Here is a 57,671-nt window from a genome sequence, read left to right as displayed (position 1 = left end):
TGGCGATCGGCGGATGTTCCAGGTTCGCCGAAAGACGATCCAGCTCGGCGTTGACATCATCGATCTCGGAAGCAAAAGCCTCGGTCGCCTGGGCGGTTTCAAGATCGTCTGATAGCGACAGATCGAAGTCATCAGGCAGTTGCAGATCGTGAATTTCCGGCTCTTCGGCGTCGACGATGCCCAGGTCCAGCGCGTCGTCATCCAGCACGAAATCATCTTCGGCTTTCAGCTCAGGCGCGTCTTCGCCAAGATCCAGATCGAAATCGGACAGATCATCCATGGCGTCCGCTTCAGCCTTGGCTTCGGTCTGTTGTTGCAACAGCGATTCGAAGCTTGGCTCGGCAGCAGCAGGCGCCGACGGTTCGTCCGCCAGCAGATCATCAAGGCTGAGATCGACCGGTGTCTGGGTTGGCTCGTCATCGAGTCCGTCCAGGCTCAGGTCAAATTCATTGTCATCCAGGGCGTCAAAAGCGTCGTCTGCCACCGGCTCGGGTTCCGGCTCAGGCGCAGCAACCACAGGAGCGGCGACCACCGGCGGCTCGGGCTCGGGATCGTCCTGCAACAGTTCTTCGACGTACTTGGCATCCAGTTCTGCGGCAATGGCCGCAGCAGTCACGCTGGCAGCCGCTACGGCGGCTGTTGCTGCAACTGTGTTCATGGTCGGGTAACGACTCTTTAGCTGCTCGACCTCAGCGTGATTCTTTCCCGCGGCCACCATTTTCCGTTCGTGGGCCGCAAACGCCTTGGTGTTGCCTTGCTCGGCGTAGATTTCCATCAGTTTCATACGGACGTCGGTGCGATCTGGATCCTCCTTGATCGCTTCCTCAAGCAGCTCGACTGCCTGGTTCATGCGGCCGTAGGCGATATGAATCTCGGCCTGAACCAGTGCATCAGCCGGAACTTCACGGGCTGGCGCAGCGGCGGCGGATGGTGCCATTTTGACGCTTGGCGGCGGCACATCGAGGCCGTCAAAGCTGGCCTGAGGCAGCTCCATGTCCATATCGGAAACGAAATCCGACTCCTCAGCCAAGGCACGGGCCATGCGTTTGTGTTTGTCCGCTTCTTCCCTGGCCTTGCGGCGACGGATCAGGAACAACGCCAGCAGCAGCAACAACAGAACCGCGCCGCCACCGATCAGACCCATCATCACCGGATTGGCCAGCAGCTTGTTCAGCGAGCTTTCCATGGTTTCCGGTGGCGGCGCGACCGGCTCTACCAGCAGCGACTTGTCGGGTTCCGGTGCGCTGACCTGGGCAGCATCACCAGCCGCAGCCGCTGGCTGCGCCGGGGTTTCAGCAGGCTTGGCGGCGTTGGCCGGAACGATAGTGGCTGGAACCGCAGGTGTTGCTGCCGGAGTCGCCGGGGCGGCTTCCGGAGCCTGCATCTTGGCCAGTTGATCGTTTTTCAGCTGAATCAGGCGTTGCAGCTTGTCGACCTGGCTTTGCAGGTCGGTCATGCGGCTTTTCAATTCGGCGTTGTCGCGACGGGCGGTATCCAGACTTTCCTGGGCCACTGCCAGTTTGTTGCCAATGTCCTTGTCGCCGACAACGCCTTTACCGCCCTTGGCAGGCTTGGCGTTGGCCGATACCAAGCTCAGGTTGTCCTTGGGCTCGACCTTGGATGGCGCGGCACCGGCCTTCTCGCGACGGGTCGCATCGACCTGACGGGCACCGGCAGCCGGCGCACGACGGCCTTCACGCCAGGCGCGATTCTGTTGCGCAACTTCGGTAACCGCCTTGGGCTGCGGCATGGCTGCAGCCTGTTCCGGCGTCGGCAGACGCAACACCTGCCCTTTCTTCAGGCGGTTGATGTTGCCCGCAATGAAGGCATCCGGGTTCAGCGCCTGGATGGCCAGCATGGTCTGTTGGACCGAACCGCCGTTACGCACTTTCTCGGCAATCTGCCAGAGGGTGTCGTTATTGCCGGTGGTGTATTGAGTGGTGCCCTTGGCATCAGCCGCAGGTTTTGCAGCCGGTGCAGGCGGATTAGTGCCGGCGGCTGGCGCTACAGGTTCGGCAGGCGGCAGTGCAACCGGGGCCGGAGCAGGCGCCGGAGTCGGCGCGGTCGCAGGCAATTGTGCCGTGGCTGCAGCAGCGGCGGCAGCCTCAGGCGAGAATTTTGGTGGATCGAGCAGCAGGCTGTATTCGCGCAGCAAGCGGCCGTTGGGCCACAGCACCTGCACGAGGAATTTCACATAGGGCTCACGCACCGCGCGGGAAGAGGTAATGCGCAGCACACTCTTGCCATTGGCGTTGATCACCGGAGTGAACGTCAGGTCATTGAGAAATGCCTGCCGGGCAATGCCCGCCTGAGCGAAATCGGCCGTGGTCGCCAGACTCGGCACCACCTGTCCGGCACTGAGGCCACCGGCGTCTTTAAGCTCAATTTCAGCCACCAGCGGCTGATTCAGGGTCGACTTGACCGACAATTCCCCGAGCCCCAGCGCGTGCGCCATACCTGATGACAGCGCTGAAGCCGCGGCGATTGCTAATACCAGTTTACGAACCTGAACCATAGCCCATCCCTTGTTCAAAAATTCCCCGGCAGCCGAGGAGGTAAATCCTGCTAGTGGGTGTCAAGCTAGAATGATTCTACAAATTGTTGCCAAGTATCTTTTACACATAGCCTTTTATCAACAATTCGGCGAGCTGCACAGCGTTTAGAGCGGCACCTTTGCGAACATTATCAGACGCAAGCCACAAATTAAGTTGCGCAGCGTCATCAATACCCGCCCGAACGCGCCCCACATAGACCACGTCCTGACCCACTGCATCACCCACTGCCGTCGGATAATCCCCCGCATCCACCAGCTCGATTCCCGGTGCGGCCTCAAGCGCGGCGTTCACTGCAGGCAGGTCAACGGCGACCGCCGACTGAACCGCGACAGTAAAGCTGTCGCCAAAAAATACCGGGGCCTGAATGCAGGACACAGAAACCTTCAGTAAAGGCAGTGCGAGCAACTCGCGCAACTCCGCAACCAGACGTTTTTCCAGCGGCACATGACCCTGCTCGTCCGGCGTGCCCACTTGAGCCAGCAGGTTAAAGGCCATTTGCCGATCAAAGAAACGCGGTTCAAGGGGACGGACATTCAACAATTCGGTAGTTTGCCGGGCCAGTTCCGACACCCCTTCGCGCCCCTGGCTCGATACTGCCAGGCACGCCGTGACGCTGATGTGCTGGATATCCAACAGGCCACGCAGCGGAGCCAACGCCATGGCCACCGCAATCGCCGACGCGCTGGGGCTGGCAACCTGCGCGGGTTTGCTCATGGTCGACAGGCGTTCGGCGTTCACTTCCGGCACCAGATTCGGCGCCTGAGCCACCGGCAAAGCGCCCGACAAATCGATGACTGCACACCCCGCCGCCATCGCACGTTCAACGTAGCTGAGGCTGATCGCCGGGCCTGCTGCGAAGAACGCCAGGGCGACCTTACTGAAATCGAACTCGTTGACCTCACGCACCCGCACATTCTTGCCGCGATACGGCACGGATTGTCCGGCGGACTCGATACTGGCCAGTAAATGCAACTGGCCAACCGGGAAGTCACGCTCTTCAAGAATCTGGACGATGTTTTCGCCGACAGTACCGGTGGCGCCGATCACGGCGATATCAAAGGACTGACTCATGCAAAAACCTCAGGAAAAACAGGGAGCGGCACTTTACTCGCCACATCACAGGCAGGCAATCGAGGCTTGGCTTTGCTGGCCTGCCGCGGACTCATCAGGGTTCAAGCCCGATGGGGAAAAAATCGCCATGACTCCAGACACCCAGCCAGCGCTGCCCGTCGATTTCCCGGGAGACCGCCAGCTCGACCAACTGATAGAACACGTTGCGATGAATAAGCGCCTCAAGATTGGCGCGCACATGAATATAGGGTGCCGGTTCCTGGGTCTGGAGGTCAGTGACGACGCGCAGGCGGTGCTCAGGGCCCGCTTCGGTCAGGTCCTCGACATTGGTGGTAAAGCGCAATATTTGCTGCTCACCCTGCCCTTCCACCTCGAGGCTGACGGCCACGAAAGGCGCGTCGTCGACCCGAATACGGACTTTTTCTACGGGAGTAATGAGGAAATAGTCATCGTCATCGCGACGCATGATGGTGGAGAACAGCCGCACCATGGGTTTGCGGCCGATCGGCGTGCCCAGGTAGTACCAGGTGCCGTCGCGGGCGATACGCATATCGATATCGCCGCAGAATTCCGGGTTCCACAAATGCACGGGCGGCAGCCCTTTGGACTTGGGAATTTGTGCGAACAGATCGTTGGCCTTGCCCGGACCAGTCATGCCTGACTCCTATCAGATTGAATAGCACAACGCCTTTCTGTGGGACCGGCTTTAGCCGGGAAGACGTATTCCCGGCTAAAGCCGGTCCCACATTTTATGAGATCCTTCTGGGATTATTTACTCATACCCAGCAACATTCGAGCGTAATCCTCCAATGGCGGAATAAGCAAATCCTCGGGCGCAGTGTTGTGCAACGTCAGCAATCCGCCACGGGCATGGATGCGGGCGCTGTCGATCAGATAGCGGGTGCCGGTCTCGATCACCATCAACTGGATCACGCCACTGTCGATACCCAGGCGATCCAGGGCTTCCTGGTCGGACCATTCGTCAAAATTGCCGATGCGGTCATCGGATTTGGCGAAGCGGGTGTACAACAGATAATGTGCACCGGCCGCCCGCGCCTGGGTCATCGCTTCTTCCAGGCCCATGGGTCCAGGAGCGCGGCGAACCATCGGGAAATACTCGACAAAGCCGTCGAAGGCCTCTTCGGCAATCACGTTGGGGCGTGGATAGTTGACGCCTTTGGGCACGAAATTGCCCTGGGCGATATAAATAAAGGAGTCCGGCTGCAGGCGCAGGTTATTGATGCGATGGGTATCGCTGTGATCGAGCAACCCTGCATCACTGAACTGATCGCGGGTGCCTTCGGCCATGTCGCTGACACTCATGCAACCACTCAACGCCAAAAGCGCCAGCACTAAAACCAGGCTACGCATTATCCCCTCCAAGTACCGGTGACGGAAAACCGGCGAATAGCCTGCTAATGCAGCTTCCGCGCCATCTCTGCGCAGAATGCTGTATCACGCTTGTAACAGCAGATGATCAGCCGCCGATGATCTTCATTACCGTCGCCCCGCCGGAGAACGCCACGTCCTGCTTGTCCCCCAGGGCCTTGACCAATAGCCGCTGCAAGGCAGGCAAGGCCTGATGCCGCGGCTTGTCGAGCAAATCGCCGACGTAGTGTCGATTGCTGGAGGACAGGCAACCGTGCAGCCAGCCCGTGGAAGACAGGCGCAGGCGTGAGCAGGTCCGGCAAAACGGCACGCTTTCGTTGGCGATCACGCCGAAAAAGCCCTGGCCCGGAATCTGGTAACGCACCGCAGTTGCATCAATGGGCGCCTGGGCCTGCAGGTATTCATAGCGCTCGCCGATCAGCGCCAGCAGTTGTTGCAGGCTGACGAACTGTTGCAGGAAGGCATTGGAATCGCTGGCCAGATGGCCCATGCGCATCAGCTCGATAAAACGCAGCTCGTAGCCGCGCTCCAGGCAGTAATCGAGCAACGGCATGACCTGATCCAGGTTCTGCCCGCGCAGCGGCACCATATTGACCTTGATCTTCAGGCCTGCGGCCCGCGCCTGCTCCATGCCGTCAAGGACAGTGGCCAGGTCGCCGCCCCGGGCGATACGGCGGAAAGCATCGGGATCAAGAGTATCGAGGGAAACATTCAACCGGCGGATACCGGCAGCCAGCAGGATTGGCAGCTTACGCGCCAGTAACTGACCATTGGTGGTCAAGCTGATATCCGCCAGTCCGAGACCGCCGACCTGAGTCATGAAGGACTCCAGGCGTGGGCTGACCAAGGGCTCGCCGCCGGTAATGCGCAAGCGCTCTATGCCGGCCGCTTCGATCAGGTACGCCACACCACGCGCCAACGCATCTGCCGAGAGTTCATCCTGGGCAGCAACCAGCCGCTTGCCGTCGGGCACGCAGTAGGTACAGGCGTAGTTACAGGCTGACGTCAGGCTGACTCGCAGATTGCGAAAGCGTCGGCCCTGGCGATCGACGATCATGGTCGACTCCGAAGCGAGGAAAGCCCGAGTATATTCCTCGCAGATGGCGCCCCGCATCGTTTTGCGAGCGCCATCACGTCGGCGAATGCGTCAACTGTCGCTGGCAGTTGGGCCCGCGTCGGTAATCGCCTCAGGGTCACGCTTGCGCTTGTTGCCCATGCGCACGCCGATATCCATGAGGAACTGGAAGAAACCCTCCTGATCTTCCAGCACGTTACTCCAGAACGGCGAGTGATACAGCGCCACTGCACCATGGACCAGGGCCCAGGCTGCGCAGTAGTGGAAATAGGGCGGGACGTCTTCGAGCTTGCCTTCGGTGATGCGGCCCTTGATCAGCAGGGTCAGATGTTCGAAGTTCGAGGCGCGGATCTTGTGCAGTTCGCCGACCATCTCCGGCACCTGATTGCCCTTGACCACCTTTTCTTCCAGCCGGTCGAACAGGCGATAACGCTGCGGATCGCGCATGCGGAACTCGAAGTAGGCGCGGGACAGCGATTCGCGGTCCTTGTCGACATCGGCAGACAGCAGCAACTCATTCAAATCACGCTCGTAGTCGAGCATCAGGCGCAGATAGATCTCCGCCTTGGACTTGAAGTGCTTGTAGATGGTGCCTTTGCCGATACCCACGGCATCCGCAATCATCTCGACGGTGACACTGTCTTCACCCTGGTCGAGAAACAGCTTGAGTGCGGTGTCGAGAATTTCCTGCTCGCGGCGACGAAACTCACGGACCTTGCGAGGTTCTTTCTGCATAAGGAGGTCTGTCGGGGTCAAAATCGAAGCCGGGTATTATGCCTAACTTGCGGCAAATTGCACGGATCATCCGACCATATCCCGTCATTCTGCGGATTTGTGCGAGGTGTTGGCAGGAATCGCGGCAGCCTTCCTGTAATGGTGTTTAACGTTGGGTATGTGTGATCTGTGGGACCGGCTTTAGCCGGGAAGGCGGTTTCCCGGCGAAAGCCGGTCCCACAACAGAATCTCATTTCAATTCAGGCAGGTGCATCGGGTTTGCGATGTGCCGAGTCAACTCAACCACAGCAACCGGCACACAATTGCCGTCCGGCTATTCCAAATCTGTTTAAAAAACGTACAACCCGGCACTGGACGCCCGCCAATACTGACCAATACTTACAGCGTTGGCGCGGCATATCCCCCAAATGACGTGCCAGTAAAGGTGCCAATGGATAGCGTACCTTTGTTTTACTCCTAATGGTCTTAACCCGGATTCACCCCCCAGAACCCGGGTTTTTTTTGCCTGCGATTTAGCGAGAGGCGCTGACCCTGGCCAGGGGGAACAGACGACGGAAGTTTTCCGTGGTCTGCTCGGCAAAGGCCTCGTAACTTTCGCCGCGCAACATCGCCAGGAACTCGGCGACTTCGCGCACGTACTGCGGCAGATTCGGCTTGCCGCGATAGGGAATCGGCGCCAGATAAGGGGAATCGGTTTCCACCAGCAGGCGATCGGCAGGCACCTGGCGGGCGACATCGCGCAGCGCATCAGCATTGCGGAAGGTGACGATACCCGACAGGGAAATATAAAAGCCCAGGTCCAGGGCCGCCCGGGCCATGTCCCAGTCTTCGGTGAAACAGTGCAGCACGCCACCCTGAGGCAAGGCCGCTTCACGCAACAGCTCCAGCGTGTCGGCACGGGCGCCACGGGTATGCACGATGACCGGTTTGCCGGTGATATTCGCCGCTTGCAGATGCAGACGGAAGGATTGCTGCTGGACTTCGGCCGCTTCCGGCTCGTAGTGATAATCCAGACCGGTCTCACCGATGGCCACTACTCGCGGGTGATCCAGCTCACGCAACAGCCAGTCCAGGGCCGGAGCGCCCTGGGGCTGCACGTCCAGCGGATGAATCCCTACCGAACAGTCCACATCGTCATAGCGATCGGCCAATGCGCGAACCGCAGCGGCATTATCGGCACTGACACCTATGCACAGGAAATGTCCGACACCCCTGGCCCGGGCGGCCTCCAGGGCAGTGTCGAGAGAACCTGCGTGCTGGGCGAGGTCAAGGCGGTCGAGGTGACAATGGGAATCTACAAGCATGGGAGCAATGGCAACTACATCGTATGGGTGGGACGGTCGGACTTGAGGGCGCCGGCCAGGTAGGTTTCGATCATGGTCCGGGCGGTATTGTCGCCGTCGTTGAACTGCACGCCGACACCGGCGGCGCGGTTACCCTGGGCACCGCGCGGAGTAATCCAGGTGACCTTGCCGGCTACCGGAATCTTTTCCGGCTCGTCCATCAGGTTGAGCAGCATGAAGACTTCGTCGCCGAGCTTGTAGCTTTTGCTGGTGGGGATAAACAGCCCGCCGTTCTTGATAAAGGGCATATACGCCGCGTAGAGCACGGATTTGTCCTTGATGGTCAGGGACAAAATACCGTTACGTGGACCGGAATTCAGCGGCAGGCTCATTACATCTCCTTTAGGTGTTCCGAATGACGGTGAGTCTACCCTTGTCCGGGCAGCCCTGCCCACTGCACCAGCAATGCCTCGAGCAACAGGACGCGATTAAGGTTGGCCTTGGACATGACTTTCTGGCGCTGAGCCAGCACCCAATCCTGCATTGCCAGCACCTTGTCCTGCGACGATTTCTGCGCCAGGTATTGCACCACCTTGCGCATGTCCGACAAACCAAGCCCCTCTTCATCCTGAGTCAATTGGTAGCGCAGGATCAGGTGCGACCAGTCGCAGAACCAGTCGAACAGCAGCAACAGTGGAATATCCTTCCAGGCACTTTCGGCGAGCTGTGTGGGCGATTGCTGCTGCTTGATCAGTTTCTTCACCCCCTCTACCACCAAAGCACGCTGTTCACGAACACCTTGGGCATGCAGGCTGACCGCCATTAATGGCGAACCGGCAGCCAGCGCCAGCAGTTCGAGACGCTCCTCCAGCGCACACTCCGGCAGCGCCTGCTCCAACCAACGCAGGCTCATCTCTTCGCTGGGCAGCGGGCAGGCCTGCTGCACGCAACGGCTCTTCACCGTCGGCAACAAACGGCTGGGCTGATGGCTGACCAATAGCAGAACAGTATTACCGGATGGCTCTTCCAGGCTTTTCAGCAAGGCGTTGGCGGCGTTGATATTCATCGCCTCCACCGGCTCGACCAGTACCACCTTGCGCCCGCCCAACTGCGCGGTCTGCACGATGAAGCTGACCAGATCACGGACCTGATCGACCTTGATGCCCTTGTCCGCTTCTTCCGGCTCCAGCACATAGTTGTCCGGGTGGCTGCCCGCTGCCAACAACATGCATGATTTGCACTGGCCACAGGCATCCAGGCCGACCGGCCTCTGGCACAGCAGCCGGGCCATCAGGCGCTCGGCCAGTGCCCGCTTGCCGATCCCGGCAGGCCCGTGCAGCAGGTAGGCGTGGGCATGCTGGGCACGACCGGCCATCTGCTGCCACAGCGAATCCTGCCAGGGGTAGGCTTCAGCCACGGTAAAGCTCCAGCAGGTCGGGCAGCAGGCTGTCGAGAGATTGCTGTACTTCAGGCAACGACAATGCCGCGTCTACCAGGCGGTAGCGCCCAGGCTCGGCGGCGGCGCGCTGCAGATAAGTGCTGCGCACGGCATCGAAGAACGCCCGGCCTTCCTGCTCGAAACGGTCCAGGCGACCACGGGCACTGGCCCGGGCCAGGCCCACTTCCACCGGCAGATCGAAAACCAGCGTCAGGTGCGGACGCAGATCGCCCTGTACGAAGTTCTCCAACGCAGCAATGCGCTCGAAAGACAAACCGCGACCGCCGCCCTGATAGGCGTAGGTAGCGTCGGTAAAACGATCACACAGCACCACGGCGCCACGGGCCAGGGCCGGCTTGATCACTTCGGCCAGATGCTGGGCACGGGCGGCGAACACCAGCAGCAGCTCGGTATCAGCGCTCATGGCTTCGTCGCTGGGCGCCAGGAGCAGTTCGCGAATGCGCTCGGCCAGGGGCGTGCCGCCGGGCTCGCGGGTCAAGACCACGTCGATGCCCTGGGTACGCAGTTGCGCCGCCAGGTACTCACGATTGGTGCTTTTACCGGCCCCTTCCGGGCCTTCGAGGGTGATGAACAGGCCGGTCACAGGCAATCCTTGGTCAAATTCATTGCGGGCTGGCCTCGCTCGGTTGTACCGGCATGACAGGATCAACAGGCGGCACAGGCGCGCTGGCGGGTGCAGGGTCGGCGACCGGTGCAGGCGCATCGGTGGCCGGCGCGGAAATCGGTGCCGGGCTGGAACGATAATCGGCGCGGCGCTTAAGCTGGAACTCGCGAACCGCCGCGTTGTGGGCATCCAGATCAGCGGAGAACACATGGCTGCCATCGCCACGGGCGACAAAATACAGGCTATTGCCCGGCGCCGGGTTCAGCGCAGCATGAATCGCCTCGCGCCCGACCATGGCAATCGGCGTCGGCGGCAGGCCGGCATTCATATAGGTGTTGTAGGGCGTGGCTTCCTTGAGCAAGGCTTTGGTCAGCTTACCGTTATAGCGCTCGCCCAGACCGTAGATCACCGTCGGGTCGGTCTGCAGCAGCATGTTCAGTTGCAGACGACGCACGAAGACCCCGGCAATCTTGCCGCGCTCCTGGGGCACGCCGGTTTCCTTCTCGATCAACGAGGCCATGGTCAGGGCCTGATACGGATCAACATAAGGCACATCGGCGGCGCGCTTGTTCCATTCCTCGTCCAACACATCGTCGAGGCGAGTGAAGGCGCGCTTGAGCAACTCGGCATCGCTGACGCCACGCACGTAACGGTAGGTATCGGGGAAGAACCGCCCTTCAGGGAACACGCCCGGATGACCGAGTCTGGTCATCAGCTCGCGGTCACTCAAACCGACCAGGGTCTGCCCGAGCTTGGGCTGTTTGGCCAACGCCGCACGCACCTGGCGGAAATTCCAGCCTTCAACCAGAGTCAGGCTGTACTGCACCACTTCGCCGCGCTTCCACAAGCCAAGCAAGGCATCGATATCCATGCCCGGCGTCATGCGGTATTCACCGGTATGGAACGACTGCCCGGCCAGGTTGAAGCGCCAGTACAGGCGCAGCCAGAAGGCATCCTTGATGACGCCATCGGCTTCCATGCGATTGAGCACGCCGCTCGGGGTCGAACCGGCGGGCACGTCGAGCAATTGTTCTTCAGTCACTTTCAAGGGTTGATGCAGTGCCTGATTGACCTGCCACACAGACAGGCCCACGCCCAGGCCGACGACGACCAGGGCAATTTCCAGCAACACCAAAAATTTTCGGATCACAAATCAGATATCCAGAAGTGCACGAGCAATGCCCTGTAGTTTACGAGTGAGCGGACCGACCGGCCAGCTCAGCCGCTCATGACCAATCACCGGCCAGATGCCATAGACGCTGTTGCACACAAACACTTCGTCGGCCGATGCCAGCTCAGACAACGCCAGGTCGCGGATGTCCGTAACGACCCCGAGTTTGTCGGCCTGATCAAGCAGTTCGGCGCGCATCACCCCTGCCACGCCGCAGCGGCTCAGATCAGCGGTGAGCAGGCGACCTTCACGCACCAGGAACAGGTTGCTGTAGACCGCTTCGATCACCCGGTCGTCGGTGTCGCACATCAGGCCTTCGGCATGCTCGCCGTCCTGCCATTCGCCACGGGCCAGCACCTGTTCCAGGCGATTCAGGTGCTTGAGCCCGGCCAGCAGCGGCTGCTGGGCCAGACGGGTGCGACAGGCAAACAGGCGGACGCCATCTTCAGCGTGAGCAGGCGGGTAGGTTGGCGTCGGGCTGCCCTGCAGGATTCGGCACGGCTGTGCGTCGGCTGGTGGCGCATAACCGCGCTGGCCATCGCCACGGGTGAGGATCAGCTTCATCACGCCTTCGCCCAATTGCCCGGCAAAGCGCGAAGACTCGTCAACGACCTGCTCGCGATCAAAGGCCATGCCCAGACGCTGGCAGCCCAGTTCGAGACGCTGCAGATGGCGCTCGAACAGCGATGGCCACCCCGATCTGACGGCGATGGTCTCGAACAGACCATCGCCATAGGCCAGGCCGCGATCCTTGACCGACAAGGCGTCGGCAGGACGACCGTCGATCCAGCTCGACATCACTCGGCGAACCGGCGGAACACCAGGGAACCGTTGGTCCCGCCAAAACCGAAGGAGTTGGAGATGACCACATCGATCGGCATCCTGCGCGCTTCGTGCGGCACGAAGTCCAGGTCGCAGCCTTCATCCGGCTCATCCAGGTTGATGGTCGGCGGCGCCACCTGATCGTTGATCGCCAGGATGCTGATGATGGCCTCTACCGCACCGGCAGCGCCGAGCAGGTGACCGGTCATGGACTTGGTCGAACTCACCGCCAGCTTGTAAGCGTGATCGCCGAACACCGACTTGATCGCCGACGCTTCAGCCAGATCACCGGCCGGGGTCGAAGTACCGTGGGCGTTGATGTACTGCACCTGATCAAGGTTGAGCTTGGCATCGCGCATGGCGTTGGTGATGCAGCGTGCAGCACCGGCGCCATCTTCCGGCGGCGAGGTCATGTGGTACGCGTCGCCGCTCATGCCGAAACCGATCAACTCGGCATAGATGGTCGCGCCGCGGGCCTTGGCGTGCTCCAGTTCTTCGAGAACCAGGGCACCGGCACCGTCGGACAGGACGAAGCCATCACGGCCCTTGTCCCACGGACGGCTGGCGCGGGCCGGATCGTCGTTGCGGGTCGACAGCGCACGGGAAGCCCCGAAGCCACCCATGCCCAGACCACAGGCGGCCATTTCGGCACCACCGGCAATCATCACGTCGGCTTCGCCGTAGGCGATATTGCGTGCAGCCATGCCAATGCAATGCGTGCCTGTCGTGCAGGCCGTTGCGATGGCGTAGTTTGGTCCCTGTACACCCAGGTGGATCGACAGGAAACCGGAAATCATGTTGATGATCGAGCCCGGCACGAAGAACGGCGAAATGCGTCCTGGCCCTTGCTCGTGCAGCGTACGGCTGCTGTTTTCGATGTTGGTCAGGCCACCGATCCCCGAACCCATGGCAACGCCAATGCGGTCACGGTTCTCATCGGTGACTTCCAGACCGGCGTTGCGCACCGCCTGAAAGCTTGCGGCCAGGCCGTACTGGATGAAGAGGTCGAGCCGGCGGGCCTCTTTGGGCGCCAGATACTCTTCAACGTTGAAACCTTTGATCGAACCGCCAAAACGGGTGCTGTAAGCCGAAAGGTCTGTGTGCTCGATCAGGCCAATGCCACTGCGGCCAGCCAGAATGCCTTGCCATGTGCTTGGCACATCCGTACCCAACGGCGTCAGCATACCCATACCGGTGACCACGACACGTCTACGCGACACAGGACTCTCCTTTTCTCTTATTGACGACACGAAGCATCGTTTTTAAAGAAAAAACCGCACGCCGGTGAAGGCAGTGCGGTTTTTCCACGACAGCAAGCAACGATTACAAACTATTACGCCTGGTGGGCAGTAACGTAATCGATAGCGGCTTGAACGGTGGTGATCTTCTCGGCTTCCTCGTCAGGGATTTCAGTCTCGAATTCCTCTTCCAGAGCCATTACCAGCTCAACGGTATCGAGGGAGTCAGCACCCAGGTCTTCAACGAAAGAAGCAGTGTTGGTGACTTCTTCAGCCTTGACGCCAAGTTGCTCGGCAACGATTTTCTTGACGCGCTCTTCGATGGTGCTCATACCGTATTTAAACTCCTAGTGGACAAATTCAGGCGGCTGGCCGGTGGGTAAGTGTATAGAAGACGTTTTACGCTTTTCAAGCAAAACGCTTCGGCCTTCGACTCCACCGGCCTGCCGCCTATTAAAAGATTGCAGCTTTATAACGGATTTTCCGACAGCTCGTATGACATTTTTTTGCCCCGAGCAGTCACATTCAGCTCATGTACATCCCGCCATTGACTGGGATTGTAGCCCCGGTCACGTAGCCTGCACCCTCGGAAGCGAGAAAAGCGACGACGTTGGCGATCTCCTGCGCCTGACCCAGGCGACCCAGTGGAATCTGGGTCAACAGGGCTTCGCGCTGGGCCTCTGGCAGCTCACGAGTCATGTCGGTATCGATGAAACCTGGTGTTACAGAGTTCACGGTAACGGCACGCGAACCCACTTCACGAGCCAGTGCACGACTGAAACCTTCCAGACCGGCCTTGGCGGCTGCGTAGTTTACTTGGCCTGCATTGCCCATGGCACCTACCACGGAGCCGATACTGATGATCCGCCCCCAGCGCGCCTTGGTCATGCCACGCAAAACGCCCTTGGACAGGCGGAACAGACTGTTCAGGTTGGTGTTGACGACGTCATGCCATTCGTCGTCCTTCATGCGCATCATCAGGTTATCGCGGGTGATACCGGCATTATTGACCAGAATCAGCGGTACGCCGACGCGCTCCTGAATAGTCGACAGAGTGGCGTCCACAGAGGCCGCGTCACACACGTCCAGCATCAGGCCGAAGCCTTCGATGCCGTTTTCCTTGAAGGTGGCGCTGATGCGCTCAGCACCGGCTTCAGAGGTGGCTGTACCAACGACCACGGCACCATTGCGACCCAGTTCCAGGGCGATGGCTTGACCGATACCACGGCTGGCGCCGGTAACCAATGCAACTTTACCTTGCAGGCTCATGCAGGCTTCTCCTAATCAGGCCAGTGCCGCGCGGGTGGCGGCAACGGCGTCTGGGGTATTGAGGTTGAAAGTCGCCACGCCATCGGCGCAACGCTTGTTGAGACCGGCCAGCACTTTGCCGGGACCGCATTCGACCAGTTGGGTCGCGCCATTGACCGCCAGGCACTGCACGGACTCGACCCAACGCACGGGCTTGTACAGCTGTTGCAGCAGATCACTCTTGAGGGTGTCCAGATCGCCAGCAATCGCGGCGCTGACGTTCTGCACCAGAGGAATCTGCGGCGCCTGCCAGTCAATCGCGTTGACAGCTTCGGCGAAACGCTCGGCGGCCGGACGCATCAGCTCGCAATGGGACGGCACACTGACGGGCAGCGGCAGAGCACGCTTGGCGCCCTTGGCCTTGCACAGCTCCATGGCGCGCTCGACAGCGGCGGCTTGCCCGGCGATCACCACCTGGCCTGGGGAGTTGAAGTTGACCGCGCTGACCACATCGCCCTGGGCCGCTTCGGCGCAGGCTGCAATGACCACAGCGTCGTCCAGACCGAGAATCGCGGCCATGCCGCCCTGCCCGGCCGGAACGGCCTCCTGCATCAACTGGCCACGGCGTTCGACCAGTTTGACCGCGTCAGCCAGTGTCAGGCTGCCCGCCGCGACCAGGGCGCTGTATTCGCCCAGGCTGTGCCCGGCAACGTAGGCCGGACGCGCGCCGCCCTCGGCCAGCCACAGACGCCACAGCGCGATGGACGCGGTGAGAATGGCCGGCTGAGTCTTGTCGGTCTGGTTGAGCTGTTCTTCCGGACCTTGCTGGGTCAGCGCCCAGAGGTCGTAGCCGAGGGCGTCGGACGCCTCTTTGAAGGTATCGATGATCGACGGGTATTGGGCGCCCAGCTCGGCAAGCATGCCGAGGGACTGCGATCCTTGACCCGGAAAGACGAATGCGAGGGATGCAGACATGTAACAAGCCCCTGAATGATTGGTCGTCGAAATGAACGCCCGGCTCGGCCGGACGCAAGAATTCTAGTTTGCGTGACTGCCCAGTTGGATGACTGGCCGGTCAGCAGCGTCACATTTTAGCCCCACGCCCGCAAATACGGGCTACAACACCCCATCAAGACGCCCGTGCAGACGTCGCGGCAGATCTTCCTGGATTTCGATCAACGCACGCTGGATCGCACTCTGGAAGCCCTGCACGCCCGCCGAGCCATGACTCTTGACCACGATACCCTGCAAGCCCAACAGGCTTGCGCCGTTATGCCGGGCCGGGGCCAGGTCGGCACGCAGGCGGCGCAACAACGGCAGCGCAAGCACGCCAACGGCGCGGGACAACAGATTCTGCCGGAACATGGCGTCAATTCGCCCGGCGATCATGGTCGCCAGGCCTTCGCTGGACTTGAGCAGGATATTGCCGACAAAGCCATCGCACACCACCACATCCGCCTCACCCCGGTACAAGCCGTCGCCTTCGATGAAGCCGATGTAGTTCAGCCCGGCAGCGGCCTGAAGCAGACCGGCGGCCTGCTTGACCTGCTGATTGCCCTTGATGTCCTCGGTGCCGACATTGAGCAGCGCCACCCGCGGCCGGGGCACGCCCAGCGCTTCGGCGGTAACCGAGCCCATGACCGCGAACTGATAGAGGTTTTCCGCGCTGCAATCGACATTCGCCCCCAAGTCCAGCAACTGACAATAGCCGCGCTGGGTGGGAATGGCCGCAACCATCGCCGGGCGGTCGATGCCCGGCAGGGTCTTGAGCAGAAAACGCGACAACACCATCAGCGCACCGGTATTGCCGGCACTGACACAGGCCTGGGCCTGGCCACCGGCGACCAATCCCAGGGCTACCCGCATCGACGAGTCTGGCTTGCCGCGCAGAACCTGGGCCGGGCGATCGTCCATGGTCACGACTTCGCTGGCATTGACAACACGCAGGCGCGAGCGATCCACACCAGGATGGCGGGCAATAAGGTCTTCAAGGATCAGGGATTGACCGACGAGGGTCAGGTGAAGCGAGGGGCTTGCAGACAGGCACGCAATAGTGGCCTGAACAATGTTGCGGGGACCGAAGTCCCCGCCCATTGCGTCGATCGCGATGATCGGAGCGGACAAGAAATTACTCGTCAGCGCCCTTGTCGATCACTTTACGACCACGGTATACGCCTTCTGGCGATACGTGGTGACGCAGGTGAACTTCACCAGTGGTCTTTTCTACCGACAGAGTGCTTGCCTCGAGAGCGTCGTGCGAACGACGCATGTCACGCGCAGAGCGGGATTTTTTGTTCTGCTGAACAGCCATAATTGATTAACTCCTAAACGTTTGGGTCACGCTTTAACTGCGCCAATACACTGAACGGGTTGGACCGCGTTACCTCGTCCACGCTCGGTTCGGGCTCATCGAGACCCGCCGGCTGCTGGCATTCTTCCGGATGATGAGCAGGCACAATGGGCAAGGCGAGCAAAAGCTCCTCCTCGATCAATGCCAGCAGATCCAAAGGATCTTCGCCCAGTTCCAGCACGTCATAACCTTTCGGTAACGACTGGGTATTCGCACCCTCCTTCACCACAGCGTAACTGCACTCGCTGTGGATCGGCAGGGTGACCAGCTCAAGACAACGCTGGCAAACCATCTTGACCGAGGCGTCGATTTCACTGTGGATAACCACAGCGCGTCGTTCGTCACGCTCAAAAACGAATTTAGCCTGCACCGTACCGAGATTATCGGAAAGCGGGTCGCAGAGTCTCTCCAAATCAGCCAGTAACACTTCGCCTTGAAGGCTGGTGCCACGGTCAGCTAATTTGCGCGGGTCAACGTGAGGTGGAATCGGGTCATTCAACATAGGCGCAGCATTCTAGGGATGCCCCCCTGCTCTGTCAAAGGAAATTCCGGCCAGCAACGCACAGCGTCTGCGATTAGAATCGGCCATCACTTCAATGGAGATCCGCATGCTGCCTTTGCTCCTTGCTTCCAGCTCGCCCTACCGCCGTGAATTGCTCGAACGCCTGGGCCTGCCATTCGTCTGCCAGTCGCCTGATCTAGATGAAAGCAGACTCCCCGGCGAGAGCGCACTCGAACTCGTCCAGCGCCTGTCCCGGGAGAAAGCCCAGGCCCTGGCCGCAGCGTTCCCCGACCACCTGATCATCGGCTCCGACCAGGTCGCCGTGCTCGGCGAGCAGATCCTCGGCAAACCCCACACCTTCGAGCGCGCCCGCGAACAACTGGCGGCGGCCAGCGGCGCCAGCGTGTCCTTCCTGACCGGCCTGACCCTGCTCAATAGCAGCACCGGCCAGAGCCAGACCGATTGCGTGCCCTTTACCGTGCACATGCGCGAACTGAGCATGGCCGGTATCGAGCGCTACCTGCACGCCGAACAGCCTTACGACTGCGCAGGCAGCTTCAAGGCCGAAGGTCTGGGTGTGAGCCTGTTCCGCAGCACCGAGGGCTGCGACGCCACCAGCCTGATCGGCCTGCCACTGATCCGCCTGATCGATATGCTAATAAATGAAGGCTACGCAATTCCCTGAACACTCCAGGGAATCGAACTCTATATGTGTGAGCGAATTCATTCGCGAAGAGGCATCTACATCCACCACATCCTCATCGCCTTGAATATCGCTTTCGCGAATGAATTCGCTCCCACAACGACCTCACCACGCTGGCAGCCCAACAATAAAAAACCCGACCAATGGTCGGGCTTTTCATTCAACCATAACCTCGATCAGCGCAAGGTCGGCCCATTGAAGCCTGCCCACATGGCAATCTGCTCAGCCACGCTGGCGCCCAGCTTCTTCGAAAAGCGGTCGAACGGCGATTCCTGTACGGTGTAGTCGACGATCTTTTTCTCGCCGATCACATCACGCGCCACCGAACTGGTGTTGCCCAGGCCATCGATCAACCCCAGAGGCAACGCCTGCTCGCCGGTCCAGACCAGCCCGGAGAACAGCTCGGGGTGATCCTTGTCCTTGAGGCGGTCGCCACGACCCTGCTTGACGCTGGCAATGAACTGCTTGTGGGTGGTGTCCAGCACGCTCTGCCAGAATTGGGTTTCCTCGGCCTTGGGCGGCTGGAACGGATCAAGGAAGGCCTTGTGCTCACCCGAGGTATAGACCCGGCGATCGACGCCCAGCTTCTCCATGGTGCCGACAAAGCCGAAGGTCGCCGCCGTCACACCGATGGAGCCGACCAGGCTGGCTTTGTCGGCATAGATCTGGTCAGCGGCACTGGCGATGTAATAAGCCCCGGAAGCGCCGAGGTCGGAGATCACCGCGTAAACCTTGATATTCGGCTTCTCGGCACGCAGGCGACGAATTTCGTCATAGACGTAACCCGATTGCACCGGGCTGCCGCCGCCGCTGTTAATGCGCAGGATGATGCCCTTGGTCTTCTCGTCCTTGAAGGCCTCGCGCAGGCTGCCGACGATATTGTCGGCACTGGCCATTTCGTTGTCGGCGATCATGCCCTTGATCTCGATCAGCGCGGTATGGCTGTCCTTGCGCGAGGCGCCCTTTTCAACATCCATCAGCGGCGAGAACATGAACAGCGCGCCAATCAGATAGAGAAAGGTCAGGCTCTTGAAGAAGATCCCCCAGCGCCGGGAACGCCGCTGCTCCTGAATACCGGCCAGCAGGGTCTTTTCCAGCAGCTTCCAGCTCTTGGCGTCGGCCTTGCTGTCAGCACTCTCATCAACACCTTGCGGTGCTTTCCACTCATCAGACATTTAATCACCCCAACAACAAAGACTCAGGCGCTGCGCGCCGACAGCCAGGTGCGCAACTCGTTAAAATGATCGATGGCCAGTCGCGGACCGAATTCGCGCAGCGAGTCCAGGGATTGCGCCCCGTAACCTACGGCAACGGAGTCCATGCCGGCATTGCGCGCCATCTGCAGATCGAAGGAGGAATCACCCACCATCAACGCCCGCTCAGGCGTCACGCGGCAATGCGCAAGAATTTCATGCAGCATCAACGGGTGCGGCTTGCTGGCGGTCTCGTCAGCGGCACGGGTCGCATCGAAATAATCGAGCCAGCCGTTGGACTTGAGCACCCGATCCAGACCCCGGCGCGCCTTACCCGTAGCGACGGCCAGGTGATAACCCTCGGCACGAAACGCCTCAATGGATTCGGCAACCCCGTCGAACAACGGCGAAGGCACCTCATCCATAGTCATATAGCTAGTGGCGTAACGTTCGCGAAAAGCCACCAGGTCGCGTGGAGTGATACCTGGATATAGGGTTTCGATCGCCTCGGGCAGACCCAGGCCGATGATGCCCTTGATCGAGGCATCATCTCGAACCGGCATATCCCCGGTTTGGGCCGCGCTACGCATGGCCAGAACGATACGACCGATGGAGTCGGCCAAGGTGCCGTCCCAATCGAAAATCAACAAATCATAGTCACGGCGCACTCAGCAGTCGCTCCACAGTCTTGGCCCACATCTCATCGACCGGCGCCTCCAGCTTCAGCTCGCCGCCATCGGGCAGCGGCACAGTCAGCATGTAGGCGTGCAGGAACAGGCGTTTGCCGCCCAAGTCACGAATTTCCTTGGAGAAGCCTTCTTCGCCGTACTTGGTGTCACCGGCGATACAGTGCCCGGCATGCAGGGTATGCACGCGAATCTGGTGGGTACGCCCGGTGACCGGCTTGGCCTCGACCATGGTGGCGAAATCGCCGAAGCGGCGCAGAACCTTGAACAGAGTCAAGGCCTCCTTGCCCTCCTCGTTAACCTCGACCATGCGCTCGCCGGAACGCAGATTGCTCTTGAGCAGCGGCGCGCGTACCTGTTTCTGGGCGGTTGGCCAGTTGCCACGGACCAGGGCCATGTAGCGCTTGTCGACGCCATCGCCGCGCAGGGCGGCGTGCAGGTGGCGCAACATGCTGCGCTTCTTGGCGATCATCAGCAGGCCCGAGGTGTCCCGGTCCAGGCGATGCACCAGCTCCAGCTCCTTGGCATCGGGGCGCAGCTGACGGAAGGCTTCGATGACCCCGAAACTCAGGCCGCTGCCACCGTGCACGGCGATGCCGGCCGGTTTGTTGAGCACGATCAGGGCCTTGTCTTCGTAGACAATCGCCGCTTCCAGGCGCTGCAACAGCCCCTGGGCGACCGGCACCGGCTCGTCGCGCTCAGGCACACGTACCGGCGGGACACGGATGATGTCGCCCGCCTGCAACTTGTACTCGGGCTTGATCCGCCCCTTGTTCACTCGCACTTCGCCTTTGCGCAAAATGCGGTAAATCAAGGTCTTGGGCACGCCTTTGAGAAAAGTGACAAGAAAGTTGTCGATGCGTTGACCGGCATATTCCGGCGCAACCTCTACCAGCTGGACGCCGGGGGTTGGAGGGGTGATATTCGTCATGGTGCAAATCATAACAATTTTTTATGGATTTGAAGCACTTAAAGATTGCTGCTATAGTCGCGAACGCCGCCAAAAGCGGCCTGGACAGCGGACAAGCGGTGTGACACCGGCCCTGACCACGCAATTCACAAGGACGCGAGGCCGTCCTACGTGGCTTTCGCTGCACACTGGAAGGTCTGGAAACGTAACAAGCGCAGGTGACATGAGGCCTGAAACAGGCCCGAACGCAGAGTAGCTACTCGCCTTCGGAGCTCAATATTCAAGGCCAGTTCACAAAGTGCAGTCGCTTTCAGACGCTCCGAGCGAATGTTTCGGAAACAACGCCTTAAGCCATGATGCGCGACCTTCCAGTGGAAGGTTGCGGTAAATGCCAACCCGCTGCGGATTCTGCGCGCGGCAGCACCCGAATTATCAGGGATACGTGTAGGGTAGAGACGCACAACCATCGGACTGTGTATAGCACCAGGCTTGTTATAGACGCCTCATCTCGTCCGCTACCGATGATTGATTCCTCCTCCTGACAAAGCTTTTGCTGACAGGGTGTCCTAATCGTCACCACAGCAAGCAGGAAACGTCGTCGCGACCCCCAGGCCCCGTTGGCCGGGATCATCGCTAGACACTTGAGTGTCCAACCACTCTTGACGTGCCCTGACACCGACCGTGAGAAGTCGTGTGTGCCGAACGCCGTTTCCGGCAGCCCGGAAACCGACGGTACTACATGAAAAGAATGCTGATTAACGCAACTCAACCCGAAGAGTTGCGTGTTGCACTGGTAGACGGCCAGCGCCTCTACGACCTGGACATCGAGTCCGGTGCACGCGAGCAGAAGAAGGCCAACATCTACAAAGGCCGGATTACTCGCATCGAACCCAGTCTTGAGGCTGCCTTTGTCGATTTCGGCTCTGAGCGCCACGGCTTTCTGCCCCTCAAGGAAATCTCCCGCGAGTACTTCAAGAAAGCCCCTGAAGGCCGCGTCAACATCAAGGACGTCCTGAGCGAAGGCCAGGAAGTCATCGTCCAGGTCGAGAAAGAGGAACGTGGCAACAAGGGCGCAGCCCTGACCACCTTCATCAGCCTGGCCGGTCGTTACCTGGTCCTGATGCCGAACAACCCGCGTGCCGGTGGCATCTCGCGCCGCATCGAAGGCGAAGAGCGCAACGAACTGCGTGAAGCGCTCAACGGCCTGATCGCTCCGGCCGACATGGGCCTGATCGTGCGCACTGCCGGCCTGGGCCGCAGCAGCGAAGAAATGCAGTGGGACCTCGACTACCTGCTGCAACTCTGGACCGCCATCAAGGAAGCGTCCCTGGATCGTTCGGCGCCTTTCCTGATCTACCAGGAAAGCAACGTCATCATCCGCGCCATCCGCGACTACCTGCGCCAGGACATCGGCGAAGTGCTGATCGACAGCGTTGAAGCCCAGGAAGAAGCCCTGACCTTCATCCGCCAGGTGATGCCGCAGTACGCCAGCAAGATCAAGCTGTACGAAGACAGCGTTCCGCTGTTCAACCGTTTCCAGATCGAAAGCCAGATCGAGACCGCCTTCCAGCGCGTCGTCGAACTGCCCTCCGGCGGCTCCATTGTCATCGATCCGACCGAAGCCCTGGTGTCCATCGACATCAACTCGGCCCGCGCCACCAAAGGCAGCGACATCGAAGAAACCGCCCTGCAGACCAACCTTGAAGCCGCTGAAGAAATCGCCCGTCAGTTGCGCCTGCGCGACATCGGCGGCCTGATCGTCATCGACTTCATCGACATGACCCCGGCCAAGAACCAGCGCGCCGTGGAAGAAAAAGTCCGCGAAAGCCTGGAAGCCGACCGTGCCCGCGTCCAGGTCGGTCGCATCTCGCGCTTCGGCCTGCTGGAAATGTCCCGTCAGCGCCTGCGTCCATCCCTGGGCGAGAGCAGCGGCATCGTCTGCCCGCGTTGCAACGGCACCGGCATCATCCGTGACGTTGAATCGCTGTCCCTGGCGATCCTGCGCCTGATCGAAGAAGAAGCCCTGAAAGACCGCACCGCCGAAGTCCGCGCTCAGGTGCCGATCCCGGTTGCAGCTTTCCTGCTCAACGAAAAACGCAACTCGATCACCAAGATCGAACTGCGCACCCGCGCGCGCATCATCATCCTGCCGAACGATCACCTCGAAACGCCGCATTTCGAAGTCCAGCGTCTGCGTGATGACAGCCCGGAAGCCCACAACAACCAGTCCAGCTACGAAATCGCTGCTGCCGCTGCCGAAGTGGAAGAAGTTCAGCCAGCCGCCGCGACCCGCACCCTGGTTCGCCAGGAAGCTGCGGTCAAGACTGCACCGGCTCGCGCCAACGCCCCCGTTCCGCTGGAAGCCCCGGCACCGGTCGCACCGGCACCCGTTGTTGCCCATGAGCCAAGCCTGTTCAAGGGCCTGGTGAAATCCCTGGTCAGCCTGTTCGCGACCAAGGAAGAGCCAGCGGCTGCACCGGTTGTCGTCGAGAAGCCGGCTGCCGAGCGTCCTGCGCGCAACGAAGAACGCCGCAACGGTCGTCAACAGAGCCGTGGCCGCACCAACCGTCGTGACGAAGAGCGCAAGCCGCGTGAAGAACGTGCTCCACGTGAAGAGCGTACCGAGCGCGCGCCTCGCGAAGAGCGTGCACCGCGTGAAGAACGCGCGCCACGAGAAGAACGTGCACCGCGTGAAGTGCGTGACGATTCCGCCCCGCGTGAAGAACGCCCGGCCCGTGCTCCACGGGAAGAGCGTGCACCACGCGAGCGCAAGCCACGTGAAGGTCGCGAAGGTCGTGAAGAGCGCCCGGTTCGCGAACTGCGCGAGCCGCTGGATACCGCCCCGGCGGTCAACCTGCAACGTGAAGAGCGTCCTGAGCGTGCTCCGCGTGAAGAGCGTCAGCCACGTGCGCCGCGTGAAGAGCGTCAACCACGCGCAGAACAGCCGGTAGCGGCGGTCAGCGAAGAAGAACTGCTGCCGAACGAAGAAGCCCTGCAGGACGACCAGCAGGAAGGCGCCGAAGGCGACCGTCCACGCCGCCGCTCCCGTGGCCAGCGTCGTCGCAGCAACCGTCGTGAGCGTCAACGCGATGCCAACGGCAACGTGATCGAAGGCTCCGAAGAAGGTGAAGGTGAAAACGAAGGCACTGCTGCTGTAGCTGCCGTTGTTGCAACCGGCGCCATCGCTGCTTCCGTCGAAGGCGTGATCAGCGCCCAGGCCGAAGCCGAAGCTCATCGCCAGGCCGAACGCGCTACCGCCGCCGTGCCTACCTCGGCCCCGGCTGCGGTAGAAGCCGTCGCGGCTGAAGCTGCTGAAACACCGGTCGTCGAAGCGCCTGCCGAATCGACGCCTGTCGCTGAAGCCGTCGTCGAAGCACCGGCATATGAAGCAGCAACTGTCGAAGTGCCAGCTGTTGAAGCACCGGCCGCCGATGACAGCTTCAAGCTGGAAAGCGCCCCGGACGTAGAAGTCCCGGCGTTTGTCGAAGCTGCACCGGCACCGGTTGAAGTCCCGGCCGCCCAGACCGAACTGTTCAGCGCCCCTGAGCCGTTCACGCCAACCCCTGCGCCCGTTGCAGAAGTAGCGGTCGAAGCACCGGTTGCCGACACTGTCGTGGTCACCGAATCAGCCGAACTGCCTATCCATGAGCCAGTGGCTGAGCCGGTAGTCGCTGCCGAACCAGCTCCTGCGCCAGTCGTGGAAGCGGTTGCCGAGCCGGTTGCTGTTGAGGCGCCTGCCCTGCCGGTCAGCAGCAACGGCCGTGCACCGAACGATCCTCGTGAAGTGCGTCGTCGCAAGCGTGAAGCCGAGCGTCTGCAGAAGGAAGCCGAAGAGGCCGCCGCTGCCGCCGCCAGCGCACCGGTTGCCGAAGAACCGGCGCAGGTGTTCGAGGCTGCACCGGTCATTGAAGCGGTAGAAGCTGCACCGACCGTTGAAGAGACCGTGCAACCTGCTGAAGAAGTCGTTCAGCAACCAGCCCATGAAGAGCACCACGAGCACAAGCCGCTGGTGTGATTCATTAGCTGAATAAAAAGCCCCGCCTGTGCAGACAGGCGGGGCTTTTTTATTCCTGATGAACTATCACAGCATATGAATCATCCGTTGGAGCGAGGCTCGCCCGCGAAAGCCTCGACGCGGTGTATCTGAATTACCGCGCCGTTCAATTCGCGGGCAAGCCTCGCTCCAACAGTCATCAGCGTTCGGAAAATACCAACGCCTGCGGCACATCCACATCCCACACCACACCGGAATCGGTCACTTGGATGCACTGCACCGGCGCCGTATCAAACAACCGCCGCGCCCCGCGATCTCCGCTCAAGCCCATCAAACCCGTCGCCAACTCCCGGCCAAAGCCCACCGGATGCCCACGCTCGCCCTGATACACCGGCACGCTGATGGCATCAGCCCGCACGCTGGTGGCAATGGCTTGCAAGGTCTCAGGCAGGATAAACGGCATATCCCCCAACACCACCAGCCACCCGGCACTGCCTGGCGTGGCAGCCACGGCAGCGGCGATGCTGTCGCCCATGCCGGGGGATTCCAGTTGCAGCAGGGTGCAGTGATAGAGATGGGCGAGTCGGGCGATATCGGGTTGATTCGGGCGTGTGACCAGCAGGCACTTATCCACAACTCCTTGCAGGTTGTGCAGGACCTGTTCGAGCACAGGTCGCTCAATATCATCACGGCCTACGCAGGGCGCCAGCAGTTTACTGACGCCCTCCCCGGCCACGGCCTGATAGCGGCTGCCTGATCCGGCGGCCAGGACAACGGCGCAAAGCGATGTGGTCATAGGAGCCTCAACAGAAGGGACCTCAGTAGAGATTGGGCTCCATCTCAAGCGTGACGCCGAACCGCTCGGCAATGTCGCTCTGAATGCGCCGTGCCAGGGACAACAGCTGCGTGCCCGTGGCCTGACCGTGATTGACCAACACCAGGGCCTGCAACACATGCACCCCGGCATCGCCGTCGCGGAAGCCTTTCCAACCGGCCTGCTCGATCAGCCAGCCCGCCGCCAGCTTCACTTGGCCATCGGCCTGTGGATAACCCACCAGCCCCGGATAACGGTTTTTCAGCTCGGCAGCCTGGGCCTGCGCAATCACCGGGTTCTTGAAGAAGCTACCGGCGTTGCCCAGCACTGCCGGGTCGGGCAGTTTCTCGCTGCGGATCGCGCAGATCGCCCGGCTGACATGCATGGGCGTCGCTCTCTCGATACCCATCTGCTGCAAGCGCTCGCGCACCGGTCCGTATTCCAGATGCAGTTCAGCCACCCGAGGCAGCAGAAAACGCACACGCAGGATCAGCCAGCGTCCGGTTTCGCGCTTGAACAGGCTGTCGCGGTAGGCAAACTCGCACTCGTCGCGAACAAACTCGCGCAGCTCGCCGGTCTGTCGGTCGATAGCAGTCAGGCTGTGGAACACATCCTTGATCTCGACCCCATAGGCGCCGACGTTCTGGATCGGTGCAGCGCCCACTGTACCGGGGATCAGGCTGAGGTTTTCCAAACCGGCCAGGCCCATTTCCAGGCACCAGAGCACGAACGGGTGCCACGGCTCGCCGGCTTCGGCTTCGACCAGGCCGTGGGAGCAATCCTCGCGCAAGATGCGAATACCGCGGCTGGCCATGCGCAGCACCAAAGCCTGCACGTCAGCGGTCAACAGCAGATTGCTGCCACCTCCGATCACCAGCAGCGGTAAATCCTGCGCCGCCGCATAGGCCAGGGCTTCACGCACTTCGTCGTCATTACAGGCTTCTGCGTATTGCTGCGCACGCACATCGACACCAAAGGTGTTGAATGGCTTGAGCGAGACATTGTTCTGGATCTGCAACGTCAAGCCTCCAGCAAGCGCCTTACGCGCTCCAGGTCTTCGGCGGTATCGACCCCAGCCGGTGGCGCTTCCAGGGCATCGGCCACATGGATACGCACGCCGTGCCAAAGGGCACGCAGTTGCTCGAGACTTTCCGTGTCTTCGAGCCAGCACGGGCCCCAGCTGACGAAATCAGCGAGGAAACCGGCGCGATAGGCGTAGATCCCGATATGCCGACGATAGGGCACGCCGGCTGGCAACTGCTCACGGTCACGGGCCAGCGCGTCGCGGGCCCAAGGCAGCGGCGCACGGCTGAAGGTCAGGGCCAGGCCATTGATATCGCTGGTGACCTTGACCACATTGGGGTTGAACAGCGCCGCCACGTCGTCGATAGGCTCGGCCAGGGTCGACATGCGCGCTTGCGGGTGCGCCGCCAGGTTATCGGCGACCTGATCGATCACCGCCGGAGGAATCATCGGCTCGTCGCCCTGCACATTGACCACGATGGCATCAGGCGCCAAACCCAGTTGCGCAGCGACTTCAGCCAGGCGGTCAGTGCCGGAATTGTGATCATCGCGGGTCATCAGCACTTCGGCGCCAAACAGCTGGCAGGCGTCGAAAATCCGTTGATCGTCCGTCGCAACGACAACGCGCTCGGCACTGCTTTTGCGCGCCTGCTCCCAAACCAACTGAACCATGGGCTTACCGGCAATGACCTTCAGCGGCTTGCCGGGAAACCGGCTGGAGCCATACCGCGCCGGAATGACAACCGTGAACGCCGCGGTCATTTATCCAGGCGCTCGTCGGAGGTCAGGGTACGGGCTTCGCTTTCCAGCATCACCGGGATGCCGTCGCGGATCGGGTAGGCCAGGCCGGCGCCCTTGCTGATCAGCTCGGTTTTATCGGCGCTGAGCTTGAGCGGCCCCTTGCAGATCGGGCAGGCGAGGATGTCGAGCAACTTGGTATCCATAGGAGTTCCTGGGCAATTCATGGCAAAAGACGTAATAACTGCTGGTCGAACCAGGCAATAAAGGTCGCTGAAGGCACCGCGTCCACCGCCAGATAGAACCAGTCATTGGCGGCGAAGGCGCGGCATTTCACGGCGTCCTTCTCGGTCATGACCACGGGCAGCGACGGGCTGAACGCAAGAGCCTGGGCGCTGAACTCGGCGTGGTCGGCAAAGGCATGGGCGACAGGCCGCCAGTGTAGACCCTCGAGGGTCTTGAAGAAACGCTGCGGATTGCCGATCCCGGCCACGGCATGGACCGCCTGACCGGCGGGAAAATGTTCCAGCGCCAGGCGCTCGCCACTGCGCAGATGCACCAGCGCCGAGGGCTTGAGGGTAAAGGCGAAACCATCTTCGCGATCGGCCGTGGCGCCGTTGTACAACAGGGCATCGACGCTGTTCAGGCGCTCCACCGGCTCGCGCAGGGGGCCCGCAGGCAGGCAGCGGCGATTGCCCAGGCCGCGGGCGGCGTCGATCAGCACCAGTTCCAGATCGCGAGCGAGGCGATAGTGTTGCAGACCGTCGTCGCAAAGAATCAGGTCCAGGGGCTCGGCGGCGAGCAAGGCGCGTACGGCGCTACTGCGATCGGGATCGATCATCAGCGGCACGCCACTGCGTTGCACGATCAAAAGAGGCTCATCACCGACTTCGGCGGCGCTCTGCTCGGGCAGCACTCGCCACGGCAGGCTCGACGGTTTGGCGCCATAACCGCGGCTGACCACACCGACACGCAAGCCGCGCTGACGGCAGTGTTCGATCATCCACAGGATCAGCGGCGTCTTGCCAGTGCCACCGATGGTGATATTGCCCACCACCAATACCGGCACCGGGGCGCGATAGATATCGCCCTCCCCGGCCAGAAAGCGCGCGCGCTTGCCCTGCACCACTCGCCGGTACAGAGCCTCCAGCGGCCGCAGCAGCGTCAGGGCCGGATGGCCGTTGTACCAGGCGTCGAGCAGGCGGTCGGTAAAGGCCATCAGTTGGTCGATGCGGCTTCGATGGTGGTCATGCGCAGGTGGCTGAAACCCAGCTTGCCCGCCGCGTCCATGGCCGTGATCACCGCTTGATGAGGGGTCTTGCCGTCGGCACTGATGGACAGCGGCAGGTTGGTATCGCCACCGGACTCCCGTTGCAGGGCATCGATCAGGGTGGTCAGGTCGTTCTTCGGCAGCAACTGGTTATTCAGCGCATAGATGCCGTCGGCATTGATGGTGATATCCAGGTGCTTGAGGGCGGCGTCGGTTTCCGGGCTGCCGGTCACCGCCTGGGGCAAGTCGACGCGCAGTTGGGTTTCCCGGGTGAAGGTGGTGGTCACCACGAAGAACAGCAGCAGGATGAAGACCACGTCGATCAGCGACACCAGGTTGATGTCGATGTTTTCCCGGGGCTTGCGGCGGCGGAACTTCACTTCTTCTTGACCTCGGCCAGATCGACATCACGGTCGCCCTGCACCACTTCCACCAGCTTGATCGCTTCCTGTTCCATGCCCACTACCAGCTCATCGACCCGGCTTTGCAGGAAACGATGGAAGAAGATCGCCGGGATACCGACCATCAGGCCGGACGCGGTACAGATCAACGCCTTGGAAATACCGCCAGCCAGCACGCCAGCATTGGCGGTCATCCCGGAATTGGTGAACGAGCCGAAGATATCGATCATGCCCAACACCGTACCGAGCAGGCCCAGCAACGGCGCCATGGCGGCAATGGAGCCGAGGGTGCTGAGGTAGCGCTCAAGGTCATGGATGACCCGTGCGGCGGCCTCTTCGATGCACTCTTTCATGATCTCGCGACCATGCTTGGAATTGGCCAGGCCCGCAGCGAGGATCTCGCCCAGGGGCGAATCGGCGCGCAGTTCCTTGAGCTTTTCCTTGTCCAGTTTCTTGTCTTTGATCCAGCGCCAGACCTGGCCCAGCAGGTGCGGCGGGGTGATGCGGGCAGCGCGCAGGGTCCACAGGCGCTCGATAATGATACCGACCGCGACAATGGAACTCAGAATGATCGGCAGCATCATCCAGCCACCAGATTTGACCAGTTCCCACACAGTGACCACCCCCAGAAAAAAGTGGCGCCACTCTATCATAGGGTCGTTGGCTGGCCGTAGTGCGGGATCAATATCCGTGCTTTCAGTCACGCCAGAAACGCCGCCACGCCCGCTCTGCCACAGGCTTGTCGAAGCTGCCCAGACGCAGACTGAGCGCCCCGCTTTCGGCGCTGTCATAGGTATCAATGCCCAGATAGCGGTAGCGCGACATCACCAAAGGATGGGGGTGGCCGAAGCTGTTATTACGCCCCCGGGAAATCAGCACCCCCTTGGGCGCCACACCATTGAGCAAGGTCCGTGAAGATGAGGTGCGACTGCCGTGATGAGGCGCCTGCAGCCAGTCGGCACGCACATCGAAACCGCTACCGAGCAGGACCCGCTCAGCCTCGGCGTCGATATCCCCGGTCAACAGCAGGCGCTCGCCGCTGGCCTCGACCTTCAAGACACAGGATGCCGGGTTGCTTTCCCGGGCCTGCTCCCAGCGCCAGGTACTGAAGGTCACGCCGTCCCACTCCCAGCTTTCATCGTTGCGGCACAGTTCAACAGGCAAGGATTCGGGTATGCCGATCTGTTGGCCGCCCAATACCCGCTTGATCGGCAAAGCCCGCTGCACCGCCAGGGCGCCGCCGGTATGGTCCAGGTGAGCGTGACTGAGCAGCAGCACATCCAACCCGCGCACCCCGCTCTTGCGCAGGACCGGGACCACCACACGTTCGCCGATATCGAACTCACCGAAGCGCGGCCCCGCGTCGTACAGCAACGTGTGCTGGCGGGTGCGCAGCAGAATGGCCAGCCCTTGACCGACATCCAGTTGCAGCACCTCGACCTGGCCATGGGGAATGCTTTTCAGCGGGGGAAATACGCAGAGCAACAACAACGGCCAACCCAGTGGGCGCAACGGTACACCTGCGGGCAGCAGCAGGAGCAACGCGCCCAGCAAACTCAGCAGCCATGCCCACGGCGCAACTGCACTGGGGACCCACGCGGGTAACCAACCGGCGACTAGCGCCAAGGCGCGAAACAGCCAGTCCAGCGCACCTCCGGCCAGCCACAGCAAAGCCTCGCCAATCAGCGGCACCGGCAATAACAGCGTGCCCAGCAGCGCAGGCGGCAGCACGACGAAACTCACCCAAGGCACTGCCAGCAGATTGACCAATGGCCCGCTGAGGCTGATCGGCAGGTTCAAGGCCAACAGAATCGGCAGCAGACCCAACGCGATCAGCCATTGCGCACGATTCCAGCTGTGCAGCCAGCCCCAGGCGCCAAGGCGGCCACTGAAGATCAGCATCAGCACGGCCACGGCGGCAAAGGACAGCCAGAATCCCGCCTGCAGGCTGACCAGCGGCTCGCTGATCAGCACCAGATTCAGCGACACCAGCAACGGCCAGACCACGCCCAGATGACGAAAGCGCCAACGCCACAACAACACCATGCCGACCATCACACAGGCGCGCCGCACCGGCACGTCGAAACCGGCCAACAGCCCGTAACTCAAGGCAGCAGTAAAGGCCAGAGCGCAGGCCCAGGGCAGCCACGGCAAGCGCTGCGGCCATAGTCCGTAACGCGCAAGCCCGGCAATCAGGCCATAGACCACCCCAGCCAACAGGCCGATATGCTGTCCGGAGATGACCAATAAATGCACGGTGCCGGTGTCCTGCAACACCTGCCACTCCGCCGTCGACAGGCCGGCGCCGTCGCCAATCACCAGCGCCGCCAATCCGCCTTCCCGACCCTGAGCGTCCACCGCCAGCAAGCGCTGACGAACAGCGTCACGCCAGGCACCCCTGGCCTCGCCCAGGCGCTCACCGTCGACCACCGTCCCCGTGGCGCCAATGCGCTGGGCCAGCAGCCAGGCGGTGTAATCGAAAACATGGGGATTGATCAGCCCGGACGGGCGCTTGAGCTTGACCGCCAGGCGCCAGTGCTCGCCGCTGCGCACCTCGGGGCCGCCATACCAGGACAGCCGAATACGCTCGGGCAGTTCAGCACGGCGGGACTGCGCGCCCTGCACCTCGAAACGCACCACGCCTTCGCTGGCATTGGGCAAACCGATCACCTTGCCTTGCAGCCACAGGGTCTGGCCGTCGAGACGGTGCAGCAGTCGGTCATTCAGGGCGGATTGGGCAGACACACAGGCCCAGGACAGGCCCAGCAGAAACAAGGCCGCAGGATAGGTGCGAAATGGCAGCAGCATCAGCGCCACTGCCACCGTCAATAACAGCCAGCCGCCTGACGGCAAGGCCGGCAGGAAACGCAGGGCCAACAGGCCCAATGCCAGCGCGATCATCCCTGTGCGCATGAAGTCCCTCGATTACCGTAAAAGGTATCGAAAGGGCTTAGACCATGGGCTCAGGGAGAGGCTGGATTAAGTGTCACAAGGTCTATCGGTATGCTGCGTTGTTATGACATTTATTTTAACGGTGGCCCATATTGTGGGAGCGAATTTTGTGGGAGCGAATTCATTCGCGAAAGCAGTATTTAAGACGACACGAATGCGTCGAATGTACGGGCCTCTTCGCGAATGAATTCGCTCCCACTGAGCCCGCTCCCACAAATCTGCTGCTACAAAATTCGCTTCTACCGGGTACAGCTGTTACTGGCGCATCCCACGTCCACTCACCAGCAACCGCGCACAGCCGACGTACAACACGATGGTTGCCACGACCATAAAGGTCATCGCCACATCGATCTTGATATCAGACACCCCCAGGATGCCGAAGCGGAAGGCGTTGACCATGTGCAGCACCGGGTTGGCCAGGGACACGGTCTGCCAGAACGGCGGCAGCAGGGTGATGGAGTAGAACACCCCACCCAGATAGGTCAGCGGCGTCAGAACGAAAGTCGGGATGATCGAAATATCGTCGAAGTTGCGCGCATAAACCGCGTTGATAAACCCCAGCAGCGAGAAGATCGTCGCCGTCAGCAGTACCACCGCCAGGGTCACGCCCAGGTGATGCACCTGCAAATGGGTGAAGAACAACGACAGCAGGGTCACGATCACACCGACGATCAGGCCGCGCAGCACACCACCGAACACGTAGCCGACCAGAATGGTGTGGGGCGAGACCGGCGAGACCATCAGTTCTTCCACCGAGCGCTGGAACTTGGCGCCGAAGAAGCTGGAGACCACATTGCCGTAGGAGTTAGTGATCACCGACATCATGATCAGGCCCGGCACGATGTACTCCATGTAACTGAAGCCATTCATGCCACCGATCTGCTTGCCGATCAGGTTGCCGAAGATCACGAAGTACAGAACCATGGTGATGGCCGGCGGCAGCAGGGTCTGCGGCCAGATGCGCATGAAACGCCGCACTTCACGGTAAATGATGGTGTTGAGGGCAATCAGGTTGGGACGCAGTTCGCTGCTCATTGCGCCACCTTCGCCAGGTTTTTTTCCACCAGTGACACGAACAACTCCTCGAGACGATTGGTCTTGTTGCGCAGGCTCAGCACTTCAACGTTTTGTGTCGCCAGTTGGCTGAACAGCGCGGTAATGCCGATGGTTTTGTCCACCTGCACTTCCAGGGTGTGGCTGTCGACCAGGCGCGATGGGTAGCCGATCAGCGACGGTGCCGTCTGGTAGGCGTCCTTCAGGTCAAGCAGGAAGGTCTCGACATGCAGCGTGTTGAGCAGGCTCTTCATGCTGGTGTTCTGCACGATCACGCCGTGGTCGATGATGCCGATATTGCGGCACAGCTGCTCGGCCTCTTCCAGGTAGTGCGTAGTCAGGATGATGGTGATGCCTTTCTCGTTCAGCTCGGTGAGGAAGGTCCACATCGACCGGCGCAGCTCGATATCCACGCCCGCAGTCGGCTCGTCGAGGATCAGCAGGCGCGGCTCGTGAACCAGGGCCCGGGCGATCATCAAACGGCGCTTCATGCCGCCGGACAGCGAACGCGACGGCACATCGCGCTTGTCCCACAGGCCCAGCTGGGTCAGGTACTGCTCGGCGCGTTCCTTGGCGATCTTCGGCGGGATGCCGTAGTAACCGGCCTGGGTCACGACGATGTCGAAGGTCTTTTCGAACTGGTTGAAGTTGAATTCCTGGGGCACCACGCCAATGGAGCGCTTCAGCGCTGCCGGGTCGCGGTCCAGGTCATGGCCAAAGATATTCACCGTGCCGCTGGTCTTGTTGACCAGGGTCGAGATGATGCCGATGGTGGTGGATTTACCGGCGCCGTTAGGGCCGAGCAAGGCGAAGAAGTCACCTTCGGCCACGTCCAGATCGATACCACTCAGGGCCTGGAAACCGTTGCCGTAGGTTTTGGTTAGCTGCCGGATGGACAGAGCGGAACTCATATCGGAAAAAACACCAATAAAGGAAGAATAGGAAAATAGATGAGGCCGTACGCTTTCGTTCAACGTTCTTGTCAGAGCGACGACAGGCTGCAATGTTGCTTGCCTGCGCCGCTCAAGTACAGCGACATATATTGATAGTAGGTATTAACTCAACGCGGTCATAACTGCCCGTTGATAGGCTGGGCGCGCTTTCAGGCGTTCGTACCAGGCTTCGAGGCTGGGCAGCGGCGGGCGTTCAATCGGCATTTCAAACCAGGCGTAAATAAAGCAGCCCAGGGGAATGTCACCCATGCCCAGTTCCGCGCCGGACAGGTACGGCTGTCTGGCCAGGACCTTGTCCGCCACCAGTAGCAGGCCATGCACAACCTTGATCCCGTCGTTGATCTGCGCCCAGTCCTGCTGCGCGGGCGGGGTGCGCAGCACGCCCCAGAACACCGGCTTGAACGGATCGGCCAGAGTCGAGGTGGTCCAGTCCATCCACTTGTCTGCGGCGGCACGTTCTTGAATATCGGCAGGATAGAACGGCGAGTCCGCAGCGTAACGGGCGGCCAGGTAGCGCACGATGGCGTTGGATTCCCACAACACGAAATCGCCATCCTCGATCATCGGGATGCGGCCGTTGGGATTCTTCGCCCGGTACTCCGCCCCCTCCACCAGGCCAAACGCGCCACCGGCCTCCAGGCTCTGGTAAGGGATACCGAGTTCTTCGGCGATCCACAGCGCCTTGCGCACGTTGGACGAGTTCTTGCGGCCCCAGATTTTCAGCATGTCGTGCCTCTGCATACGCTCCAAAGATGGGCCACAGTCTACTCTGCAGAGGCCGCGTTCAGGCCAGAGGTTCTTGCGCATCGGCCATCTGCCGAACTAGAGCGCTGGCAGAGGGTCACTATCCACACACCCAATTAAGTAGGAGCTGGCGCAGGCTGCGATAGCGGTGGGTCAGGCAAAACCTTTCGCAGCCTGCGGCAGCTCCTACAGAAAACTCACTCGACTCAGGTGCTCAGGAGTTGGCTGACTGCTCATCACGGAGGAATTTCTATGCTGTTGTTGCTGTGGATTGTGCTGCTGCTCGTCGGGATCGCCTGGCTGGCCCATCGACGTACGCCGCCCATGACTGCCCTGGGCGCCGTGGCGGTCTATCTGCTGGCCATGGGCATTTTCAGCCGGGCGCCGGGTGGCTTGTTGCTGGTGTTCTGGGTGCTGTGGGCCGCCGTTGCCCTGCCCCTGGCCCTGCCGGACCTGCGTCGCCAGTACTTCACCGCGCCGATGTTCCGTTGGTTCAAGAAGGTCCTGCCGCCCATGTCGGCCACCGAACGCGACGCCATCGATGCCGGCACCGTGTGGTGGGACGGCGAGCTGTTCAGCGGTCGCCCGGACTGGAACACCCTGCTGGCCTACCCCAAAGTGCAACTCACCGAAGAAGAGCAGGCCTTTATCGACGGTCCCACGGACGAGCTCTGCGCCATGGTCAGCGACTGGCAGATCGGCCAGGACATGGACCTACCGCCCGAGGCCTGGGCACATATCAAGCAACACGGCTTCTTCGCCCTGATCATCCCCAAGGAATACGGCGGCAAAGGCTTCTCGGCCTATGCCCACTCGCAAGTGGCAATGAAGCTAGCAACCCGCAGCGGCGACCTGGCCTCCACCGTGATGGTGCCCAATTCCCTCGGCCCGGCGGAACTGCTGTTGCACTACGGCACCGACGAACAGCGTAATCACTATCTGCCGCGCCTGGCCCGTGGCGACGATATCCCCTGCTTTGCCCTCACCGGCCCACTGGCCGGCTCCGACGCTGGCGCCATGCCCGACACCGGCATCATCTGCAAGGGCCAGTGGCAAGGCGAAGAAGTCATCGGCCTGCGCCTGAACTGGGAAAAACGCTACATCACCCTCGGCCCCGTCGCCACCCTGCTCGGCCTGGCCTTCAAGGCCTACGACCCCGAGCACCTGTTGGGTGAAGAAGAGGACCTGGGCATCAGCCTGGCACTGATCCCCACCGAAACCGAAGGCGTCGACATCGGCCGTCGTCACCTGCCACTGGGCGCCGCGTTCATGAACGGCCCCAACTCCGGCAAGGACGTATTCATTCCCCTGGACTTCCTCATCGGCGGCCAGGCCATGCTCGGCAAGGGCTGGATGATGTTGATGAACTGCCTGTCCGTAGGCCGTTCCATCTCCCTGCCTGCGGTGGGCACCGGTGCCGCCAAATACACCAGTCTGGTCACCGGCCAGTACGCCAACGTGCGTGAACAATTCAACGTGCCCCTGGCAGCTTTCGAAGGCATTCAGGAAGCCCTGGCCCGCATCGGCGGCAATGCCTGGCTGATGGACAGCGCGCGGATGCTCACCGCCAATGCCGTCGATCTGGGGGAGAAACCCTCGGTCTTGTCGGCGATCCTCAAGTACCACCTCACCGAACGCGGCCGCGAATGCATCGGCCACGCCATGGACGTGCATGGCGGCAAGGGTATCATCATGGGCCCCAACAACTACCTGGGCCGCAACTGGCAGGGTGCGCCAATCTTCATCACCGTCGAAGGCGCGAATATTCTCTCGCGCAACCTGATGATCTTCGGCCAGGGCGCGATTCGCTGCCATCCGTTCGTACTCAAGGAGATGGCCCTGGCCGGTCGCGCCGATCATGACCAGGCCCTGCTCGAATTCGATCAGTTGCTGCTGCAGCACATCGGTTTTGCCGTCAGCAACGCCGCCAGCACCTTTATCCTCAACCTCGGCCTCGGCCGCTTCGAGGCAGCGCCCGGCGATGCCATCAGCCAGGGCTATTTCCGCGCACTCAATCGGCAATCGGCAGCCTTCGCCCTGCTGGCCGACCTGAGCATGATGTTGCTGGGCGGCGAACTGAAGCGTCGCGAGCGCCTTTCCGCCCGCCTCGGTGATGTGCTCAGCCATCTATACCTGGCCTCGGCGGCACTCAAGCGCTACCACGACCTCGACTCACCGGATTACCTGCACCCGCTGTTCCACTGGGCCATGGCCGAGGCCCTGGGCGAATCGGAACGCGCCCTGGACGAATTGCTGAGCAACTTCCCCAACCGTTTCCTCGGCGGCTTGCTACGCGTCGTGGTGTTCCCTTTTGGCCGCCGTCACAAAGGCCCGAGCGACGCCCAGGATGCCGCTGTCGCCCAGGTACTGGGCCGCAGCAAAGGCGATCCGACCCTGGAAGCGGTGCTCGCCGGTTGCTATCGCCCGCAGTCGCCACAAGACCCGGTCGGCGCCCTGCAACACGCCAGCGACCTGCTCGCCGCCGCTCAGCCGTTGCACAAGAAACTGCATGTCGGCCTTAAAAACGGTCAGATCAACCCTGCCCCCGGCGAGGCCCTGATCGATGCCGCAGTCGAGGCTGGCGTACTGCAGGCAGCCGAAGCCATCAGCCTGCGCGAAGCCGAAACGGCACGGCGCCGGGTGATTGATGTGGATGATTTCGACAAGGATGAATTGACGTTGGGTGAGGGTAAGGTTCGATAGAGCTCTCTCACGCTAAGCGCATACTTTGTGGGAGCGGATTCAGGCGGTGTTCCAGGCGATGAAGATGCGTCGAATGTCCTGGCCTCTTCGCGAATAAATTCGCTCCTACAGAATTCGCTCCTACAGAATTCGCTCCCACCGGATTTTCTTCCACAGAATTTGCCCTCACAGAGCTCGCTCCCACAAGGTGAGTAACACAGGCGGCATGATGGGCCTTATACTTCCCCGCCTGTTTTTTGCCCTTTTGAGGAATCCCCATGGCCGATGCCACTCTCGACCACCATCTCACTCTGCTCACGCACCTGCGTGGCATTCTGGTCGCGCTGGGCGAAGCCGAGCAGGTGCCGGAAGAAAGCCATGAGTTGTTCATGGAGCGCTACGACGAGCTAATCACCCTGTTGCCGCAAGACCCGATCGAAAGCCAGTACCTGGGCCAGGACCTGCTGTGCCAGGTGATCCAGCGTTATCCGCAGATCGCCCATCTGGTACCCCGCGACCTGCTGTGGTTCTTTGCCGGTGACTGCCTGCACTTCATGCCCGATGAAGAAATCGAGTTATACCAGGCCCTGGACGAACGTCGTTACGAAGCCGAAGCCAATGACGAGCCTTTCGATTGGGGTCGGGAGAAACAACTTCTGGCGTTATCGGCGCAAGGTAACAGCAAGCACTGAGTGGACTGACGCTGTTGGCCGGGCAGATACTTGTCGCAAATGAATGAAATGTGTCGTTTTTAATTCAGCTGCTGCGAGTATCTTCCTGACAGGCCTACAAACAGCAAGGTGGCGGATTACCGCCACTACAAAAAACCTTCATTGAATTAACTGTTTATAACATTCCACGGCGTTTAACGAAGTCCAACGGCAATACCGGGTTGAAGTACCCCTCCCTCCTCAAGTGCCTCCGTGAGAACTTATGATTCGCAGCAAAGCCTTTGAAATTAAGTCTGCCAAGACATGGCTAACCATTAGTCAGTCTTTTCCCACCTTGATGCTGACCCGCAAACATTAGCCGAACCGCGCTGTAGAAATTCGGCATTCCGAACAAAATACCCGGTGAAATTCGGCTTTCCGAACAATGTGATGGAGTAATCAAACTTCACATTTACTTTCCAATAGAATTCAGTCAGTTACCCTCCGAAATAAATTGCAATATTTGGCACAGTATCTGCTTAGTCAATGTATCCATTGCGCAATGCAGGTCTATAACCGCGATCGTTTCTCGCAAGTTGCCCATCTATGGTGCACGGAGAAATGTTGTCGGGTGGCGGCCGCAGGCAAAACAATAGTGATTGATCACGGTCAAAGTCTGGCACTTAGCCATACACAAGTAATTAACCGAACCCAAAACAGTAACTATCGCTGTGGATAATGCCGTTTGTCTGAACATGGAAACCAAAAAGGCGCGTTCCCCTGATCGCCGATAAGAACCTCATTCATAAAGGTTTAATCATGACCCCCAACAGAAGCAGTCTCGCAAAGATGGCCCCACTCAGCGCGCTGGATACGCCTGACCCGGAAAACGCCATCTGCTTCGGCCCCTTCGCGCTCTATGTCCAGCAGCACCTGCTGTTCAAGCATGGCGAACCGGTGCAACTGGGCAGCCGGGCCCTGTTGCTACTCATCGCCCTGGCCACCCGCGCCGGAGAGCTGCTGGAAAAGAACGAACTGCTTGCACTGGTCTGGCCCAAGGTCATTGTCGAAGAGTGCAACCTGCGCGCCCAGGTCGTAACCCTGCGCCGGGCACTGGGCGATGATGGCGACTTTGCCTATATCGTCACCGTGCCGGGCCGCGGCTACCGCTTTGTCGCGCCGGTCACCATTCAGGAAATGCCCCAGCAAGTCATCGCACCACCCGCAGTGCAGGCCTGCGCTGAACTGCCGCCCCTCAACAGCCAGGTTATCGGCCGCAATGCGTTACTGCAGAGTCTGGGCGAACAGCTACAACAACGCCGCTTTGTCACCATTACCGGCCCCGGCGGCATGGGCAAGACCACCGTCGCCCTGGCGTTGGCCAACAGCCTGACCGAGCACTTTCCCCAAGGCATGGCCTTTCTCGATCTGGCACCGGTCAGCGGCGCGTTGTTGGTCAATGGCATGCTGGCCTCCGCCCTGGGGATCAACTCGGCGAGTACTGACCCCTTGCAGGACATCGGCAGCAGCTTTGAACAGCACCGCCAGCTGTTGATCCTCGACAACTGCGAGCACGTCCTCGAAGAAACTGCCAATGCCGTGGAAACCCTGTTGCGCCTGGCGCCGCAGTGCTGTGTGCTGATCACCAGTCGCGAGCCGCTGCACGCCGACGGCGAATTCGTCCACGACCTGGCCCCGCTGCAAGTCCCCCCGGACGATGCCGGGCTCACCGCGTATGAAGCCCTGGCCTATTCCGGCATCCAGTTGTTCGTCGAACGGGTTGCCGCCCATGATCCGGACTTTGTTTTCAACGACGCCGATGTCGCCGCCACCGCCGCCATCTGCCGCAAGCTCGACGGCAATGCCCTGGCCATCGAGATCGCCGCCGCCCGGGTGCGCACGTTCGGTATCGCCTATCTGGTGGAATTGCTCGACGGCAGCTTCCGCCTGCAAATGACCGGTCGGCGCACCGCCCAGCCACGTCATCGCACCCTCAGCGCGGCGCTGGACTGGACCTACGCCATGCTCTCGGCCGACGAACAGGCCATGCTGCGCCAGCTCTCGGTATTTACCGGCGCCTTTACCCTCGGCGCGGTGATGGCCGTGATCGATCTCAGTCAGGGCGAGGCCCATGACCCGGCCGCGCTGCTGGAAAGCCTGATGGACAAATCCCTGCTGATTGCCGGTTCCGCCATCCCGGTCAAACGTTATCGCCTGCTGGAAACCACGCGCCTGTATGCCGCAGAAAAACTCGCTCAGCACCTTGAAGCGCCAGACACCGCGCGCCGCCACGCCACCTACACCTTGAGTGAACAACGCCGCGCCGTGCAAAGCCTCGACAGCATGGGCAACGATGCCTGGCTGGCGCTGTATGCCGCAGAAATCGATTGCGTGCGTTCGGCCTTGAACTGGGCGTACTCCCTGGACGGCGATCAGGCGCTGGGCGTCGAACTGACGCTGATGAGCGTGCCACTCTGGCTGCGCTTGTCGCGGGTTGGCGAGTGCCATGACTGGGTCAATCGCGGCCTGCAGATCGCCGCGCATTTCGCCTCGGTGATGCCGCGCCAGCGCATGTTGCTGCTGACCGTCTCGGCCAGTGTCATGGTGCTGACCTACGGCGCCGGGCAGAAGATTCGCGACGCCTGGAAGCTGGTGATCGAAGACGCCCGCACCCTCGGCGATACCGAACACGAACTGCGCGGCCTGTGGGGCCTGTGGAACGACCGCTGCTGCAGCAATCAGCATCAGGAAGCGCTTGAGCTGGCCAATCGTTATGTCCAGCTCAGCGAAAGCAGCGGCAGTGCCGACCGCCTGTTGCTGGGCCGACGCATGCGTGCCGCACCGCTGTTTCACATGGCCGATCTGGACGGCGCGCGCCAGGCTATCAGTGAGGCCTTGAGTTCACCGCTGTCGCCACGCAGCCATATCATCGACACCCATTTCGACCAACGCATCGGCGCGCGCTCGCTCAAGGCGCAGATCCAGTTATTGCAAGGCCATGTCGGCCAGGCCCTGTTGACCATCGACGGCAACGTCGAAGAAGCCATGCGCGCCCTGCACCCGGCGAGCCTCTGGTACACCCTGAGCCTGAGCGCCATTCCCGCTACGCTGCTGGTCGGCCATGTGCAGAAAACCCGGCACTTTCTCAAGCTGTTGCAAGACAGCGTGGCCCGCAACGACCTACATATCTGGCGCCTGTTTACCCGCTGTTTCGAACACATCCTGTTGATCCGCGACGGCGCTCCCGAAGAAGGCGTGCCGCGCCTGGGTGAAGTGCTCAATCAACTGCATGAGCTGGGCGACAGCCCGATATACAGCCTGGTGCGCAGCGAATACGCCCAGGGCCTGGCCATGCTTGGCTTGAGCCAACTGGGCGTAGAGGTGCTGGACGAAACCCTGCTCATCACCGCCGCCCGCCATGAGCACTGGTTCCGCCCCGAGCTGCTGCGGGTCAAGGCCCAACTGCTGCTCGGCCAGGGCAATCCGCAGTTGCTGCCCCAGGTGCAGAAGATCCTCAACGAAGCCATGCACGAAGCAGATACCCAGGGCGCGAGTTTCTGGACGGCGCGGATTTCGGCGGATATGGCGCGGCTAACGCCGTACGAGCTGACGCTGAACGTGCGTAGCTGCAACTGATGCCAATCTGTGGGAGCGAGGCTTGCCCGCGAAAAGGGCGACGCGGTGTATCAGGCATACCGCGTCCAGGCCTTCGCGGGCAAGCCTCGCTCCCACAAACACCTGTTGGGACGAGACTTTCGCTCACCCGCTGTGACGAATTTGCAGGACCGCTCTCTTTCTTTTGAGGGAAATTTCCTTAACAATCCCGGCCGCTTGTTTCTGCGAATTTCCCGGACTAGTCTGCGCCCCGCCACTGAAAAACTTCGGTGGTCGGGCGTGAGAACCCGTGGTTTTGGATAATGTAAGAACGAGTCCGTCAGACTCTTTACCGAGCGATTTTCGGTAAATGCTTTATGGCGGCTGTGGCGGGCAGACTTCGGTCTGACCGGGGCTTTCTTGCATTTCCACCCGGCTTCTCACCCCGTTTCACAGTCGCCACCTCTTCATCGTTTGAGAAGCGATAAGCGGTGGCATTGCTAACGGACAATGCAAATATGATCGATAAATTAATCCCCGACCCACCCCACACCTTCGAAGAAACCCTCCTGCGCCTGTTCGACCTGCTGCGTAGCGCCGCAGCGGTGATCTATGAGTCCGGCGATCAGTTGGAAGGCTCCCGACGCGACCTGCCCTTTGCCGCGATGTACCTGGTCGATATGGCCAAGGCGCTGGTCAATGAGCTGTTGAGCCGGATTCACGAGAATCGAACAGCGTCATTACTCAGCAACACATAACACTACGACATAGCTGAATTTTGCGGGTTTGAGCTATGTGGGAGCGAATTCATTCGCGAAGGCGGTGTTCCAGGCGATGAAGATGCGCCGGATGTACTGACCTCTTCGCGAATGAATTCGCTCCCACAATCGTCTCCCACAATTCACCTCCATAAACTCCATCCCGTTCTGACGTGAATATGACAACCCCAATTTCACACCCGTGAAAGCTTGTGCAACCTTGTCAAGGTTGTCCGTTGTCTGAGGTGTATTGACCTAGTATCCGACCGTTATGAATCCCAGCGGACGGACCTTGCATGATCACCAGACCCGAACCCACCTCCTCGAATACCCCGGCACCGGCCAAAGCCGTCGGCAAGGCGTTTGAAAGCCTGCTCAACAAAGCACGCCTGCTGGCCGCCACGCCCGAGGAGCCATCGTCCGACAAGACCTTCATGCCCAAGATCCTGACCAAGAGCAATCAGCCCGAGGTCAGCGCCAGCAAGCCCGCCGATGCCGACAGCTACAAGGCCATCACTGCCCTGCCGGAAAAACTCGATATCGACACACTCAAGGTCGTCGCCGAAGACAAGGACGGTGGGGTGATCTACTTCGAGCATGGAGGCAACAAATACCAGATCAGCAAGAGCGCCGCCGAAGAGGTGCAGCCCGGTTACGAGACCATCGAGAACCTGCGCTTCGGCCACGCCGTGCCCACCCGCGAAGACCCGGGCCCGGACCACGGCACGCAACTGTTCGACCTGCTGCACACCCTGGCCGAAACCCAGGGCACAGCGGCGGGCAAGATCATTCGCGACAGCCTGTCGAATCCGGACAAGGAACTGCTGCGCAAGGATGACGGCCAATTCCTGCTGGACAATATCGACAAGGTCGAGAAGCCCGCCGACGGCGTGCTCAAGGTCACCTTCAACAGCGGCAAGGAACTGACCATCGCCGAAGGCGTGACGCCCGAAGCGTTCAAAGCCTACTCCGGCGCCGGGCAGACCCTGGAAAAGCTCGGCGAAGGCGAGGCCAAGGGCTTCGAGAAAGTCACTGCCCTGCCCACTGGCTTCAAGCCTGACGGGCTGAAGATCGTCTCCGAGGATAGCGACAGCGGCGTGATCCTGTTCGAGCACGACGGCCACAAGTACATGATCAGCCAGGACGACGCCGCTGCCCACGACCGCAGCTATGACGCCCTCGATAGCAACGTCGGCGGTCAGCCGGCCCCGGCGGATCGCGGCAGCCAGTTGTACGATTTCCTCCATGCCCTGAGCGCCACCCAGGGCACCCCGGCCTTTGATTACATCAAGAACGCCCGCACCCTGCCCGATCAGCATCTGGTCAGCAATGGCGAAACTGCGCTGCCACTGAGCGGCATCAGCAAGGTCGATGCGCCCACCGACGGCATCCTCGTCGTCACCCAAAGCGACGGCAAATTGTTGGTGGTCTCGCGCAACCTCAGCCCCCAGGCGTTCCTCGATTATTCCAACAAAGGCCAGACCATTACCGGCCTGGAAAAGGCCAAGGCCGACGGCTACGTCAAGGCCGAACCGGGGGACTATCTGCCGTCCACCGAAGACATCATGAGTGTCGGCGGCGTCGGCGAATACGGCCCTGGCCTGATCGCCTTCACCTACCACAAGCCCGGTGGCGCCGAGGAGAAAATCATCGTCTCCCAGGACGACAACCCGCAGATGTTCGACCAGATTTCCTCGTACCGCACCGACATTGCCGAGCAGACCACCGACGTCGACAAGCTGCGTGCCGACAGTGGTTTGCCGCCACGCAAAGACGTGTCGGTGGATGATCTGGCGACCACCGAGAAAGACGATAACGGCCAACCGCTGTCGGTGCGCGACCTGGCGATCAAGACCCTGATCGACGAGTACCGCGCCGGGGTCAAGGACGGCAGCATCGGCCAGGACGATTCACGGGCCAAGTTCGTCCGTGCACTGGAAGCCAAGAGCATGTCGGAAAACGGCATGTCGATCATCCCCGAGCACGGCTTCACCAATCAGGGCAGCGCCACCGATCCGGAGAACGTCACCTCACGGGACGTGCGCGAACATATCTTCGACAGCAAGGCCATCGATGCGCAGATCGGCACCCTGATGGGTGACGAAACCATCATGAAAGACCTCAAGACCCACCACGACAACGCCGTGGGCAAGGTCGAAGGCGGTTCTGCCAAGGTCGATGAAACCCGGCAGAAGCTGATCGACAGCACCTCCTCGGAAAACTTCGTCAAATACATCGACGCACTGCAGGCCGATGGCAAAACCGAACTGGCCACCCAGGAAATCCAGGCCGCCTACGCCGGGCTTGCCGATATCGATCCGGCCAAGGCCGACGAATTTCTGCAGAACGTGCAGATCGACGGCTACACCATGGAGCTGGACAAGCTGGTCGCCGACCCGAGCAAGATCTCCGACGAGAACACCGCCCTGGCTGGCACCGACAACGCCCTGCTGATCCTGCAGGCGCTCAAGGCCAGTGGCGACGGCATCCCGCGGCGCTCCCTGGCGACCTACGAAAAGTTCGTCGAGCTGTTGATGAACGACAAGAACGCCGCGACCGACTTCGGCAAGGTCATGTCCAACCTGGGCGACACCTGGCAGGCCAACGGCAAGATCACCCTAGACGACATCAACAAGGCGGTCAGCGCCGATCTGATGCCCGGCATGAGCGCCGAGAACCGTGGCGCCTTCACCAAGAACCTGGCCTTCCTCAGCGATAACGGCGTACTCGGTTCCATGGGCGGCGCGATTTCCATGGGCCGGGCGATTTACCAACTGGTCGGCAAGGGCGGCAGCCTGGCCGATACGCCACGCGAGCGGGTCGGCATCGCCAACGACTTTATCGGCTTCCTCAGCACCGGCTCGCACTTCGCGACCCTGGGCACCAAGACCTTCGACAAGATCATGGGCACCAACGCCTACAAGATGATGGGCCTGGACCGTTCGGTGCCCGCCATCTGGAGCAAGCCGGGCGGCGTTACCGGCCCGGATGTGCCGCGCTCGGTCGAAGAGATCCAGAACAAGTACTACAACATCATCGACGACGCCATGGCCGATGGCAAAGACGTCGGCAAGGCCCTCAACGGCCAGCCGTTCGACGAAGCCTCGATGACCAAGCTGCACGAAGGCATCGAAAAAGGCATCGAGAAACGCGGCGGCGTATCGGGCGCGGGCAAGGTGGCGCGCATTGCCGGCAGCGCGATCAAGGTCATTGGCGCCGCTGCCGACGTAGTGGGCGGGGTCATCGGCGTCGTCACCGGCGGCCTGACCATCCGTGACGGCGTGCGGGAAAAAGACCCGATCAAGATTGCCTCCGGTTCACTGTCCGTGGCCGGTGGCGTCAGCAGCCTGGTCGGCGCAGCGGGCAGCGTGGCCGGGGCCCTGGGCGTGACCGGGCGCCTGATACCACTGCTCGGCCCTGTGGGCTTCCTGTTTTCCGGGGTGTTCTCCTTCGTCGGCGCGATCCTCGGCGATATCAAGTCGGCCAAGCTGCACAAGGTTTCACTGCAGAACTGGGACCAGATCAAGGACTTCAAGGCCGACGGCCTGCTGCAACCCAACGGCGACGAAGCCTATGTGTGGCTGCAGACCTACCTCTCCGACTGGGGCCAGCGCGACGCACCGGGGGACCAAAGCATCTTCGACTTCCGCAAGGAAGAATGGGATGCCCGCTCCAGCGTCAAGGGCAAGAACCTCGACCACCCCGACTACATCGGCGACGGCAACAACCGCCGCTCCGAAGACTACAAATTCTCCACCCGGCCTTCGGAATGGACCAACGATAACCACGACATTATCTGGCGGACCACCGACGGGTATGGCGGTGAGTACCATGATGTGGATAACAGCTGACGCAGCCTGAATGCACACAACCTGTAGGCGCTGCCGAGATCTGCGCAATTCGTTGGAGCCGGGCTTGTCCGCGAAGGCGATGGGTCGGGCTGCGGATATGTGCCGGATGCACCGGCCTCTTCGCGGGCAAGCCTCGCTCCAACGGATCACTGCTAAATCTGTGGAAGCAAGCTTGCCTGAGAAGGCCTAGGTTCTGGCGCACCTGTGGGACCGGCTTTAGCCGGGAAAGCGTCGGGACAAACGATATAAATGCATCGTTCACACCAACGTCTTCCCGGCTAAAGCCGGTCCCACAATTTTGTGTGCCTTCTTGTTCGCGCGGTGACAGAAACATTGATCTTCAGATCAACCGCGCCGCCACCAGCAAATCCGCCACCGCCTGAAAGGTCTGGTCCGGCACCGGATCACCCGGCACCGCGCGGCGGGCAATCTCGCCTGCCAGATTCGGGTCCATGGCATGGGCGATGCCCAGACGGGTGGCTTCGGCGAGGATGGCCGGGGAGTCTTCAGGTTCCGTGCGGCTGACCACGATGGGCACCGGCGTTTCCCCACGCACATAGCGCAACCCCACCACCCAGCCACCGGATACGCCGATCACCAGGGACGCCCGGGCCAGGCCCAGTTTGGTGGCCAGGGCCTGCATTTCCCGGCGCTGGCGCTGGCGTTCGCTCTTGATCAGCGGGTCGCCGTCGATGTCCTTGCGTTCACGCTTCTGCTCGCTGCGGGTCATTTTCATGTCCCGGCCAAACAGCCAGCGCTGCATCATCACATCAGCCCCGCCGACCAGCAAAAACGCCGCCAGCACGGTAAACACCAACGGCTTGAGCACCAGAAAAAACGTCGACTCGATGCAACCGGCGCCACAGCGCGACGACTCCATCAGCGCCTGCAAGGCGTGCCGCCCGACCACGTAGAACGCCAGCCCGAGCAGATGCACCTTGACCAGGCCCTTGAGAAATTCGACCACATTGCGCAAGGCAAAGATGCGCTTGAAGCCTTCGGCCGGATTGATCCGTTTGAAGTCCGGTTTGATCGGTTCCACCGAGAACACCACGCCGCGCATGGTGATCAGGTTGGTCAGGATCACCACCCCCATGGTTACCGCCATCACCGGCAGGGTAATGCTGATCAGCAGGCGCTCGGCGGTATCCAGCACTCGCGGCCACACCGTTGCGAAGGGTTCGATATAGATCTGCGCAGTCAGGTCGATCAACTTGCGCACTTGGGCCTCGGCCCGTGGCGCCATGATCGAGATGCACAGGGTACAGAACAGAATGACCATGCCCGAGACCAGGTCCTGGCTCTTGGCAACCTGGCCTTTCTTGCGCGCGTCCTTGAGTTTCTTGTCCGTGGCGGGCTGGGATTTCTCTTCGCTGGTATCAGCCATGGCTGTCTCCTACCAGGCTCTTGAGCAGCTCCACGGTGCCACGGAATTCCGCCAGTTGATCGAGCATCAAGGGGATCAGGAAGCCGATATAAATCACCATCAGAATGGTGAAAAACAGGTTCTTCACCGGCAGCGACAAGTCGAAGATATGCAGGCTCGGCGCCATGCGCGACAGGTAGGCCAGCATCAGGTCGGTGACCAGCAGGGAGATGATCAAGGGCGAAACCATCAACACGCCGATGCGCATCACCTGATCGAGGATTGACAGCACCGCCAGCAATGCCGACGAGGCAAACAGCGGGGTGAAAGCCGTGACCGGCCATAACTGGTAGCTATGGAAATAGCCGTCGACCATCAGAATAAAGCCGCCGGACATGAAGAACAGGGTGATCAGCATCACCGTCAACAGCGTCGCCATGACACTGGACTCCCCGGACGACAGCGGGTCCACCAGTTGTGCCATGGTCGAGCCGCGTTGCAGGTCGATCAGTTCCCCCGCCACTTCCGCCGCCCAGAACGGAATGCCGAACAACAGCCCGACCAGCAGGCCAATCAGGAACTCCTTGATCAGCAAACCGGCGAGCCAAAAGCTGCCGTGCTCGGGCATGGAGGTAAACGCGGTAAAGGTCGGCAGGAACATCGGTACCGAAATTGCCACCGCCACACAGCCACGGATCATCCCGGTGAGACCCAGGCGGTTGAACGCAGGCGTTATCACCACCAGGCCCATTGCTCGCGAAGCCGAGAGCGCCGCCGAGCTGATCACCGGGTAAGCGACCTCGAGAAACGTATTGACCAGAGCCGCATCCATGCCCGTTCAGCGCGTCCATAGCGGGAAGTTGTCCAGCACCGTGCTGCCCAGTTCCGCCACCTGCCCGGCCAGCAACGGCCCGACAAAGACGATCACCAGCAGCACCGCCACCAGTTTGACCACCTGCGGCAACGTCTGGTCCTGAATCTGGGTCAGGGCCTGCAACAGACCAACGCTGAGGCCGACGATGATCGCCACGCCCAAGGCCGGTGCGGACAACAGCAGCACCGTCATCAGCGCCTGTTTCATCAACGAAAGAAAAACGTCCTGCCCCATGGGTTCACCCGTAGCTAAGAATCAGACCGTGCATCAAGCGCGACCAGCCGCTCAACGAGACAAAAAGGAACAGCTTCAGCGGTATTGATATCAACGTCGGTGAGACCATGGACATGCCCATGGCCATGAGCACGTTAGACACCAACAGATCCACCACCAGAAACGGGATGTACAACAGGAAACCGATCTCGAAGGCCCGGGTCAGCTCCGAACTGACAAAGGCCGGGACCAGCACCACCAAGTCGTCATCACGCAGGTCGGCCCGGGCTTCCGGCGACCAGATGGTCTCCGTGGCCTGGACGAAAAAGCCGCGCTCGCTCTGATTGGCAAAACGCGACAGATGCGCCTGCAAGGGTGGGCGCAAGGCCTCGCCGAACTCCTTGACCTGCTCGACGTTCTCCATGTTCAGGTCGCGCCCCTGCACCTGGCGGTACATGTCGCCAATCAGCGGCGTGGTCACATACACCGAGAGGATCAGGGCGATGCCGTACAGCACCAGGTTCGGCGGCGTCTGCTGCACGCCCAGGGCGTTGCGGATCAGGAACAGCACCACGGAAATCTTCATGAAACCGGTCAGGGTCACCACCGCCAGCGGGATGAGACCAATGGTGGCGACGACCAGAATGATCTCGATCAGGTTCGGCTGATAGCCGCTCATGGCGTGGCGAAGCTCAGCAGGCGCACACCCAGGCCTTCACCGACTTGCACCAGCTGGCCTTGGCCGACACGGCGGCCGTTGATCATCAGATCGACGCCTTCCTGCATGCTCGGCGTCAGTTGCAGCAGGCTGCCCGTGCCCAGTTCGCGCAGTTGCGCGAGGGTCATCTCGACACTGCCGACCTGACACACCAGCTTGAGTGGCAGCTCGTTCAGACTCGCTTCCAGACTCGTTTCCAGGCCGCGTCCGGCACCCACTTCGGTCATGTGATGCTCCTTCATAGAATTCACGGCAAAAGGTTGCTCAAGCAGTTGCAGGCGCTGCCCGTCCAGTTGCGCCCGGGCCTGCAGCCCCGTCACAGCGCACAGACGCACCTGGCTGGCGGGCCACGGGTCGAGCATCACCACGTCCCCCGGCAACAGGCTGCGCAGCTCGGCCAGGGTCAGCCAGGCTTCGCCGCTGTCGACGGTCATGGGCAGCGGCAGATGGCCCAGATCGTGGGGCACGGTTGGCGCATAAAGATCAAGGGCGGCGGCCAGCAAATCAGCGCCGTCTTCGTCCATATGCAGTTGCAGCGGCCACTCGGCGGCCTCGCCCAGTTGCACGCCAAGATGCATGGCCAGAGGGCCGCGCACGCGCGGTGTCGGATTGTCCTGGACTCGCAGCGGCAGGCCGAACAGTTGCTCGATGGGCAGGATCAGCGGCAGCAAGGCCTGTTCCAGCAGCAGGCTGCCGGCCAGGCTGTGGGGCTTTACGCTGGCAGGCAGACCAAGCACTCGTAGTGCTTCGTCCGGCAGGCTCAAGGCAAACATTGCCTGGCCCAGGGTCATCCACAGCTCGGCAGCGGTATCCGCCGCAACACCACTCCAGCGCACCGTAAGCGGCTGCCCGGCAAACTGCCCGTGCCAGTCACGCCGTGGCTGATGCAGGCGGTTGTGCAGCGCCGTCCATTGCCGTTCATGCCGGGGCAGGCTGATCTGCGGCCAGACGATGGCCTCGTGGGAGGTCAAGGCGCGCTCCCGGATAGCAGTGCCGACAGGGGCGCAAACAGGTCATCGGCTTCTTCGCGCTGTTCGTTTTGCCGACGCTCGCCCTGCTCCCGACCATCAACCAACACCTGCCAGGCATCAGCCTGACGCTGGCGCGCCGCGCGAGCAATACGGAACACCTCGCGCTCCTGCTCCTGCCCATCAAGCAACTGGCTGACTTCTTCCACGCCGCTTTGCAGTTGCTGGTTGTCGTCTTCCAGTTCGGCCAAGCGCTCCTGGGCCTCGTGCCAGGCATTGATCGACAGGCCTTCGCTGAAACGGCCATAGAGTTTCTCGGCTTCCCGGGCGATGGACTCGCGATGCAGGCGCAGTTTTTCCTTGGCATCATCCAAGGCGACGTTGGTCTCGCGGCACCGCTGTTGCTGCGCAGCCAATTGGCTTGAGGCGCGCTGTTCGCGCAATTGCCGCAGCGCGTGCAGGTTGCGCAGATCGTGGCTGTTCATAGGGTCTCCGTGGTGTTCATGCCAACACCTTGCGCATATGTCTGAGGGTTTCGCCCGGGCTGCTCGGCTCGCCGGCGGCCTGGCGTAAAAAAGCTTCGATGGCGTCGTGGCGGGCGATGGCTTCGTCGGCCAGAGCGTCGCTGCCGGGCGCGTACTCACCGATCCGTATGAGCATTTCGATTTCTGTGCGCCGCGCCATCAACTCGCGGATACGCCGGGCCAGGCGGCGCTGTTCGTCGCTGCTGACCTGATCCATCAGACGGCTGCGGCTGCGCAGCACATCGATGGCCGGGAAGTAGTTGCGCTGGGCCAGTTCGGCGCTCAGCACGATATGGCCGTCGAGGATCGAGCGGGCTTCTTCGGCCACCGGATCGGTCGCGGCATCGCCTTCGGTGAGCACGGTGTACAACGCAGTGATGCTGCCTGTGGCGCCGGGGCCGGCACGCTCCAACAGGCGCGGTAAGGCGGAAAAGAATGACGGCGGATAACCGCGTCGGGTCGGTGGTTCGCCCACTGCCAGGCCGATCTCGCGCTGGGCCCGGGCGAAGCGGGTCAGGCTGTCCATCAACAACAGCACATTTCGGCCCTGATCCCGGTGATATTCAGCCAGAGCGGTGGCGACATATGCGGCCCGCACCCGCTCGGCGGCAGGCCGGTCCGAGGTGGCGACCACGGCGACCGTGCGCTCCCGGGCCTGGGCATCGAGCTGCACGTCCAGCAGCTCGCGCACTTCGCGGCCGCGCTCGCCGATCAGGCCGATGACGATCACATCGGCATTGGTATTACGCACGATGCTCGCCAGCAGCGACGACTTGCCCACTCCCGGCTCGCCGAATACGCCCATGCGTTGGCCCTGGGCCAGGGTCAGCAGGCCGTCGATGGAGCGCACGCCGAGGGACATCGGGTTGACGATCAGTTGCCGGGCAAAAGGCGCCGGCGGTTCGGCATGCAGCGGGTAGCGTTGCAGATTGCCCAAAGGCAGCATGCCGTCGCCGTCCAGATAATCGCCCATGGGGCTGATCACTCGCCCCAGTTGGCCATCGCCGACGCTGACCCCAAGGGTCTCGCCGGTAGCAATGATTTCGGTACGGGTAGACAGCCCTTCCATGGAGCCAATGGGCGAGAGAATCGCTTCGTCTTCATCAAAGCCAATCACTTCGGCGGCGAGGCTGCGACCGGTACTGGGGTCGCGCAACTGGCACAGTTCGCCGATGCGCACACCGGCGACACTGGCCCGCAGCAGCACCCCGCGAATACTGCGGATGGTGCCTTTCATGGGGCGCGGCCGGGCATCGGCCAGACGCTCATGCAGGCGAGGGATCAGCAGTTCCAGGCTCACGGCGCAACCTCGGCAAAGGGCAGCAGGCTGCGGCGCAGGGCTTGTAATTGCACATCCAGGCCCAGTTCCACCGAGCCCACCGGGCTGCTCAGGCGCGCCTGGCCGAAGGTCAACTGATCGTCGGATTCGACAGTGATCGCGGGCAGGCTGTCGAGTTCACTTTTCAGCCGGCGCCGCACCGCTTCCACCTGCAGACGCGGCACAAACAGAGTCAGCGCCTGATCCTGGCGAAAGGCGGCCAAGGCCTTGCGCGTACAACTGACTACGCGCTCGGCATCATCCATGCATTCAAGCACCTCGCGGGCAATGCCCAGGGCCAGATCGGCAAGAGCACTTTCCAGCCCGGCCAGATAGGCTTCAACCTTGGCCGAGGTGTGCGCCAGCAGCGCGCTGACCTGCTCGGCGCCTTCCAGACGGGCGCTTTCGAAGCCTTCAGCGCGGGCCTGCTCCAGCCAGTGGCCGCTGTCCTGGCGGATCAGCTCGGCTTCATCGCGAGCGGCCTGCAAGAAGGCGTAACCATCGGTCCACAGTTGCGCTTCGGCGCCGCGCAAGATACGCGCGGCCGGGCGGCTCGGCAGATTACTCATGCGTCACCTCGACAGGCTTCAGCTCGGCTTCACGGTGGGCAAGGGTCGCCGCAAGGCTGCGCACAATCCGGATATCCACCGGGGTGCGCGGGTCGTGCACGCCCGGATCAGACAGACGCAAACGCAGCCAGTCACGCAATAACGGCGGCTGTGCCTGCAACCAGGCCGAGACACAGAGCGCACCGTCATGATCGATGGCCGCCAGCAGTTCGTCGGGCTGACGCAGCAGGTCCGCTGCCCCGGCCAACGAACGATGAGCCAGGGCCATAGCGAAGACTTCGTTGCCCAGGGCAGCGCGCAACTGGTTGACCACTTCGCTACGAATCTCCCGGCTCAGGGTCGCCGCATGCCAAATGGCGCCACACAGGCGCGGCAGGCGGCGGAAAGCTTCAGGCGTCATCAGCAGCACCGGCAAATCTTCGTCTGCAGGCATGGGTGCCTGGGCCAAAGGTTGCAGCTGAAAGTGCGCCTGCAACAACTCCAGCAAGCGCGGCTGAAAGCGCGGCTCCTTGCGCAAAGCGTGGATGCGCTCGACGGCCACCTCAGCGGGAAAACACGCGGCCAGGCGCTGGCGATCAACGAAAGCCAGGGGTTGCTCAAGCAGTTCCTGCCATTGTTGCACCTGACTCATGAGGCCTCCGGCAAGGCATACAGGCTCTGGCCGCGACGGCGGTGCCACGACTGCCAGGCCAGCACCCCGGCGAGAACCAGTACCAGCAACAGGCTGCCGCCGAACAACAGGCGCGCCTGGGGCAGGTTGTCTTCGAGCATCCAGATGCCCATGAAACTGCTCATGCGCGGCTGGCCGCTGGCGTTATGGGTCGGGATGGCGGCCTTGATTGCCGTCACCGAGACACCGTCGTAACTGAGACCGGAGATGCCGTTGGCGACCAGCGTCTTGATCTGCGGGATCAGCGGGTTGATATCGGTATTGGCGTCGTAGCGCACCAGCACCGAGGCCGACGACGGCGAGATCACCCGCTTGAGCAGGTCGTTGTCGGGCAGTACCACATGCACCCGCGCCGAGACGATGCCGTCGATCTGCGACACGCTGTGGGACAGCTCTTCGCTCAGGGCGTAGACCATCTGCGCGCGCTCCTGCACCGGCGACGACACCAGGCCGTTGCCCTTGAACACCTCGCCCATATTGGCGAAATTCTGCCCCGGCAAGCCGGCTTCATCGAGCAGGGCCATGGCCTCGGCAAAGCGCCGCTCGTCCACCACCAGCTTGAGCTGGCCGTTGTCCTGGACCTTGCGCGAAGCCGGGATGCCGTCGCGCAGCAACACCGCGAGCATGGCATTGGCCTCACGCTCGCTGAGGTTGCTGTACAGGTCCATGTCGCAGGCCTGCAACAGCCCGGCAAGAGCGACGATGATCATCAAACGCGCGGCACGGAGCATGGGTTATTGACCTTTGAGCAGGGTGTTGGCGGAGCCGGAAATCTGCGTCGCGCCCCGCACCACCATCTGCGTTTCAATGGAGTAATCGAACATCTTGCCCAGGGAATGGACGATCTGATCGACCTGTTTATCGCCGACCTTCTTCGCCCCTTCGCCATTGGCGGTGGCCGGAGTGGCGGCGGTTTTTTCCGCAGCCGACGGCGGCTGCGAGGCACCTGAAGGCGCGCCGTTGCCGAGCACTTCGGCGCGCTCGGAGAAACTGCGGGAACGGTCGATGAAACCGTTGAGCCGCTCCATCAGGCCTTCACCGAGCTGATGCGGGCTGGCCCCCTCGGGCATGCCCTTGGAGGTAGTTGCCATATGTTCAAAGAGGTTCTGGGAAGCCTGAAGCCCTCCCTGCCCTCCTGACGGCGGCAATGCCGCCGTGGCTGCGAGACTTGCGGTCATGGCCTGGCCTCTATTCTTCGTCGTCTTCCGACGACTGAGCTTCGTTCAGCATTTCCTGGGCTTTGGGCATGATGATGAACTGCCCGCCGATGGTGACGGCCTGTGTGATCAGGGCCTCGGTGAAATCCTCGTCGCTCATCTCATCCTTGGACTTGTCCACCGCGGCGTTGAACTTGGCTTCGGCGCTGGCCGGTGGGGTGCTGATGCTGCTGTCGATCGGTGCTACGGACATGGGGCTTCTCCTGGTCTGGCTTTAGGGATCAGTTGTCGCTCACGACGCTGCCACGAAACACCCGCATGCCGCGTTCGCGGGCCACGGGCGCGACGACAGGGCGCGGTTGCTGGTCGATATGCTGCTGGATCATGTTCAGATAAGGCGGCGGCCCGGAGACGAACAGTTCGTCGCCGTCAGGACTGGGGCGCATGGACAATTGCTTGCCATACACATCCAGGCCCGCGAGGTAACCGCGTAGTTGATCAAGGTTCAAATGGCCCTGGCCCTTGAACAGGCGCGTGGCGATTTCATCGTCGGCATTGAGGTACAGCACGTTGCCGTCGAAGTACCAGCCCAGGCCGTTGGTGTCGCACAGCTGAGTGAGGAAATCCCCGGCAGTGGCGCCGCGCACAACACTGCGCGACTTGCCCCGGACCTTGTCGGAGAGCACCACGATCAGGCCAAGGTTATGGCCGAATTCGGTGAGAGCGGCACGCACGTCCTGCTCGACCAGGACGTAGGCGTAGGGCTGGCTGAACCAAGTGGGGTCGTCCGTCGATTCGGCAAAAGCAGGCAGCGGCGCCAGAAGCAGCAGGCACAACACAAGCCTCACTTTACGCAAACACCACATGCTCAGCCGAGACAAAAGCCCCTCTTGTGGGAGCGAATTCATTCGCGAAGAGGCCTGCGCATTCGCCGCATTGCCGTCGCCTGAAATACCGTCTTCGCGAATAAATTCGCTCCCACCCTGCTCAGGGTTTGCTGCGCGACAGCGCGGTGTCGAAGACGCGGCGAGGCCTTGCGTGGATCGTGATGCCGATATGAAATCCTGGTGTACATAACGGTCGCTATTGCCGACTAAATCGCTAAGATGACCATCCCGTTGTCCGGCCGAGACCTGTTTATGTTCAACCGCTTGCCGTTGCTGATCGCCACCGCCCTGCTTGCCTCCTGCGCCGGCCAGCCACCGACCGATGACAGCTATGCACGCTTCATGAGCCTGGCCGGTGATCTGCAGAAACGCGGCGATGCAACCACGGCCGCGTCGCTGTACGAGAAGGCCACGCAGCAGCCGGGCAGCCATGTCGAGGCCTGGTTGAAGCTCGGTGAGACGCGTCTGGCCAGCGGCGATGCCCGCAGTGCCGAGCGGGCTTACCAGCAGGCCCTGGAACTCAAGCCCGGTAACGTCGATGCCCTGCTCGGTCTGGGTACCACTCAAGTGCGCCTGGGCAAACTGGACCGCGCCGTCACCGCCCTGACCCAGGCGGCCAACACGGGCAATCGCGCCGATGCCTGGAACCGCCTGGGCATCGCCGAGATCCTGCGTGGTCAGGCCCCAGCCGCGCAAAGCGCCTTCAGCAAGAGCGTCGCCCTCGTCCCCAACGACCTCGACAGCCGCTGCAACCTGGCCCTGGCCTACGCCCTCGGCGGGCAGGCGCAGCAGGCCCTGGACACCATTCACAGCGTCGCCCAGTCGCCCCGTGCGCAACCCCGGCATCAGCGTAACGAGCTGCTGATCACCGTGCTGGCCGGACGCGAGCAGGACGTCGCCGGCATGACCCTGGAAGACATCCCCGCCGCCGAGCGCCAGACCCTGCTGATCGAAGCCAGGCGCATCAAGGCCATCGCCGACCCGGCCGTACAGGCCCGGGAGCTGGGGCTGGTGGACGCTCACTAAGGCCTTCATTGCTTTTCCTGCTTGTCGGCGCGGGACTCTTGTTCGTCCTTGCGCCGACGCAATTCTTCACGGTCATAGCCGTCGATATACACCTGGGCCGCCCGGCCCACAGGCGCGGCCATGGTCGGCCCGGTGGCACGGCCCTGGAACAGATCGCCGCGCTGCTCGACCATCTGCAGCAGCGTGAGATTGTTGGCGCAACCCGGTGCCAGCAGCGGCACGTAGTCCTCATCGGTCTCAAAGACGTCTTCGGCAGGCGGCTTCAGGCATTCCACCGGCAGCAGTTCGACCCGGCCATCAGCACCAACCAGGCGTTGGTAGTCCGGCGAGTAGGACGCAGGCTCCAAGTGGTTCTTGCAACCAGCCAGCAGGAGGATCAGGAGTGGCAGGACAAAGGGCTTCATGGTCGCTCCGTGATCAATTCATGTAGAAGCCGAACCGGCCGCCCTGGCGCGGTCCGGCCGAGGCCGTGGTGGTCGCGGCGCCGGGTAGCGGATCCAGCGGCGTGGCCAGGGTGCGGCCACGTACCGGCTGCACCAGGTACGGCGTGATCAGGATCACCAGTTCGGTTTCGTTGCGCTGGAAACGCTTGGAGCGGAACAGGTTGCCGAGGATCGGCATGTCACCAAGCATCGGCACCTTTTCCACGTCCTGACTGCTTTCGCGCTGGAACAGTCCGGCAATGGCGAAGGTCTGGCCGCTGCCCACTTCCACCCGGGTATCGGCGCGGCGCACGCGGAACGACGGCACCAGGTAGCCATTGACGTTGACCGTATTGCTGCCCATCAGGCTGCTGACTTCCGGACGCACTTGCAGGGCGATGCGACCGTTGGGCAACAGGGTCGGGCTGAACAGCAGCGAGACGCCGTAGGACTTGTATTCGATGCCCACCAGGTCGCGATTGACCGGC

Annotated in this window: 56 protein-coding genes (2 of these 56 cut by a window edge); 8 read left to right on the top strand and 48 right to left on the bottom strand. The window is 61.4% G+C overall.

Annotated features, from left to right (window positions below; all coding sequences use genetic code 11):
- From M2401_RS03530 to M2401_RS03440, 19 genes are all read right to left on the bottom strand, one after another.
- Positions 1–2,515, bottom strand: partial view of a FimV/HubP family polar landmark protein gene (locus M2401_RS03530; RefSeq protein ID WP_259099748.1) — the 5' portion only. The gene continues 233 nt to the left of window position 1, outside the view; 2,515 of the gene's 2,748 nt are visible here — the first part of the coding sequence; the start codon lies at positions 2,513–2,515; its stop codon lies off the left edge, out of view.
- A 100-nt stretch (positions 2,516–2,615) separates the two neighbouring features.
- Entirely contained in the window at positions 2,616–3,626 is a 1,011-nt protein-coding gene (locus M2401_RS03525; RefSeq protein WP_259099747.1) for an aspartate-semialdehyde dehydrogenase, read from the bottom strand.
- Between the two features lie 94 nt (positions 3,627–3,720).
- The gene (locus M2401_RS03520) at positions 3,721–4,281 is read right to left on the bottom strand and encodes a DUF1285 domain-containing protein (protein WP_259099745.1); all 561 of its coding nucleotides are present in this window, start codon (positions 4,279–4,281) and stop codon (positions 3,721–3,723) included.
- Positions 4,282–4,394: 113 nt separating this feature from the next.
- Positions 4,395–4,997 (bottom strand): DUF4823 domain-containing protein, encoded by a 603-nt coding sequence (locus tag M2401_RS03515; protein WP_259099743.1) that lies wholly within the window; start codon positions 4,995–4,997, stop codon positions 4,395–4,397.
- Between the two features lie 106 nt (positions 4,998–5,103).
- Entirely contained in the window at positions 5,104–6,072 is a 969-nt protein-coding gene (locus tag M2401_RS03510) for a GTP 3',8-cyclase MoaA (protein ID WP_259099741.1), read from the bottom strand.
- Positions 6,073–6,162: 90 nt separating this feature from the next.
- The gene (locus M2401_RS03505; protein WP_259099739.1) at positions 6,163–6,825 is read right to left on the bottom strand and encodes a TetR/AcrR family transcriptional regulator; all 663 of its coding nucleotides are present in this window, start codon (positions 6,823–6,825) and stop codon (positions 6,163–6,165) included.
- Positions 6,826–7,337: 512 nt separating this feature from the next.
- A complete protein-coding gene (locus tag M2401_RS03500; protein WP_259099737.1) occupies positions 7,338–8,129 on the bottom strand; it encodes a TatD family hydrolase in 792 nt (263 codons plus the stop codon).
- 14 nt (positions 8,130–8,143) lie between these two features.
- A complete protein-coding gene (locus tag M2401_RS03495; RefSeq protein WP_259099735.1) occupies positions 8,144–8,500 on the bottom strand; it encodes a PilZ domain-containing protein in 357 nt (118 codons plus the stop codon).
- 35 nt (positions 8,501–8,535) lie between these two features.
- Positions 8,536–9,525 carry a DNA polymerase III subunit delta' gene (locus M2401_RS03490; RefSeq protein WP_259099733.1) on the bottom strand — a complete coding sequence of 330 codons (990 nt, stop codon included), beginning with the start codon at positions 9,523–9,525 and terminating at the stop codon, positions 8,536–8,538.
- Positions 9,518–10,150, bottom strand: coding sequence for a dTMP kinase (gene tmk, locus M2401_RS03485; protein ID WP_259099731.1), 633 nt, complete (start codon positions 10,148–10,150; stop codon positions 9,518–9,520). Before tmk ends, M2401_RS03490 begins: the two co-directional genes overlap by 8 nt.
- A gap of 19 nt (positions 10,151–10,169) precedes the next feature.
- Entirely contained in the window at positions 10,170–11,321 is a 1,152-nt protein-coding gene (gene mltG, locus M2401_RS03480) for an endolytic transglycosylase MltG (RefSeq protein WP_259099729.1), read from the bottom strand.
- Positions 11,322–11,324: 3 nt separating this feature from the next.
- Positions 11,325–12,140 carry an aminodeoxychorismate lyase gene (gene pabC / locus M2401_RS03475; RefSeq protein WP_259099727.1) on the bottom strand — a complete coding sequence of 272 codons (816 nt, stop codon included), beginning with the start codon at positions 12,138–12,140 and terminating at the stop codon, positions 11,325–11,327.
- Positions 12,140–13,384, bottom strand: coding sequence for a beta-ketoacyl-ACP synthase II (gene fabF, locus M2401_RS03470; RefSeq protein WP_259099725.1), 1,245 nt, complete (start codon positions 13,382–13,384; stop codon positions 12,140–12,142). Before fabF ends, pabC begins: the two co-directional genes overlap by 1 nt.
- A 113-nt stretch (positions 13,385–13,497) precedes the next feature.
- On the bottom strand, positions 13,498–13,734 hold the full coding sequence (gene acpP / locus M2401_RS03465; RefSeq protein ID WP_081567453.1) for an acyl carrier protein: 237 nt from the start codon (positions 13,732–13,734) through the stop codon (positions 13,498–13,500).
- Positions 13,735–13,927: 193 nt separating this feature from the next.
- Positions 13,928–14,671 (bottom strand): 3-oxoacyl-ACP reductase FabG, encoded by a 744-nt coding sequence (gene fabG, locus M2401_RS03460; RefSeq protein WP_259099721.1) that lies wholly within the window; start codon positions 14,669–14,671, stop codon positions 13,928–13,930.
- A 15-nt stretch (positions 14,672–14,686) separates the two neighbouring features.
- Positions 14,687–15,625: an ACP S-malonyltransferase gene (gene fabD, locus M2401_RS03455; RefSeq protein ID WP_259099717.1), complete on the bottom strand. Its 939-nt coding sequence runs from the start codon at positions 15,623–15,625 to the stop codon at positions 14,687–14,689.
- 141 nt (positions 15,626–15,766) lie between these two features.
- Entirely contained in the window at positions 15,767–16,774 is a 1,008-nt protein-coding gene (gene plsX / locus M2401_RS03450; RefSeq protein WP_259099714.1) for a phosphate acyltransferase PlsX, read from the bottom strand.
- A gap of 4 nt (positions 16,775–16,778) precedes the next feature.
- The gene (gene rpmF / locus M2401_RS03445) at positions 16,779–16,961 is read right to left on the bottom strand and encodes a 50S ribosomal protein L32 (protein WP_003179396.1); all 183 of its coding nucleotides are present in this window, start codon (positions 16,959–16,961) and stop codon (positions 16,779–16,781) included.
- A 13-nt stretch (positions 16,962–16,974) separates the two neighbouring features.
- Complete coding sequence (locus tag M2401_RS03440) at positions 16,975–17,502, bottom strand: YceD family protein (RefSeq protein ID WP_259099592.1); 528 nt, start codon at positions 17,500–17,502, stop codon at positions 16,975–16,977.
- A 106-nt stretch (positions 17,503–17,608) separates the two neighbouring features.
- Between M2401_RS03440 and M2401_RS03435 the strand changes: the two genes are divergently transcribed.
- Positions 17,609–18,187 carry a nucleoside triphosphate pyrophosphatase gene (locus tag M2401_RS03435; protein WP_259099589.1) on the top strand — a complete coding sequence of 193 codons (579 nt, stop codon included), beginning with the start codon at positions 17,609–17,611 and terminating at the stop codon, positions 18,185–18,187.
- A 194-nt stretch (positions 18,188–18,381) separates the two neighbouring features.
- Here the strand turns inward: M2401_RS03435 and M2401_RS03430 are convergent, their stop codons facing one another.
- From M2401_RS03430 to rluC, 3 genes are read right to left on the bottom strand one after another with little or no spacing between them, the layout of a single operon-like run.
- Positions 18,382–19,380 (bottom strand): S49 family peptidase, encoded by a 999-nt coding sequence (locus M2401_RS03430; protein WP_259099587.1) that lies wholly within the window; start codon positions 19,378–19,380, stop codon positions 18,382–18,384.
- A gap of 23 nt (positions 19,381–19,403) precedes the next feature.
- Positions 19,404–20,066 (bottom strand): HAD-IA family hydrolase, encoded by a 663-nt coding sequence (locus M2401_RS03425; protein ID WP_259099585.1) that lies wholly within the window; start codon positions 20,064–20,066, stop codon positions 19,404–19,406.
- Positions 20,056–21,015 carry a 23S rRNA pseudouridine(955/2504/2580) synthase RluC gene (gene rluC, locus M2401_RS03420; protein ID WP_259099582.1) on the bottom strand — a complete coding sequence of 320 codons (960 nt, stop codon included), beginning with the start codon at positions 21,013–21,015 and terminating at the stop codon, positions 20,056–20,058. The genes M2401_RS03425 and rluC overlap by 11 nt, the downstream gene beginning before the upstream one ends.
- A 718-nt stretch (positions 21,016–21,733) precedes the next feature.
- Here rluC and rne point away from each other — a divergent pair.
- A complete protein-coding gene (gene rne / locus M2401_RS03415; protein ID WP_409033867.1) occupies positions 21,734–25,009 on the top strand; it encodes a ribonuclease E in 3,276 nt (1,091 codons plus the stop codon).
- 178 nt (positions 25,010–25,187) lie between these two features.
- Here rne and M2401_RS03410 read toward each other — a convergent pair whose 3' ends face one another.
- The 11 genes from M2401_RS03410 to M2401_RS03360 all read right to left on the bottom strand — a co-directional run bounded on the left by M2401_RS03410 (position 25,188) and on the right by M2401_RS03360 (position 34,918).
- Positions 25,188–25,784 (bottom strand): NTP transferase domain-containing protein, encoded by a 597-nt coding sequence (locus M2401_RS03410; protein ID WP_259099576.1) that lies wholly within the window; start codon positions 25,782–25,784, stop codon positions 25,188–25,190.
- A gap of 22 nt (positions 25,785–25,806) precedes the next feature.
- Positions 25,807–26,826, bottom strand: coding sequence for a UDP-N-acetylmuramate dehydrogenase (gene murB, locus M2401_RS03405; RefSeq protein ID WP_259099573.1), 1,020 nt, complete (start codon positions 26,824–26,826; stop codon positions 25,807–25,809).
- Positions 26,823–27,587, bottom strand: a complete 765-nt coding sequence (gene kdsB / locus M2401_RS03400) for a 3-deoxy-manno-octulosonate cytidylyltransferase (protein WP_259099570.1) — start codon at positions 27,585–27,587, stop codon at positions 26,823–26,825. The genes murB and kdsB overlap by 4 nt, the downstream gene beginning before the upstream one ends.
- A complete protein-coding gene (locus M2401_RS03395) occupies positions 27,584–27,769 on the bottom strand; it encodes a Trm112 family protein (protein ID WP_017736029.1) in 186 nt (61 codons plus the stop codon). Before M2401_RS03395 ends, kdsB begins: the two co-directional genes overlap by 4 nt.
- Positions 27,770–27,786: 17 nt before the next feature.
- A complete protein-coding gene (lpxK, locus tag M2401_RS03390) occupies positions 27,787–28,782 on the bottom strand; it encodes a tetraacyldisaccharide 4'-kinase (RefSeq protein ID WP_259099566.1) in 996 nt (331 codons plus the stop codon).
- Positions 28,782–29,213 carry a biopolymer transporter ExbD gene (locus M2401_RS03385; protein WP_259099564.1) on the bottom strand — a complete coding sequence of 144 codons (432 nt, stop codon included), beginning with the start codon at positions 29,211–29,213 and terminating at the stop codon, positions 28,782–28,784. Before M2401_RS03385 ends, lpxK begins: the two co-directional genes overlap by 1 nt.
- Positions 29,210–29,848, bottom strand: a complete 639-nt coding sequence (locus tag M2401_RS03380; RefSeq protein WP_409033876.1) for a MotA/TolQ/ExbB proton channel family protein — start codon at positions 29,846–29,848, stop codon at positions 29,210–29,212. The genes M2401_RS03385 and M2401_RS03380 overlap by 4 nt, the downstream gene beginning before the upstream one ends.
- Positions 29,849–29,930: 82 nt before the next feature.
- Positions 29,931–32,147 (bottom strand): DNA internalization-related competence protein ComEC/Rec2, encoded by a 2,217-nt coding sequence (locus tag M2401_RS03375; RefSeq protein ID WP_259099563.1) that lies wholly within the window; start codon positions 32,145–32,147, stop codon positions 29,931–29,933.
- A gap of 294 nt (positions 32,148–32,441) precedes the next feature.
- Positions 32,442–33,221 (bottom strand): ABC transporter permease, encoded by a 780-nt coding sequence (locus M2401_RS03370; protein WP_259099561.1) that lies wholly within the window; start codon positions 33,219–33,221, stop codon positions 32,442–32,444.
- Entirely contained in the window at positions 33,218–34,150 is a 933-nt protein-coding gene (locus tag M2401_RS03365; protein ID WP_259099560.1) for an ABC transporter ATP-binding protein, read from the bottom strand. The genes M2401_RS03370 and M2401_RS03365 overlap by 4 nt, the downstream gene beginning before the upstream one ends.
- A gap of 144 nt (positions 34,151–34,294) precedes the next feature.
- The gene (locus tag M2401_RS03360; RefSeq protein WP_259099558.1) at positions 34,295–34,918 is read right to left on the bottom strand and encodes a glutathione S-transferase; all 624 of its coding nucleotides are present in this window, start codon (positions 34,916–34,918) and stop codon (positions 34,295–34,297) included.
- Between the two features lie 273 nt (positions 34,919–35,191).
- On the opposite strand from M2401_RS03360, the gene M2401_RS03355 reads away from it, so the two are divergent.
- From M2401_RS03355 to M2401_RS03335, 5 genes are all read left to right on the top strand, one after another.
- The gene (locus tag M2401_RS03355) at positions 35,192–37,639 is read left to right on the top strand and encodes an acyl-CoA dehydrogenase (protein WP_259099901.1); all 2,448 of its coding nucleotides are present in this window, start codon (positions 35,192–35,194) and stop codon (positions 37,637–37,639) included.
- 257 nt (positions 37,640–37,896) lie between these two features.
- A complete protein-coding gene (locus tag M2401_RS03350) occupies positions 37,897–38,310 on the top strand; it encodes a PA2817 family protein (protein ID WP_259099556.1) in 414 nt (137 codons plus the stop codon).
- Between the two features lie 777 nt (positions 38,311–39,087).
- Positions 39,088–41,904, top strand: coding sequence for an ATP-binding protein (locus M2401_RS03345; protein WP_409033866.1), 2,817 nt, complete (start codon positions 39,088–39,090; stop codon positions 41,902–41,904).
- 476 nt (positions 41,905–42,380) lie between these two features.
- A complete protein-coding gene (locus tag M2401_RS03340; RefSeq protein ID WP_259099550.1) occupies positions 42,381–42,620 on the top strand; it encodes a DUF6124 family protein in 240 nt (79 codons plus the stop codon).
- A gap of 296 nt (positions 42,621–42,916) precedes the next feature.
- On the top strand, positions 42,917–46,471 hold the full coding sequence (locus M2401_RS03335; protein ID WP_259099548.1) for a hypothetical protein: 3,555 nt from the start codon (positions 42,917–42,919) through the stop codon (positions 46,469–46,471).
- Between the two features lie 340 nt (positions 46,472–46,811).
- On the opposite strand, the gene M2401_RS03330 is transcribed toward M2401_RS03335, so the two are convergent.
- From M2401_RS03330 to M2401_RS03270, 13 genes are read right to left on the bottom strand one after another with little or no spacing between them, the layout of a single operon-like run.
- Positions 46,812–47,858 (bottom strand): EscU/YscU/HrcU family type III secretion system export apparatus switch protein, encoded by a 1,047-nt coding sequence (locus M2401_RS03330; protein WP_259099545.1) that lies wholly within the window; start codon positions 47,856–47,858, stop codon positions 46,812–46,814.
- On the bottom strand, positions 47,851–48,669 hold the full coding sequence (gene sctT, locus M2401_RS03325) for a type III secretion system export apparatus subunit SctT (protein ID WP_259099543.1): 819 nt from the start codon (positions 48,667–48,669) through the stop codon (positions 47,851–47,853). The genes M2401_RS03330 and sctT overlap by 8 nt, the downstream gene beginning before the upstream one ends.
- Before the next feature lie 6 nt (positions 48,670–48,675).
- Positions 48,676–48,945, bottom strand: a complete 270-nt coding sequence (locus M2401_RS03320; RefSeq protein ID WP_259099540.1) for an EscS/YscS/HrcS family type III secretion system export apparatus protein — start codon at positions 48,943–48,945, stop codon at positions 48,676–48,678.
- A gap of 4 nt (positions 48,946–48,949) precedes the next feature.
- Entirely contained in the window at positions 48,950–49,603 is a 654-nt protein-coding gene (gene sctR / locus M2401_RS03315) for a type III secretion system export apparatus subunit SctR (RefSeq protein ID WP_259099538.1), read from the bottom strand.
- Positions 49,600–50,613, bottom strand: coding sequence for a type III secretion system cytoplasmic ring protein SctQ (gene sctQ / locus M2401_RS03310; RefSeq protein WP_259099535.1), 1,014 nt, complete (start codon positions 50,611–50,613; stop codon positions 49,600–49,602). Before sctQ ends, sctR begins: the two co-directional genes overlap by 4 nt.
- The gene (locus tag M2401_RS03305; protein WP_259099533.1) at positions 50,610–51,095 is read right to left on the bottom strand and encodes a hypothetical protein; all 486 of its coding nucleotides are present in this window, start codon (positions 51,093–51,095) and stop codon (positions 50,610–50,612) included. Before M2401_RS03305 ends, sctQ begins: the two co-directional genes overlap by 4 nt.
- 16 nt (positions 51,096–51,111) lie before the next feature.
- Positions 51,112–52,434: a FliI/YscN family ATPase gene (locus M2401_RS03300; RefSeq protein WP_259099530.1), complete on the bottom strand. Its 1,323-nt coding sequence runs from the start codon at positions 52,432–52,434 to the stop codon at positions 51,112–51,114.
- Positions 52,431–53,021: a FliH/SctL family protein gene (locus M2401_RS03295; RefSeq protein WP_259099528.1), complete on the bottom strand. Its 591-nt coding sequence runs from the start codon at positions 53,019–53,021 to the stop codon at positions 52,431–52,433. Before M2401_RS03295 ends, M2401_RS03300 begins: the two co-directional genes overlap by 4 nt.
- Positions 53,014–53,652, bottom strand: a complete 639-nt coding sequence (locus M2401_RS03290; RefSeq protein WP_259099526.1) for a type III secretion protein — start codon at positions 53,650–53,652, stop codon at positions 53,014–53,016. The genes M2401_RS03295 and M2401_RS03290 overlap by 8 nt, the downstream gene beginning before the upstream one ends.
- On the bottom strand, positions 53,649–54,422 hold the full coding sequence (sctJ, locus tag M2401_RS03285; RefSeq protein ID WP_259099524.1) for a type III secretion system inner membrane ring lipoprotein SctJ: 774 nt from the start codon (positions 54,420–54,422) through the stop codon (positions 53,649–53,651). Before sctJ ends, M2401_RS03290 begins: the two co-directional genes overlap by 4 nt.
- Before the next feature lie 3 nt (positions 54,423–54,425).
- The gene (locus M2401_RS03280; protein ID WP_259099522.1) at positions 54,426–54,869 is read right to left on the bottom strand and encodes a hypothetical protein; all 444 of its coding nucleotides are present in this window, start codon (positions 54,867–54,869) and stop codon (positions 54,426–54,428) included.
- 10 nt (positions 54,870–54,879) lie between these two features.
- Complete coding sequence (locus tag M2401_RS03275) at positions 54,880–55,101, bottom strand: hypothetical protein (RefSeq protein ID WP_259099520.1); 222 nt, start codon at positions 55,099–55,101, stop codon at positions 54,880–54,882.
- A gap of 28 nt (positions 55,102–55,129) precedes the next feature.
- Entirely contained in the window at positions 55,130–55,756 is a 627-nt protein-coding gene (locus M2401_RS03270) for a type III secretion protein (RefSeq protein ID WP_259099519.1), read from the bottom strand.
- 231 nt (positions 55,757–55,987) lie between these two features.
- Here M2401_RS03270 and M2401_RS03265 point away from each other — a divergent pair, with 231 nt between their 5' ends.
- A complete protein-coding gene (locus M2401_RS03265) occupies positions 55,988–56,761 on the top strand; it encodes a tetratricopeptide repeat protein (protein WP_259099517.1) in 774 nt (257 codons plus the stop codon).
- Positions 56,762–56,766: 5 nt separating this feature from the next.
- On the opposite strand, the gene M2401_RS03260 is transcribed toward M2401_RS03265, so the two are convergent.
- A complete protein-coding gene (locus M2401_RS03260; protein ID WP_259099515.1) occupies positions 56,767–57,165 on the bottom strand; it encodes a hypothetical protein in 399 nt (132 codons plus the stop codon).
- A gap of 13 nt (positions 57,166–57,178) precedes the next feature.
- Positions 57,179–57,671, bottom strand: the 3' end of a protein-coding gene (locus tag M2401_RS03255) for a type II and III secretion system protein family protein (RefSeq protein ID WP_259099514.1). The gene runs 830 nt beyond the window's last position; 493 of the gene's 1,323 nt are visible here — the last part of the coding sequence; its start codon lies off the right edge, out of view; it ends in the stop codon at positions 57,179–57,181.

Source organism: Pseudomonas sp. JUb42 (genome assembly GCF_024807945.1).
Classification (GTDB): domain Bacteria; phylum Pseudomonadota; class Gammaproteobacteria; order Pseudomonadales; family Pseudomonadaceae; genus Aquipseudomonas.
This window is presented reverse-complemented; position numbering and strand designations above follow the sequence as displayed.

What these genes read in the sequence shown, in the direction of transcription:
- M2401_RS03525 (WP_259099747.1), bottom strand. Translation starts at nt 3,626, where the DNA reads ATGAGTCAGTCCTTTGATATCGCCGTGATCGGCGCCACCGGTACTGTC.
- M2401_RS03520 (WP_259099745.1), bottom strand. Translation starts at nt 4,281, where the DNA reads ATGACTGGTCCGGGCAAGGCCAACGATCTGTTCGCACAAATTCCCAAG.
- M2401_RS03515 (WP_259099743.1), bottom strand. Translation starts at nt 4,997, where the DNA reads ATGCGTAGCCTGGTTTTAGTGCTGGCGCTTTTGGCGTTGAGTGGTTGC.
- M2401_RS03510 (WP_259099741.1), bottom strand. Translation starts at nt 6,072, where the DNA reads ATGATCGTCGATCGCCAGGGCCGACGCTTTCGCAATCTGCGAGTCAGC.
- M2401_RS03505 (WP_259099739.1), bottom strand. Translation starts at nt 6,825, where the DNA reads ATGCAGAAAGAACCTCGCAAGGTCCGTGAGTTTCGTCGCCGCGAGCAG.
- M2401_RS03500 (WP_259099737.1), bottom strand. Translation starts at nt 8,129, where the DNA reads ATGCTTGTAGATTCCCATTGTCACCTCGACCGCCTTGACCTCGCCCAG.
- M2401_RS03495 (WP_259099735.1), bottom strand. Translation starts at nt 8,500, where the DNA reads ATGAGCCTGCCGCTGAATTCCGGTCCACGTAACGGTATTTTGTCCCTG.
- pabC (WP_259099727.1), bottom strand. Translation starts at nt 12,140, where the DNA reads ATGTCGAGCTGGATCGACGGTCGTCCTGCCGACGCCTTGTCGGTCAAG.
- acpP (WP_081567453.1), bottom strand. Translation starts at nt 13,734, where the DNA reads ATGAGCACCATCGAAGAGCGCGTCAAGAAAATCGTTGCCGAGCAACTT.
- fabG (WP_259099721.1), bottom strand. Translation starts at nt 14,671, where the DNA reads ATGAGCCTGCAAGGTAAAGTTGCATTGGTTACCGGCGCCAGCCGTGGT.
- fabD (WP_259099717.1), bottom strand. Translation starts at nt 15,625, where the DNA reads ATGTCTGCATCCCTCGCATTCGTCTTTCCGGGTCAAGGATCGCAGTCC.
- rpmF (WP_003179396.1), bottom strand. Translation starts at nt 16,961, where the DNA reads ATGGCTGTTCAGCAGAACAAAAAATCCCGCTCTGCGCGTGACATGCGT.
- M2401_RS03440 (WP_259099592.1), bottom strand. Translation starts at nt 17,502, where the DNA reads ATGTTGAATGACCCGATTCCACCTCACGTTGACCCGCGCAAATTAGCT.
- M2401_RS03435 (WP_259099589.1), top strand. Translation starts at nt 17,609, where the DNA reads ATGCTGCCTTTGCTCCTTGCTTCCAGCTCGCCCTACCGCCGTGAATTG.
- M2401_RS03430 (WP_259099587.1), bottom strand. Translation starts at nt 19,380, where the DNA reads ATGTCTGATGAGTGGAAAGCACCGCAAGGTGTTGATGAGAGTGCTGAC.
- rluC (WP_259099582.1), bottom strand. Translation starts at nt 21,015, where the DNA reads ATGACGAATATCACCCCTCCAACCCCCGGCGTCCAGCTGGTAGAGGTT.
- rne (WP_409033867.1), top strand. Translation starts at nt 21,734, where the DNA reads ATGAAAAGAATGCTGATTAACGCAACTCAACCCGAAGAGTTGCGTGTT.
- M2401_RS03410 (WP_259099576.1), bottom strand. Translation starts at nt 25,784, where the DNA reads ATGACCACATCGCTTTGCGCCGTTGTCCTGGCCGCCGGATCAGGCAGC.
- kdsB (WP_259099570.1), bottom strand. Translation starts at nt 27,587, where the DNA reads ATGACCGCGGCGTTCACGGTTGTCATTCCGGCGCGGTATGGCTCCAGC.
- M2401_RS03395 (WP_017736029.1), bottom strand. Translation starts at nt 27,769, where the DNA reads ATGGATACCAAGTTGCTCGACATCCTCGCCTGCCCGATCTGCAAGGGG.
- lpxK (WP_259099566.1), bottom strand. Translation starts at nt 28,782, where the DNA reads ATGGCCTTTACCGACCGCCTGCTCGACGCCTGGTACAACGGCCATCCG.
- M2401_RS03375 (WP_259099563.1), bottom strand. Translation starts at nt 32,147, where the DNA reads ATGCGCACAGGGATGATCGCGCTGGCATTGGGCCTGTTGGCCCTGCGT.
- M2401_RS03370 (WP_259099561.1), bottom strand. Translation starts at nt 33,221, where the DNA reads ATGAGCAGCGAACTGCGTCCCAACCTGATTGCCCTCAACACCATCATT.
- M2401_RS03365 (WP_259099560.1), bottom strand. Translation starts at nt 34,150, where the DNA reads ATGAGTTCCGCTCTGTCCATCCGGCAGCTAACCAAAACCTACGGCAAC.
- M2401_RS03360 (WP_259099558.1), bottom strand. Translation starts at nt 34,918, where the DNA reads ATGCTGAAAATCTGGGGCCGCAAGAACTCGTCCAACGTGCGCAAGGCG.
- M2401_RS03350 (WP_259099556.1), top strand. Translation starts at nt 37,897, where the DNA reads ATGGCCGATGCCACTCTCGACCACCATCTCACTCTGCTCACGCACCTG.
- M2401_RS03345 (WP_409033866.1), top strand. Translation starts at nt 39,088, where the DNA reads ATGACCCCCAACAGAAGCAGTCTCGCAAAGATGGCCCCACTCAGCGCG.
- M2401_RS03340 (WP_259099550.1), top strand. Translation starts at nt 42,381, where the DNA reads ATGATCGATAAATTAATCCCCGACCCACCCCACACCTTCGAAGAAACC.
- M2401_RS03335 (WP_259099548.1), top strand. Translation starts at nt 42,917, where the DNA reads ATGATCACCAGACCCGAACCCACCTCCTCGAATACCCCGGCACCGGCC.
- M2401_RS03330 (WP_259099545.1), bottom strand. Translation starts at nt 47,858, where the DNA reads ATGGCTGATACCAGCGAAGAGAAATCCCAGCCCGCCACGGACAAGAAA.
- sctT (WP_259099543.1), bottom strand. Translation starts at nt 48,669, where the DNA reads ATGGATGCGGCTCTGGTCAATACGTTTCTCGAGGTCGCTTACCCGGTG.
- M2401_RS03320 (WP_259099540.1), bottom strand. Translation starts at nt 48,945, where the DNA reads ATGGGGCAGGACGTTTTTCTTTCGTTGATGAAACAGGCGCTGATGACG.
- sctR (WP_259099538.1), bottom strand. Translation starts at nt 49,603, where the DNA reads ATGAGCGGCTATCAGCCGAACCTGATCGAGATCATTCTGGTCGTCGCC.
- M2401_RS03305 (WP_259099533.1), bottom strand. Translation starts at nt 51,095, where the DNA reads ATGAACAGCCACGATCTGCGCAACCTGCACGCGCTGCGGCAATTGCGC.
- M2401_RS03295 (WP_259099528.1), bottom strand. Translation starts at nt 53,021, where the DNA reads ATGAGTAATCTGCCGAGCCGCCCGGCCGCGCGTATCTTGCGCGGCGCC.
- M2401_RS03290 (WP_259099526.1), bottom strand. Translation starts at nt 53,652, where the DNA reads ATGAGTCAGGTGCAACAATGGCAGGAACTGCTTGAGCAACCCCTGGCT.
- sctJ (WP_259099524.1), bottom strand. Translation starts at nt 54,422, where the DNA reads ATGCTCCGTGCCGCGCGTTTGATGATCATCGTCGCTCTTGCCGGGCTG.
- M2401_RS03280 (WP_259099522.1), bottom strand. Translation starts at nt 54,869, where the DNA reads ATGACCGCAAGTCTCGCAGCCACGGCGGCATTGCCGCCGTCAGGAGGG.
- M2401_RS03275 (WP_259099520.1), bottom strand. Translation starts at nt 55,101, where the DNA reads ATGTCCGTAGCACCGATCGACAGCAGCATCAGCACCCCACCGGCCAGC.
- M2401_RS03270 (WP_259099519.1), bottom strand. Translation starts at nt 55,756, where the DNA reads ATGAATTCGCTCCCACAAGAGGGGCTTTTGTCTCGGCTGAGCATGTGG.
- M2401_RS03265 (WP_259099517.1), top strand. Translation starts at nt 55,988, where the DNA reads ATGTTCAACCGCTTGCCGTTGCTGATCGCCACCGCCCTGCTTGCCTCC.
- M2401_RS03260 (WP_259099515.1), bottom strand. Translation starts at nt 57,165, where the DNA reads ATGAAGCCCTTTGTCCTGCCACTCCTGATCCTCCTGCTGGCTGGTTGC.